Raw genomic sequence first — 55,329 nt, forward strand, 5'->3', positions numbered from 1 at the left:
TCTGTCGCAACGATCTCGGTCAGTTCGACGCCGAGGTCCTTCGCGAGCTTCCGGATCGGCGGCGTTGTCAGCACGTTGGTCGCGGTCGACGCTTCCGTCCAGGGCACGGACGAGTCCTCCGGTGCCGTCCTCGTCGGCTACGGATCGGCGACCTCGTCGCCCTCCCGTCGCAAGCCGGGCGCCCGCCGGGCCGCAGCGCTCGCGGCCGAGGCGAGCCGCGCCTCCAGTGTGGACACCGCCGCGGCGGCCGAAGCCTCCGTCGACCCGGGCGAGGAGAGCACCGCCGAGGCGATCAGCGCGCTCGGCACGGGCTCCGCGCACAAGCAGAGCACCGCGACCAACGTGCTGGCAAAGCCGCCGATCCGGAAGCTCGCGAAGGACCTCGGCGTCGAACTGACCGAGATCGTCGCGACCGGTCTGGCCGGCGAGGTCACCCGCGACGACGTCATCCGGCACGCGAAGCAGGCCAGCGTCTTCCGGAACATCGAGACGCCCGAGTGGGGCGAGGTCCGCAGCGAGACGATCCCGGTCAAGGGCGTCCGCAAGGCCATCGCGACCGCGATGACCACGTCCGCGTTCACGGCACCGCACGTGTCGCTGTTCGTCGACGTCGACGCGACCCACACGATGGAGTTCGTCAAGCGGCTCAAGGCCTCGCCGACGTTCGCGGGCGTCAAGGTCTCGCCGCTGCTCATCGTCGCGAAGGCCGTCATCTGGGCCGTCCGTCGGAACCGCTCGGTGAACTCGACCTGGACCGACCGCGAGATCATCGTCCACCACTTCGTGAACCTCGGCATCGCCGCGGCGACCCCGCGCGGGCTCATCGTGCCGAACATCAAGGACGCGCAGGACATGTCGCTGCTCGAGCTGGCACAGGCGCTCGAGGAGCTCACCCTGACCGCCCGCGACGGCAAGACCACGCCGAAGCAGATGGCGAACGGCACCGTGTCGATCACGAACATCGGTGTGTTCGGCATGGACACGGGGACCCCGATCCTCAACCCGGGAGAGGTCGCGATCGTCGCCATGGGCACGATCAAGCCGAAGCCGTGGGTCGTCGACGGCGAGGTCCGCTCGCGCATGGTGACCACCATCGGTGCGTCGTTCGACCACCGTGTCGTCGACGGTGACGTGGCGTCCCGCTTCGTGCACGACGTCGCCTCGGTGCTCGAGGAGCCCGCGCTCCTGCTCGACTAGCGTCGGTCGTTCCGCTTCGTGAGCAGAAGTGGTCGGGTTGCTTCGAGCCACTCGACCATTCCTGCTCACCATCTGCGGGCTTCCGCAAACGTCGCGTGGTGTTCACACGGATGTCGGGGGTCGGCGGCATGATCGGTGCATGGTCCACCAGCTCCTGACCCCCTCGCAGGAGATCCGAACGGATCGCCTCCTGCTCACCCCGCTGACCCCGGCTGACATCGACGACGTGCACGCGCTCTTCTCGGACGCCCGCACGTGGCAGCACCTGCCCACGGGTCGGCACGTGGCGCGGAGTTCGAGCGTGGACATGGTGCAGCGCAAGATCGGCGGTCGTGCACGCCACGGCCTCGGGTCCTGGGCGGTCCGCAGCGCCTCCGACCACGCCTTCGTCGGTGTGGGCGGGGTCGACATGACCGCCGGTGGGGTCTGGAACCTCGGCTACCGCCTGGCGCCCGCGGCATGGGGGCAGGGCTTCGCGTCCGAGATCGCCCTCGCTGCCGTGCGGGCCGCCGCCGACACCGCTCCGGACGTCCCGGTGACCGGCCGGGTCCTCACGAACAACCCTGCTTCTGCAGCCGTGCTGCGTCGTGCGGGGCTGTCGCTGGTGTGGCAGGGGGCTCCCGCCGCGCAGAACCGTGCTGCCGCCGGCGTCGAGGGGCAGGTCTGGACCGATCGGCTGCTCTCCGACGAACAGTTCGCCTGGCTCGTCGCCAACGCCTGACCCGTCAGCGAGCGGGTCCGCCGAGCGTGATGCTCCGTGCGGCGCGCGCTTCGACCGATGACGAGTGCGTCGCGATCAGGACGGCCGCTCCGTCGACCGCCAGCTCGTCCAGCAGGTCGAGCACCATCGCGGCGTTGCCGTCGTCGAGGGCACTCGTCGGCTCGTCGGCGAGGATGACCGACGGACGCTTCACCAGGAGCCGCGCCATCGCGACGCGTTGCTGCTCGCCGCCGCTGAGTTCGTGGACGCGGTCCGTTCCGCGTCCGGCCAGACCGACACGGTCCAGGGCCTCACCCGTCCGGATGCCTCGGTGTCTGCGCCGTCCGTCCGGCAGGCGAACCACGTCGACGTTCGACTGGACCGTCATGTCGGGTACCAACCCGAAGTCCTGGAACAGGTACCCGAGGTGGCGCCGCCGGATCAGTCGTGCCCGCCGCTCGTTCGAGCCCGCCGACTCACCGTTGATCCGGATCGTGCCGCCGTCGAGCGCATCGACGTGCCCGACACAGTCGAGGAGCGTCGACTTCCCGCAGCCGCTCGGCCCGACCAAGCCGACGATCTCCCCGCCTGCCACCTCGAACGTCAGGTCGTGCCACAGTGCACGGCCTCCGCGACGCTTCGATGCGTTCCGTACCTCGATCATCGTGATCCGTTCCCTCGTTTGCGTGCAGTGCTCCGTGCCGTGACGGCCAGGACGACGAGGTTGGTGGCGCTCACCGCCGCGAGCGTCACGAGTGCGAGCGCCCCGGCGACTCCGGCCGACTGCGCGACCGGGTCGAGCGCCGATCTGAGCCCGCTTCCGTCCGGGCGTTGCGACCACCAGGTGTTGACGACGGCGATGACGGCGATCGAGACCAGACCTGCTTCGATCGTCAGCAGGCCAGCATCGGTGCGGACGGGCGAGACGCCACTGGTGAACTTCGCGAACAGCGCACGGCCGTGACGGCGTCGGTGCGCGATCGTGGCGACCATCCCGAGCATGACGCTGACGGCGAGGGTGCTGACCAGGGTGCCCGTCCCGATCGCCACTGCCGTCGCTGCGTGCCGTGCCTGTTCCGCCGCAGACTGACCCACCGCGACGACCGCGCTGAACTCGGCGCGGAGGCCCGACGCGCCGATCGACCGCTCGGCGGCAGCACGGGACGTGAAGACGACGTCTCCGGTCGACAACCACGATCCGAGTTCATCGGCCGAGAAGACGTCGACCGGCGTGGGGACGACCACGATCACGGCATCGTCGAGCCACGCGCGCGACGACGCGTCGTCCGGGTACGAGTAGACCTGCTGGCGGGCCAGCGTGCCGCCGGTGACGTGCTCGAGGAGGGCGTTGGGTGCATCCCGCAACTGCCAGTCGGTCAGACCCGCGACGAGCCGCTCGCGGGAGAGGTCACTGTCGGCAGGCATCCACACGGCGATCTCCGCGCCGTCGGTGGTGATGCGGGCCCCGTCCTCGGAACGGACGTCCTGCAGGGCGAGGTAGCCCTGGTCGACGACGAGCGCAGGAACCATCGACTTCCCTCGGCCACTCGACACCTCGACCGCAGCGGCGAGGAACGCATCACGCCGCTCGAGTGCCCCGCCGGCGAAGTCACCGATGCGGTCCCAGTAGGCCTGCTCCTCGACCGGGCGGGGATCAGGGGTGACCCAGAGCTGGACGGTTTCGCCGGCCGCCCGAAGATCCCGTTCTGCCGTTCCCTGTCGCGCGGTGGTCACCGCCCCGGTCAGTTCGAAGACGGCCGCGACGAGCAACAGGAGCGTGGGCACCCGTGCGATCTGTGCGACGAGCAGGAGCGCGCCCGCTGGTCGAGCGCCCCGCAGTGCGCCGGCCAACGGCTGTCGACACGCGACCACCGTGCCGATCGTGTGCGCGACGACGACCGGTACGAGCAGCCCCACGCAGAACACCGAGATCGCGGAGGCGAGGGTCGCCGCCGAAGCGAGCCCGTTGTAGAACCAGAGCCCGGTGGCCGCGACGGGTACCCCGATGACGGTGACGAGCATGGCGGTCCGGAGCTCAGCCAGCTCCTGGACAACGATGGCGGCTGTGGTGTCTCCGTGCAGTCGGCGGACTGCGCTGCGGCGCGGGGCCCCGACGGTCGTCATCAGGCAGAGCGCCACGCATCCCGAGACGAGTGCTCCGACCAGGGCCAAGGTCTGATCCAAGCCGTCGGTGACTCCGATTCGGTGCAGGAGCGGCACGCGCTCCACGCTGACCTCGTACCCGGCGTCTGTCAGTGCGCTCACGACGGCTCGCCGAGCGTCGTCGTCCCCGAAGACCGAGTACGAGCCGGTCGGGTCGAACTGGTCGAGTTCCGACATCGGACGGACGGTGGTGACCATCGACCTCGTGAAGTCCTCGTACCCGTCGAGGAGCCAGCCGGCTCCGCGGCTCGAGGGAGCGTCGGTGACGAGCGCCACGCGCCGCGTCGTCGGAGCTTCGCGGTCCGCCACCACCCGGGCGATCGTCGCGTGCTCGGCCTCGGCGACCTGCTCGAGTGCGGTCGCGACCCGCTGGTTCGATCCGGTCTCAGCACCGGCGGCAGCGGTCACCACGGACGAGGCGCCCACGATGCCGGCTTCACTGACCTGCACCAGGCCGATGAAGCCCAGGACGGAAGCCAGGAGGGGCGGGACGAGGTAGGCGAGCGTCACCGATCGGATGTTCATGGTCCCCCTTGCGGCGAGCGTGAGCCCGAGCGGACGGTCTCTCGGACCGCCCGCTCCCGGTCTCAGCAGTTGTGGTAGTACGCCTTGTTGCCGCTGCGCGCCTTCGGTGTCATCGCCATCGCGTACCGGCCGCCTGGCACGTTCGTGACGCGCTTCGACTTCTTGCCGACCGCGGTCGCGCCGTGGCACCGCTTCTCGCGGAAGTAGTTCGACCAGGTGTCGTCCTTGCCGACGCCCCATTGCCAGAAGCTCCCGCCCCCGCCGTCGTTGTCGGTACCGATGCCGCTGGTCTCACCGCTCGCACTTGCGCCGGAAGCAGCGACGGCCACTCCGCCGGCTTCCGACCCTGATCCCATGACCTCGAACTGCGCAGCTGAAGCCGCCGTCGCAGTGCCCGTGATCAGGCCGACGGTGAGACCGAGGCCGACGAGCATCTTCGTTCTGGACTTGTGCATGACTGTTTCCTCCCATGTGCCCCCCCCCCGATGAGGCTCGACCGATCGTGGCAGCGGTGCAGCACTGATGTCAAGAATCTGAAATGCATGTTCCACCGCGGCAGGGATCGCCGACGTTGGTCTTCCCGGCCTGACTCGCTACTGTGATGGGAACTGGTCATGTCCGCGCATGACCACCGCCCAGGACCAGCAACGGAGCACGAGGGACGCATGACGAGTCGCATCACCGAGGGTGCCGAACCGAAGCACCAACAGCTGCGGCGCATCCTGCTCGACCTCGTCACCACGCGACTGGCTCCCGGTGCCGCGATCCCGTCCGAACGCCAGCTCATCGCCGAGTACGGCGTCTCGCGGATCACCGTGCGTGAAGCCCTCGGGCAGCTGGTCAACGAGGGCTACCTGGAGCGCGTCCGCGGCAAGGGCACCTTCGTGGCGCACCGGCCCGTGCAGTCGACGCTGCACCTCGCCTCGTTCACCGAGGAGATGCGGGCCATGGGGCACGAGCCGACCACCGTGGTGCTCGTGCGCGAAGAGCGGGTACCGCCGGCCGACACCGCCGCGGCCCTGCGGATCGACCCGGACGTGCCGGCCTTCCACGTGAAGCGCCTGCGGATGGCCGATGGTGCCCCGGTGTCGATCGACGACGCCTGGCTCGTGGCCGACGCGTTCCCGGGTCTGCTCGAGCACGACCTGTCGGGGTCGGTGTACTCGATCATCGCCACGGAGTACGGCACCCCGATCGACCGCGCGCAGCAGACCGTCGCGGCGAACCCGGCGGCCGACGACGTCGCGACCCTGCTCGGGACGAAGACCGGAGCACCGGTCCTCGAGTTCGACCGGGTGTCGTACGCGGGGGAACGACCCGTGGAGCACACCCGCAGCTGGTACCGATCGGACCGCTACCGGGTGCAGATGGAGGTCACCGCGACCCCCGCGGTCGCGTAGTCCGCCCGACAACACGAAAGCGACTGTGTGCTGCCGTTGTTCCGCAGCACACAGTCGCTCTCGAAGGGGGAAGTGGCCCTAGACCTCGAAGAGGGTGTCGCCGTCGAGCACCGTGGTGCCGACCGTCCCCTGGTCGACGCTGTCCGGCGTCGAGCCGAGCACGACGACCGGGCAGATCGGCGAGTACCCGGCGGCCGAGATGACCGAGGGGGTGAACCGGACGACGGGGTCACCGGCGGTGACGGTGTCGCCCTCGGTCGCGAGGAGTTCGAAGCCCTCGCCGGAGAGTTTCACGGTGTCGATGCCGACGTGCACCAGGACGTCGGTGCCAGCGGCGCCCTGCAGGGCGAACGCGTGCGGGTGCAGCTTGACGATGGTGCCGTCGACCGGGGCCACCGCGGTGATCGCACCCTCGACGCCCGTCGGGTCGACCGCGACGCCGGCGCCGACCAGCTGCACGGCGAACACCGGGTCGGGCACGTCGGCGAGGGCGACGACCGGGCCGCCGAACGGGGTGCGGACGACGGTCACAGTTCGTCCTGGATGTCCTGGGCGAGGTTGTCGGCGACCGTGCCGACGATGACCTGCCAGCCGGTGCCGCCTCCGACGACGGCCTGGGCTCCGGCTGCCTGCAGGGCGGCCTTGTCGACCAGGTCCCCGTCCTCGACCTCGACGCGGAGGCGCGTGATGCAGCCCTCGACCTCTTCGATGTTCTCGGCACCGCCGAGTGCGGCGATGATGTCGGCTGCCTTGATGTCGGCCATCGTTTCCTCCTCGTTAAGGGTTTGCGTCGCAGGTTGACACCGGACCGCTCTCGGATCAGACTACGGAACTGGTCATGACCGGACAGGACCGGACCTGGCGACACCGCCGAGGTTACCTGCGCTGGCTGCACGACTCAACTCACCCCGACAGCTCCACCCAATGACGAGAGGACCTCCGATGAGCGCCACCACTGCCACGGATGTGCCGGAGAAGAAGAAGCCGAAGAAGCAGTCACGGCTGTTCGCACAGGCCCAGCGCCTCGGACGGAGCCTGCTCCTGCCGATCGCGGTCATGCCTGCAGCGGGCATCCTGCTCCGCATCGGCCAGCCCGACCTCCTCGGGGCGATCCCCGGCTTCGGCCAGTGGGCCGGAGTCATCTCGGCGGCCGGCAACGGTGTCTTCAACTGGCTGCCGCTGCTCTTCGCGGTGGGCATCGCGATCGGCTGGGCGAAGAAGTCCGACGGCACCACCGCGCTCGCGGCGGTCGTCGGCTACATGGTCATGTTCGAGGTCTGGAAGGTGATGTCGCCGATCGTCCTCGACGGCGTGAAGGACGCCAACGGCGACCAGGCGATGATCAACTTCGGGGTGCTCGGCGGCATCGTGATGGGGCTCGTCTCCGCGGTCATGTGGGAGAAGTTCCACCGCACGAAGATGCCCGACTTCCTCGGGTTCTTCTCGGGCCGTCGCCTCGTCCCCATCCTCACCGCGGTCGCGGGTCTCGTCATCGCCGTCGCGATGTCGTTCGTGTACCGCTACTTCGACATCGCGCTGACCGCGGCGGGGACGGCCGTGGCCGACAACGCCGTCATCGGCGGCGGCATCTTCGGCTTCGTGAACCGCATGCTCATCCCGATCGGGCTGCACCAGCTGCTCAACTTCTTCCCGTGGTTCCAGCTCGGCAGCTTCACGGGCGCGGACGGCGTGATCTACCACGGTGACATCGCGCGCTTCCTCAACGGCGACCCGACCGCCGGCATCTTCCAGACCGGCTTCTTCCCGATCATGATGTTCGCGCTGCCCGCCGGCGCCCTGGCGATCTGGCGCAACGCCAAGCCGCAGAACCGCAAGCTCGTCGGCGGCATCATGATCTCCGCCGCATTGACCTCGTTCGTCACGGGCATCACCGAGCCGCTCGAGTACTCGTTCATGTTCGTGGCGTTCCCGCTGTACATCATCCACGCGGTGCTCACGGGCACCTCCCTCGCCCTGGTGAACGCCCTCGGGATCCACGACGGGTTCTCGTTCTCGGCCGGTGCGATCGACTACGTCCTGAACTTCGGCAAGGCGGACGGTGCGATCTGGCTCATCCCGATCGGCCTCGGCTACGCGGTCGTGTACTACTTCCTGTTCAGTTTCGTGATCAAGAAGTGGAACCTCCGCACGCCCGGCCGTGAAGAGGACACGATCGCCGAGAACACGATCGACGCGGCCACCAAGCCGTAGACGCGCGTTCCGACGGGCGGGAGGCCCGGTGCCAGCTGGCACCGGGCCTCCCGTCCGTCTCCCGGTCGCGCTGAGAGCCCTCATAGCGGTTTTGACAATCGTTATCAGTAGGCGTTAGCGTCGTGCCATGCACAACCGCCTCCTCGCCCTCCCGCTCGTCGCCGGCGCCGCCGCGCTCGCCCTGACCGGGTGCGCCACCTCGTCCGCCTCGGGGGAGGCCAGCAGCAGTGACGGCACGATCAACGTCGTCGCCTCCACCAACGTCTACGGCTCGATCGTCAAGACCATCGGTGGCGACGCCGTCACCGTGACGAGCATCCTGAGCGACCCGTCGCAGGACCCGCACTCGTTCGAGTCGAGCGCCCGCACGCAGCTCTCCGTGTCCAAGGCCGACCTGCTCATCGAGAACGGCGGCGGCTACGACGACTTCATGACGACGCTCGCGAACGCCTCGGACACCAAGGCGGACACGATCAACGTCGTGAAGCTCTCCGGCCTCGACAAGGGCGGCAGCGCCGAGTTCAACGAGCACGTCTTCTACAGCTACCCGACGATGGTGAAGCTGGTCGAGGCGGTCACGAAGGACCTCAGCGCGCTCGACGAGAGCGGCAAGGACGCCTTCGAGAAGAACGCCGCCACGCTGACCACCAAGCTCGAGGACCTCGAGTCCCAGACCGACGCCGTCAAGAAGCAGGACTCCGGCGACAAGGTGGCGTACACGGAGCCCGTGCCCGGGTACCTGTTCGACGCGATGGGCCTCGAGAACGAGACCCCGCCGGACTTCTCCGAGGCCATCGAGGAAGGCGACGACGTCCCGCCGGCGGCCCTCCGCGACACCCTCGCGCTGTTCACCGGCAAGCGCGTGCAGCTCCTCGCCTACAACAACCAGGCGTCCAGCCCCGAGACCGAGCAGGTCCAGAAGGCGGCCGAGCAGAACGACATCCCCGTCGTCGGTGTCACGGAGACGCTCCCCACGGGGCAGGATTACGTCTCGTGGCAGCAGGCGAACATCGACGCGGTGAAGGCAGCGCTCCAGAAGTGACGACCTCGACCGCAGCAGCGGCGACCCCCAGCCCGGCGACCACCACGGTGGACGACCGGGCTGCGGCTCGTCCGGTCCTCGCGCTCCGCGACGCCGGGTTGTCGTACGGCGCCCGGAAGCTCTGGGCAGGCCTCGACCTCGACCTCGCGCCGGGGGAGTTCGTCGCGGTCCTCGGTCCGAACGGCGCCGGCAAGACCTCACTGCTCCGCACGGTCCTCGGGCAGCAGCGGCTGACGAGCGGCACGATGTCGTTCCTCGGGCAGCCGGTGCACCGCGGCCACCGGAAGATCGGCTACATCCCGCAGCAGCGCCTGATGGAGGCGGGGACGCCCCTGCGCGCGCGGGACATGATCGCCCAGGGCGTGACCGGGCACCGGTGGGGGATCCGGCGGGCGTCGAAAGCCGACCGGATGCGCATCGACCGGGTCCTCGACGAGGTCGGCGCCACCGCCTTCGCGGACGCCCCCGTCGCCGAGCTCTCCGGCGGCGAGCAGCAGCGCACCCGCGTCGGGCAGGCCATCGCCGCCGACCCCGCCCTGCTGCTGTGCGACGAACCCCTCATCTCGCTCGACCTGCGGCACCAGCGCGGGATCACCGAGCTCATCGACCGCGAGCGCCGGCAGCGCGAGGCCGCCGTGCTCTTCGTGACGCACGACGTCAACCCGATCCTCGACGTCGTCGACCGGGTCCTCTACATCGCCGGCGGTCGGTTCCGGATCGGTTCACCGGACGAGGTCCTGCGTGCCGACGTGCTCAGCGACCTGTACGGCACGCCCGTCGACGTCGTCCGCACCATGGGACGCATCGTCATCGTCGGGGCCAACGAGGCCCACGAGCACCACCCGGGCGAGGTCGACCCGCACGCCGACCAGCCCGACGAAGGGCGGATCTGATGGACCTGCTGTCGACCGTCTTCTCGTTCCAGGACTACGGCGAGCTCCTCGTGCTCGTGCAGAACTCGATCTGGGCCGGCGCGGTGCTCGGCATCGTCGGCGGCCTCATCGGCCCGTTCGTCGTCGCCCGGAACATGCCGTTCGCCGTGCACGGCATCTCGGAGCTCTCGTTCGCCGGGGCCAGTGCCTCGCTGCTGCTCGGGGTGAACGTGGTGTCCGGATCGCTCGTCGGGTCGGTCATCGCCGCCCTGCTCATCGGTCTCCTCGGGTCGCGTGCCCGGGAACGCAACTCGATCATCGCCGTCCTCATGCCGTTCGGGCTCGGGCTCGGCATCCTCTGCCTGGCGCTCTACAAGGGCCGGGCCGCCAACAAGTTCGGGCTGCTCACCGGGCAGATCGTCTCGGTCGACAACCCGCAGCTGACGTTCCTGATCGTGGTCGCCGCGATCGTCGTGGCGACGCTGCTCGTCATCTGGCGCCCGCTGATGTTCGCCTCGGTCGACCCCGACGTGGCTGCGGCCGCGGGGATCCCGGTGCGGACCCTCGCGATCGTGTTCATGCTCGTGCTCGGACTGGCCACCGCCGTGTCGGTGCAGATCGTCGGAGCGTTGCTCGTGCTGTCCCTGCTCGTCACCCCGGCGGCCGCGGCCCTGCGCCTCAGCTCGCACCCGGTCGTCGTGCCGGTGCTGTCGACGGTGTTCGCGGTGACGTCGGTCGTCGGTGGCATCCTGCTCGCACTGGGCGGCGGCCTGCCGATCAGCCCGTACGTGACGACCATCTCGTTCGCGATCTGGGTGGTCTGCCGGATCATCGGGTCGCGACGCGACAAGCGGGGACGCAACCGCGTCGCCGGCCGGAGCCAGCGTGGCGGGGGCGAGCCGGGCCTCCAGACAGGGACGACGTCGACAGCCGGTCGGAAGGAAGAGGTGCCAGCATGAACGCCGTGCAGAAGACCAAGCGGAACACGTGGCAGCGCGAAGCGGTGCGCGGAGCCCTCGACTCGACCGAGGGGTTCGTCAGTGCGCAGGCGCTGCACCAGCACCTGCGGGACGAGGGATCGACCATCGGTCTGGCCACCGTCTACCGGGCGCTCGCCGACCTGGCCACCGAGGGTGACGCCGACTCGCTGCAGCAGGACGGCGAATCGCTGTACCGGGCGTGCACGACGGACGCGCACCACCACCACCTGATCTGCCGGAACTGCGGCCGGACCGTCGAGATCGAGGCGGACCCCGTGGAGCAGTGGGCGCAGGACGTCGCTGCCGCCAACGGGTTCACCAACGCCAGCCACGTCGTCGACATCTTCGGCGAGTGCGCCGTCTGCACGGCCGCCCGCGCGACCGCCGCCACCGACGAGTAACCTGCCCCGCATGCACGTCATCCTGGTCCCCGGGTTCTGGCTCGACGCGAGCGCGTGGGACAACGTCGCCCCGGTGCTCCGGGAAGCCGGGCACTCGGTGCAGGCCGTCACGCGCGACGGTGACACGCTCGACGAGCAGGTCGCCGCGCTGGTCGCGATCCTGGACGACGTCGCGTCCGCCGATGAACCCGTCGTGCTCGCCGGGCACTCGGGTGCCGGGCCGATCGCGTACATGGCCGCCGACCAGCGCCCGTCGCTCGTCGCGCACCTGCTCTACGTCGACACGTTCCCGGGGCCCGAGGGCGGGTGCGTCAACGACGAGCTGCCCGTGGTCGACGGGGTCGTACCGCTGCCGTCGTGGGACATCTGGGAACCCGCCACCGTCCGGGGCATGACGCCCGAGGTCCGGCAGGACGTCGAGCACCGGGCGATCCCCGAGCCGGCCTCGGTGCCGTCGGACCGGTTCCACTACGCCGACCCCGCACGGCACACGATCCCCGCGACGATCATCACCTGCGAGATCCCCGCCGCAGAGCTGCTGGCGATGGTGGCGGACCACCAGGCCTGGGCGGCGGAGCTCGTCGCGACCGAGGAACTCTCCATCGTCGGGCTCGAGACCGGCCACTGGCCGATGTTCACGGCGCCGCAGCAGCTCGGGGAGCTGATGGTGCAGGCGCTCGCGCCCAAGCCGACGCAGGCGCCGTAGGCCACGCACGCCGTCGGCGACGCACGCCGTCGGCGACGCGTCGGGCATGACGCCGAGACGGACCGCAGCCCGCCCCGCGTAGCGTCCCGCCCGTGGACCTCGCAGCCTGGACGCAGTGGGCCGGCGCGTCCGACTACGACGTCGCCCGGTTCGTGCTGCAGCGCGGCGTCGCGGCGATCGCCTGCCTCGCCTTCCTGTCCGCCCTCGCCCAGTTCCCGGTGCTCGTCGGGGAACACGGCCTGCTCCCGGTGCCCCGGTTCATGGAGCGCCCGTACGCCCGCCGACTGCCGGTGGTCTGGCGGTGGTGGCGCTACACCGACCGACGGTTGCGGCTGCTCGCCGGCGGGGGAGCGGTGGTGTCGTTCGCCCTGGTCGTCGGTGTCCCGCAACGGGCCCCGTGGTGGGTGCCGATGCTGTGCTTCCTGCTGCTCTGGCTGGCGTACCTGTCGATCTCCGACGTCGGGCAGACCTTCTGGGCCTTCGGGTGGGAGTCCCTGCTGGTCGAGGCGCTGTTCACCGTCGCGTTCCTCGGCTCCGACGACGTCGCGCCGCCGATCGTCGTGCTCGTCGCGCTGCGGTGGCTGGTGTTCCGGCTCGAGTTCGGTGCCGGCATGATCAAGATGCGCGGGGACCGCTCCTGGCGTGACCTGACGGCGCTGTACTACCACCACGAGACGCAGCCGATGCCGAACCCGCTGTCGCGGACGGCCCACCTGCTGCCCCGCCCCGTGCACCGGTTCGAGACGCTCGGCAGCCACTTCGTGCAGCTGGTCGTGCCGTTCTTCCTCTTCGCGCCGCAGCCCGTGGCGTCGATCGCCGCCGCCTTCGTCCTGCTCACCCAGCTCTGGTTGGTGGTCTCCGGCAACTTCGCCTGGCTGAACTGGATCACCCTCGTCCTGGCCTTCGCCGCGATCGACGACCGGTCGGTGGCGGCGGTGCTGCCCTGGTTGCACGACAGCGTCGAGGCCGGGTCGACCGCGACGCCGGTCTCCTTCGTCGCGGTGACGGTCGCCGTCGGGGTGCTGCTCGCCTGGTTGTCCTGGCCGGCCGCGAAGAATCTGGTGTCGCGGCGGCAGCTCATGAACGCCTCGTTCAACCGGTGGCACCTGGCGAACGCCTACGGTGCCTTCGGCAGCGTGACGCAGCAGCGCGACGAGGTCATCGTCGAGGGGACCCTGGCCGAGGACCCGTCCGACGAGGACTGGCAACCGTACGAGTTCCGCGGCAAGCCGGGTGACCCGAGGCGTCGGCCCGGGCAGTTCGCGCCGTACCACCTGCGGCTCGACTGGCTGATGTGGTTCCTGGCCCTCGGTGCCGACGATCGGTGGTTCCGGGTGTTCGTCGTGCGGCTGCTCGAGGCCGACCGGCCCACGCTGCGGCTGCTCGCCCACGACCCGTTCGACGGGGAACCGCCGCGCTGGGTCCGTGCACGGATGTTCCACTACCGGTTCGCCACCCGGGCGGAGCGGCGGGAGACGGGCCTGTACTGGATCCGGCGGGAGCGGTACCTGCTCATGGCACCGGTCGGGCTCCCGCGCGGTCGTGCCGCGGAGGGCGGTTCGTCCACTTCGTGAGCAGGAACGGTCGGGTCGAGGTGCCCGACCCGACCGTTCCTGCTCACGATCGCGGGCGGTGGGGGCGACCAACGAGGCCACGTGAGCGGTCCGGTCTGCCGTTACGGGCCTCCAGGCCTGGCGGCGCGGCTTGCGACACGCCCGGTCCTCGCGTAACGTGGACCCCTGGTTCTCCGCGTCCGCGCGGCGGACCCGTTGTTCCAAGCCCTCCGACCGTCGCGAACGCCGCGGTCGCGCGGTGTCCGGCTCTCCTTCGACAGGGGAAGCGGACCTGGGCGGTGCACACAACCCCCTCGCACGGCCACCCCGGTGGCGGTGCGCGTGTGCACCAGGCAAGTGAACTTGGGTGCGGCCGTCCGGTCGCACGGTACTCAGGAGGAAACCATGGCAGCAGTGTGCCAGGTGACCGGCGCCGTTCCCGGCTTCGGTCACAACATCTCGCACTCGCACCGCCGGACGAAGCGTCGCTTCGACCCGAACGTGCAGAAGAAGACGTACTACGTGCCCTCGCTTCGTCGTAACGTCACGCTCACGCTCAGCGCGAAGGGCATCAAGGTGATCGACGCACGTGGCATCGAGTCCGTCGTCAAGGATCTCCTCGCCCGTGGGGAGAAGATCTGATGGCGAAAAAGGGTCAGGACATCCGTCCGATCATCAAGCTCCGCTCGACGGCGGGCACCGGGTTCACCTACGTGACCAAGAAGAACCGTCGGAACAACCCCGACCGACTCGTGCTGAAGAAGTACGACCCGGTGATCCGCAAGCACGTCGACTTCCGTGAGGAGCGCTAAGCATGGCGAAGAAGAGCAAGATCGCGAAGAACAACCAGCGTGCCGTCATCATCGCGCGCTACGCCGAGCGTCGTCTCGAGCTGAAGAAGGCCCTCGTGGACCCGAACGGCACCGACGAGTCGCGTGAGGCCGCCCGCGTGGGCCTGCAGAAGCTGCCCCGCGATGCATCGCCCATCCGCTACCGCAACCGCGACGCCATCGACGGCCGCCCCCGTGGCCACCTCGGTGAGTTCGGCATCAGCCGTGTCCGTTTCCGTGACATGGCCCACCGCGGCGAGCTCCCCGGCATCACGAAGAGCTCCTGGTAAGCACTCGCAGTACACGACGCCCCGTCACCTCCTGGTGGCGGGGCGTTCGCTGTGTACGGGGTACATGCGAGCCGTCATTCGTCACATCTGCCCCTCCAGCACCCCCTCGGAGCCCCGACAACCCCGGAAATCCGGGCGAGTCGGCGGTTTTCACCCCTGACGGCTGGTAGGTTCAACTCCGGTTCCGCCGGGCCCTCGGCCCACTGGCACCGTGGCACGGGGCACCCGCCCCGGGCGCCGGACGACACGTGCGTCCGACCGATACTGCAAGAAGTCCGAGGAGGACATCCATGGCTGACAAGTCACTGAACCGCACCGAGCTCGTCGCTGCCGTCGCCGCTGAGTCCGGCCAGAGCCAGGCCACCGTCAACGGCGTCGTCGACGCGCTCTTCAGCGTCGTCTCGTCGTCCGTCGCCGACGGCACGAAGGTCACGATCCCCGGTTGGATCGCCTTCGAGAAGACGCACCGCGCCGCCCGCACCGGCCGCAACCCGCAGACGGGTGACGCCATCGAGATCGCCGCGAGCGACTCGGTCAAGGTCAGCGCCGGCTCGAAGCTCAAGGCTGCGGTCAAGTAAGACTGTTCCGCGCATCGGGAGGGACGGCTTCGGCCGTCCCTTTCGTCGTTCCCGGGGCGCGCGGGCGCGTGGTGCGCGGGTCCTGGCCTGGAGGCCCGTGCCGGTTTGCACAGATCGGCCCGCCCCGACCGTCGGCCGGGTGGGCACCGCCTAGGCTTGACGGGTGAATCGGATCGCGCGCATCGCCGGTCCCGCCGTGCTCCTGCTCGTCGGGTTCGTGGCGCTGCTCACGGCACTCGTCATCGGTGGGGGCGCGAACCCCGCACTCATCGCCGACCCAGGGCCCGTCGTCCGCTTCGGGCTGCCGATCGCCCGGCTCGTCGTCGACCTGTCCGCGGCCACCACGATCGGTGGGCTCGCACTGGCGACCATCAGCCTCTCGCGCTCCGGCCCCGAGTGGAACCGCGCGATCGACGTCGCCGCCGGGGCCAGTGGTGTCTGGACGGTCGCGTCGGCCGTCGCCACGTTCTGCACGTTCCTCAGCGTCGCCGGTTCGCGCATCAGCATCGACGAGCAGTTCGGGCAGTCGATGGGGGTCTTCCTCACCGGCACCGAGCTCGGGCTCGCCTGGCTCGTGACCGTCCTCGTCGCCGCGGCCGTCACGGTGCTCTGCTTCGCCGTCCGTTCGCGGGGCATGGTCGCCCTGACCGCCGGCGTCTCGATGATCGGCCTCATCCCGCTCGCGCAGCAGGGCCACGCCGCCGGCACCGCGAGCCACGACGCCGCCGTGACGGCACTGGGGCTGCACCTGGTCGGAGCCGCGCTGTGGGTCGGTGGGCTCGTCATGCTCGTGCTGCTGCGTGGGGTGCTGCCCGGCGACCGGCTGGCCGTGGTCGTGGCGCGGTACTCGAGCATCGCCCTCGGCTGTTTCGTGCTCGTCGCCGTCTCGGGCACCGCGTCGGCGCAGATCCGCGTCGGAGCGCTGTCGAACCTGTTCACCCCGTACGGCACGCTCGTCCTGGTGAAGATCGGTGCGATCGTGGCCATCGGGGTCCTCGGCGCGGTGCAGCGCCGTCGGGCAATCCGTGCGCTGACCACCTCGCCCGGTCGGCAGCGGCCCTTCTGGACCCTCATCGTCGTCGAGCTCGCGGTGATGGGTGTGGCGTCGGGGTTCGCCGCGGCACTCGGACGGACCGCCACCCCGGTCGACCAGATCGCCCTGAGCAAGACCACCGACCCGAGCCCGGCGGAGCTCCTGACCGACGACCTGCTGCCGCACGCGCCCGGTGCGTGGGGCTGGCTGACCCAGTGGAACATCGACCTGTTCTGGCTGATGGCCGCCGTGCTGCTCGCCGCGACGTACGTGGCCGGCGTCGTGCGACTACGGCGGAGCGGCGTGCGGTGGCCGGCGCGACGCTCGATCGCCGCGGCCCTGGCGATCGTGTCCCTGGTGGTCGCGACTTCGGGCTCGCTCCACCAGTACGACCGGTTCCTCGTCTCGGCGAACGTCGGTGCCCACGTGCTGCTCGGCCTGGTGGTCCCCGCCCTGGTGTGGGCGGCGGCACCGGTCGTACTGATCCGCGCTGCCGTGCACCCCCGCAGTGACGACAGCACGGGGGTGCGTGAGTGGACGGACGTCATCGTCGAGCACCCGTCCGTGCGGTACCTGGCCCAGCCGTTCCCTGCGTTCCTGCTCGCGGCGGCCTTGTGGTGGGCGTTCTTCGCCACCGACGCCGTGCGGTGGTCGGTGAGCGACCCCACCGGTCGTACCGTCAGCGACGCCGTGTTCCTGTTGGTCGGGCTGCTGGCCGTCCCGACGCTCTGCACCCCGATCCCCGCCGGGCGCCGTCGTCCGACCACGGCTGCCGCCGTCGTCCGGATCGTCGGGGCGGTGGTGATCGCAGCGGGCGCGGTCTCGCTCGGCATCGCGATGCGTGGGCCGCTCGGGCTGCTGCAGGCCTCGTGGTTCGGTGCGATGGGCCGGACGTGGGGGCCGGATCCGCTCGTCGACCAGGCCCGGGCCGGGCTCGTCCTGATCGTCGCCGGAGTGCTGCTCCTGGTGACCGTGGTCGTGGTGGTGCTCGTGCGGCTGCGGCGTGACGGCGGAGACCCGGTCGACGTCGTCGACGCAGCTGCTGCCGGCGACGCAGCTGTGGCCGGTGCGACCGTCCCCGCCGTCCCTGCTGCCCGGGCCGACCAGGACGATCTGGACTTCGATGACGGCAGCGACGACCTCGAACCATCGCCCGGGGCGGACGCCCGATGAGCATCGAGCTGAGCGACGAACAGCGCGCCGTCTTCGAGTACATCGAGCACACGCGTGACCACGTGTTCATCACCGGCCGGGCCGGCACGGGCAAGTCCACGCTGCTCAACCACCTGTCGTGGAACACCGAGAAGCAGGTCGTCATCTGCGCCCCGACGGGGGTCGCCGCGCTCAACGTCGGCGGCCAGACGATCCACTCCCTGTTCCGGCTGCCGATCGGGCTCATCGCGGACGCCGAGCTGCGGCAGGGCCCGGACACCCGCAAGCTCCTCAACACGATCGACACCCTGGTCATCGACGAGGTCTCGATGGTCAACGCCGACCTGCTCGACGGCATGGACCGGTCGCTCCGCAAGGCCCGCGGTCGGCAGTTCGAGCCGTTCGGGGGTGTGCAGGTCGTGATGTTCGGCGATCCGTACCAGCTGCCCCCGGTGCCCGGCGACGCCGACGAGCGCGCCTACTTCACCGACCACTACCGGTCGATGTGGTTCTTCGACGCCAAGGTGTGGCTCGAGGCCGAGCTCAACATCATCGAGCTCGCCACGGTGCACCGCCAGCGCGACGACGCCTTCGCCGCGATGCTCACCGCCGTCCGGCACGGCCGGGTCACCGCGGACATCGCTGAGCAGCTGAACACCGCGGGGGCCCGCCCGGCTCCGGACGACGCCATCACCCTGGCGACCCGCAACGACACGGTCGCCCGGATCAACAAGGCCGCCCTCGAACGGCTGCCCGGCAAGGTGAAGACCGCCAAGGCCGACGTGAACGGCGACTTCGGTGGACGGAACTTCCCGGCCGACGAAGCCCTCGAGCTGAAGCCCGGCGCGCACGTGATGTTCCTGCGCAACGACGCCGACCAGCGCTGGGTGAACGGCACCCTGGGCATCGTGACGGCCATCCGCGACACGGTGTGGGTCGACGTCGACGGTGAGTCGTTCGAGGTCCAGCCCTCGGTGTGGGAGAAGTTCAAGTACTCGTACGACGCGGACAAGAAGGAACTCAAGAAGGACACCGTCGGGGAGTTCCAGCAGTTCCCGCTCCGGCTCGCCTGGGCCGTGACCATCCACAAGTCGCAGGGCAGCACCTACGACCGGGCCGTGGTCGACCTCGGCAACCGGGTGTTCAGCGCGGGTCAGACGTACGTGGCGCTGTCGCGGCTGACCTCGCTCGAGGGGCTGTTCCTCACCCGGCCGCTCCGGCCGCAGGACATCATCGTCGACCTGGACGTCCGACGCTTCATGTCCGAGGCGCCCCGCATCGTCGCCACCGAGCTCGAGGCCCCGAAGCAGCAGCCGGACGCCGACTCCGACGCCGACTCCGACGCCGACTGACGCGTCCGACTGACCCGTCGGGTCCGCGTCGGCCTCACGCCGCCGGCACGCGCGCCTGCATGCCCGGACGCACACCGCCGAGCGGTCACGACTCCCCGTCGGTCCCGCGCCGAGTGGTCACTCGTCGTCGCCTGGACACTCCGCATCCGACAGTTCGTGACCGGCTGGCGGACCTGAGCGGGGAGTCGTGACCGGACGACACCCCGCCGGACCACACCCGCCAGACCACCCCCGGAGCACCCCGCCGCCCCGCCCCCGCACACACGACGACGCCCGCCTGCCGGAGCGGCAGACGGGCGTCGGGAGTGCAGCCGAGCGGGTGCGTCAGGCGCGCGCTGCACGCAGTGCGCGGAGGTTCTCCTTGTCGGCACCGAGCGCGGTGAGCAGCAGGAGCACACCGACGATCGCGTGGAACACGTTGTCCGTGGTGTTCAGCGCGAAGACGTTGGCCGAGGTGTCGACGAAGACGAAGCCGTACACCGCGAAGAGGACGAGCAGGGCGCCGACGAGCAGGTTCCCGTTGCGCGAACCGACGGTGTTGCCGAGGCCGGTGATGAGCAGCACCGCGGCGAGCAGCACCCACACCAGGCAGAGCGCCGGGTTGACGCCGAACGCGTTCCACAGCATGCCGCCCTGGCGGTTGAAGAAGCCCGGGTCGCCGTCGGCGGCGAAGAAGAAGCCCAGGACGCCCCAGAGTGCGAGGACGCCGCCGGCCGTGAGTGCGAGACCCCGGTTCGGCGAGGCGATGATGCCCGGTTCCTTGATGGCCACTTCGGTTTCCTCCTCGTACACTGCCGACGCGACGTGCGTCGGTCCCGCGTGGTGCGACGGCCCGGCGGGGATCACCGATCCCCTCGTGTCAGCGCGCAGTGCACGGCCGACGGGGGTGCGGTTCCCAGCCTCCGGCCGGTGCTCCAACGGTATCGTGTCGGACCCCGACCGACCCAATCGCAGCGCCGCCGCCAGTCGTGCGACGAGCCCGACGACGACCACTCCGAGGAGGACCAGCCCGGTGACCTTGACACCCGAGCGCAGTGCATCCGAGTCGCGCGGACCGTGGGTCTCGCGGCGGGTGCGGTGGGCTGCGCTGGCGGCTCTGGGGTTCGTGATCGTGCCTCTCGTCTACGGGGTCGCGGTGCTGACCCCGGTCGGTCAGAAAGCGGAGGACGCCGCGCTCGGCGGGGTCCGGGAGTCCGACCTCTTCAGCTCGGACACTGCGCTCAACGTCATCTCGGTGCCGGTGATCCTGTTGCTCGTCGTCGTGATCGTCGCCGTGGCGTTCGCCAGACGGCGGCTCTCGGTGGGACTCGGCGCGGGGGTCGTGGTGCTCGCGTCGGCGGCCACCTCGACGCTCGTCAAGCGTATCGCCGTGCGCCCTGAGATCGCTCAGTCGACGACGCCGAACTCGTTCCCGTCCGGGCACGCGACGATCGCACTGGCGGCGCTGTTCGCGGTCCTGATGGTCACGCCTCGTCGGTTCCGCCCGCTGGTGACCATCGTCGGCGTCGGGTACGCGGTCTTCGTGGCGAACCAGACCGTGGTCTACGGCTGGCACCGGGTCAGCGACATCATCGGCGCCTGCGCGATCGCGGTGTTCTGGCTCGGCATCGTCCGCGCGGTCGGCCCCCGGGTCGACCGGGGGCTCCGGGGCGACCGTGACGGCCGGCGGGGGCCGCGGCGGGTGGTGAGCGTGATGCTCCTCGTCGCGACCGGGCTCACGCTGGTGATCGGTGTCGCGGCGCTCGTGGTCGGCCTGACCGGCGACGGCGCGTACGACCACGCCGCGATCCTGGTGGCGGGGCGGTTGGCGTCCAGCGCGAGCGTCCTGGCGGTCGTGACCGTCGTGTGGTTCCTCGACGGGATGCACCACGCCGCACGCACCGACCCGGCCACGCTGCCGACCGCCCGCTGACCCGGCCACGTTGCCAGCCGCCCGCTGACCCGGGGAGCCGAACCGGGCCTCCAGGCCGCCCGTCCGACGAGCGTGAGCCTGGCGGGAATGCCACGCCGTGCGCTACGTTGTACCCAGCAAGTCGATGCAAACGCATCGATATCGCGAAAGGCGGCGCATCATGCAGTTCGGCATCTTCACGGTCAGTGACGTCACGACCGACCCCACGACCGGCACCACGCCGGACGACACCCAGCGCGTCCGCGACATCCTGACGATCGCCGAGCACGCCGACCAGGCCGGGCTCGACGTCTTCGCGACCGGTGAGCACCACAACCCGCCGTTCGTGGCCTCGTCGCCGACCACGCTGCTCGCCTACCTGGCGGCGAAGACGAAGGACATCACCCTGTCCACGTCGACGACCCTGATCACCACGAACGACCCGGTGCGCATCGCGGAGGAGTACGCGATGCTCCAGGTCGTGTCCGACGGCCGCATGGACCTCATGATGGGCCGCGGCAACACCGGCCCCGTCTACCCGTGGTTCGGGCAGGACATCCGCCAGGGCGTCAACCTGGCGATCGAGAACTACGCGCTCGTCCGCCAGCTCTGGGAGAACGACGTCGTCAACTGGCAGGGCAAGTTCCGCACGCCGCTGCAGGGCTTCACCTCGACCCCGCGTCCGCTCGACGGTGTCCCGCCGTTCGTCTGGCACGGCTCGATCCGCACGCCGGAGATCGCCGAGCAGGCCGCCTACTACGGTGACGGCTTCTTCCACAACAACATCTTCTGGCCGATCCAGCACACCGAGCAGATGGTCGGCCTGTACCGCCAGCGCTTCGAGCACTACGGCCACGGCCGCGCCGACCAGGCGATCGTCGGGCTCGGTGGGCAGTTCTTCGCTCGGAAGAACTCGCAGGACGCGATCAACGAGTTCCGGCCCTACTTCGACAACGCCCCGGTCTACGGCCACGGCCCCTCGATGGAGGACTTCACCGCCCAGACCCCGCTCACCGTCGGTTCGCCGCAGCAGGTCATCGACCGGTACGCCGCGATGAAGGACCACGTCGGCCACTACCAGCGCCAGCTGTTCCTCATCGACCACGCCGGTCTGCCGCTCAAGACGGTGCTCGAGCAGATCGACATCCTGGCCACGGACATCGTGCCGGAGCTGCGCAAGCTGAACGACGAGGGCCGCCCCGCCGATGTCCCGTCGGACCCGCCGTCGCACGCGGCACGTGCTGCTGCCGCGATGGCGGCCGGCACGGTCGGCAGCGATCACGTCGCCGCCGAGGACGAGTGGACGGGCGCGTCCGTCTGACGCGCGCCCTGGGCGTGACCCCAGATCGGACGGGAGGCCTGGCGCCAGCTGGCACCGGGCCTCCCGTCCGTCTCGGCGCGCGTGCTCGGACCGCACTCGCCTCACGGGGTCAGCGACACCTCACGGGATCGCTGGTGCGTGAGCTGTCGCTCAGCGCGTGAGGTCGGTGACGGGGCGGGCTGGCACGAGCTTGAGGCCGACGACGCACCCGACGATCCCGGCGATGAACAGCAGGCGCAGGACGGTGACGGGCTCCGCGCCGGTGGCCATGCCCCAGAGCACGGTGAGGGCGGCGCCGGTCCCGGTCCACACCGCGTACGCCGTGCTGATCGGGATGTGCTTCAGGACGTAGCCGAAGGCAACGAGGCTGATCACGATCGTGACGGCGAACACGATCGTCGGGCGGAGCTCGGTGAAACCGTCGCTCTCGCCGAGGGCGGTCGCCCAGACGGTCTCGAGCGCGGCGCTGACGAACAGGACGATCCAGGCCACGTCAGCTCACCACCTTGAGGCCGATGACGCACGCCACCAGGCCGAAGACCAGGGCGAGGCGGGCGAAGGACGCGGCCTCCTGTCGGCGGAGGATCGCGACGACCACGGTCAGGGATGCCCCGATGCCGACCCAGACGGCGTAGGCGGTGCCGACCGGGATGCTCTTCATCGCGAACGCCAGCCCCACCATGCTCAGGGCCATCCCGGCGACGAACACGACCGTCGGGACGATCTTCTTGAAGCCGTTCGAGGCGCTGAGGGCGGTGGCCCAGACGGCCTCGAGCACGCCGCTGAGCACGAGGATTGCCCATGCCATGACGATGTCCTTTCCTGCGGGAGTCGTTCGTTCTCGTTGTCGTACGACTGTGCGACAACGAGAACGACGGTAGCACGAGTTGGTACGACTGTGCGAGTATGGCGTCGTGGCCAGGAGCATGGACGTCGACGAACGGCGCCGCACCGTGTCCGAGGCGGCGTGCCGGGTCCTCGTACGCGACGGGCTCGGAGCGTTGAGCGTGCGGAACGTCGCCGCCGAGGCGGGGCTGCCGCCGAGCACGGTCCGCTACACGTTCCCGACCCAGGCGAGCGTCCGCGAGCACACCATCACGCTCGTGTTCGACCGGATCCGCGAGCGCATCGACGCCATCCCCGCTGACCTGACGCCGGCCCGACGCGCACGCCGGATCGTGCTCGAGCTGCTGCCCCTCGACGAGGAGCGGGTCGTCGAGCTCGAGGTCTACCTGGCGCTCGGCAACGCCGCGCTCACCGACGTCGGGCTCCGGCCGACGCTCGACCGGACCGTCGCGGCGATGCGGACGTGGTGCGAGGAGGTCCTCCGGTTGCTCGGGGTACCGGCGGACGACCGGGAGTACGAGGCCTGCCGGCTCCACGCGCTCCTGGACGGACTCGCGATGCAGGTCGTCCGGCTGGCTCCGGGGGAGTCCGGCGACTGGGCGATCGACGTGCTCGACCGACACCTCGACGGCGTCACCGCGGGCTGAGCGCGCGCCCCCCTCGCACGGTGCGAGGGCGCGTGCGCAGCCCCGGGCAGGAGGCGTCACCTATCCTGTCCCGGTGACGACGACCACGCGGCCGCCGCAGCGCACCCGGAGCCTCACCGGCCCCGGCCTGGTGCTGCTCGCCGTCGTCGTCCTGCTGGGCATCCGGCTGGTCTCCCCGAGCATCGGGTCGACCGGGCTGCCGGACGTCGTGCAGGACTTCCTCACGCTGGCGATCAGCGTCGTCGTCGAGTCCCTGCCGTTCGTGGTGCTCGGCATCGTGCTGTCGATCGTCGTCGAGGTCTGGGTGCCGGTCGGCGCGCTCGAGAAGGTCCTGCCGCAGAACGCCTTCGGCCGTCGGGCCGTGATCTCCCTGATCGGCATGCTGTTCCCGGTGTGCGAGTGCGGCAACGTCCCGCTCGCCCGTGGCCTGATGATGCGCGGGTTCACGCCGGCCGAAGCCGTCACGTTCCTGGTCGCGGCCCCGATCCTCAACCCGCTCGTCATCATCAGCACCGCCCAGGCGTTCGGCTGGTCCGGGTGGATCCTGCCGGTGCGCATCGTCGGCGGGTTCGTCATCGCGAACCTCGTCGGCTGGATCGTCGCAGCGCACCGCCGTCCGGCCGACCTCCTGCTCCCCGCCTTCGAGGCCCGGTGCCGTGCGGCCGTCGGGGCGCCCCGCGGCCTGCACCGCTGGCGGCAGAGCGCCGCGCAGTTCGGCGGCGAGACGGCGACGATGATGCCGGCGCTGTTCGTCGGTGCCGGCCTGGCCGCCGCGATCCAGGTCGCCGTGCCCCGCTCGACCCTGGTGGCCGTCGGCTCGAACCCGGTGCTGTCCGTCGCGGCGATGATGCTGCTGGCGATGACGGTGTCGCTCTGCTCGAACGTCGACGCCTTCTTCGCGCTGTCCTTCGCGTCGACGTTCCTGCCCGGGTCGATCACGGCCTTCCTGATCATCGGGCCGATCATCGACGTCAAGATGATCGCCCTGCTGCGCACGACGTTCCGGGTCCGCTTCCTGGTGCTGCTGTCCGTCGTGTGCGTCCTGTTCGCCGGAGCCGTCGGGTTGGTGATGAATGTCCTCGTCTGATGCACGCAGCAACGCGGCCGCGTACCTGGGTCTCGGGTCGGTGCTGGCCGCGGCGCTCTGCACGCTGTGGCTCGCGCTGGTCGGCCACCTCGACCTGTACATCAACCCGCGCTACTCGGTGTTCACGGTCGTGCTCGCCGCCGTCGGTGTGCCGGCGTCGATCGCCGCCCTCGTCGTCATCGCCCGGGGCCACGGCCACACCCACGGCGACGACGAGGACGACCTCGATCTGCACCAGCAGCAGCGGACGGGAGGCCGCCGTCGCGCCGTCCGCCTCGCCCTCGGCGGAGCCGCCGCCGTCGTCACGATCGGCGTCACCGTCGCGATGCTCGTCCTGCCCCCGACGACCCTGTCCGCCCGCACCGCCCAGCAGCGGAGCGTGGACTCCGCAACCCTGTCCAACGCGACCGGCTCGGAGTCCGCGGTGCAGCTGCTCGGCAGCGAGGGCGTCGACACCTCGGAGTACGGCGTCAAGGACTGGGCCGCGCTGATCCGGCAGACCACGGACACCACGGCCCTCGTCGGCAAGCAGGTCGAACTGACCGGCTTCGTGGTGCCGGGCGACGACGGGTCCTTCACCCTCACCCGCTTCGTGATCAGCTGCTGCGCCGTGGACGCACAACCGGTGGGCCTCGGTGTCGTGACCGGCGACGGCGACGGCGCCGGTGCCGGGACCGTCCCCGACGAGGGCCAGTGGGTCACCGTCCGCGGAGCCCTGGCCGCCAACCCGGACCAGTCCGCCGACGCCCGCATCGTCGTCAAGGCCGCGAAGATCACCGACATCGCGCAGCCCGAGGACCCGTATGAGTTCTGAGCGCCGCGGAGACCAGCGCCGCGGTGTCCAGCGCCGCGAGCGCCGCCCCGTCGCACACCGCTTCCACCGCCGGTACGTCGCCGTCGTGGTGGTCCTCGCCGTGGTCGCCGCGCTCGCCGCGGTCGTCGGCTCGCAGCAGGGCCCGCGGCTCCGCGACGTGTCCTACGACGCGACCGGTCTCGTCACCCGTCCGGCCCAGCGGGTGATCCTGACCGCGAACCAGGCGCTGCAGAAGGTCGCCGCCGCCGACGTCCGGGTCAGCCCGGCTGCGGCGCACACCGTGACCTCGAGCGGCAACACCATCGCCGTCGAGTTCGCCGGACCCCTGGCCTACGACCGCGAGTACACCGTGACGGTCGCGGACGTCCGGGCACCCGGGCAGCGCGCCACGTCCGACCTGACGGCGGCGATCCGCACGGGCAGCACCGACGTGCTCGCACTCGTGCCGGGGCAGGCCGGGGCGAAGGACCGCATCGTCCGGCGATCCCTCGACGCGGGCGGCGCCACCACGGTCTACGAGGGCACCGCGATCTCCGAGTACGCCCGGCTCGGCCGTTCCCTGGTCGTCGTGAGCGGCACGGACGCCAGCTCGTCCGTGGACATCGTGGCGCTGAGCGGTGGCGTGCAGGACGCCGATGCCCCCGTCGAACACCTCACCCTGCCGACCGCCGAGGGCCGCGTCACGGCGCTCCACGTCGCCGACGACGGGGCCTCGTTCGGGTTCGAGTACGCCGACACCTCGACCGGGCAGTCCCGGAACACCGGCCTGTACGTGGTCGACATGACGGGCACCCACATGCCCACGGCGATCGCGGCGAACGGCAAGCCGAAGACGGGCGCCGTGCCGATGACGGTCGGGCAGTGGGCCTACGTGCCGCGCACCGAGAGCGCACTGGTCCGGACGGGCAGCGACGACCTGGTGCTCGTCGACATGAGCGGGCGTGCCGACCCCGTCCGGCTCGGCAGCGCCACCTACCTGCACGGCTTCGTCGGCACCGGCACCACGGCCGTCGTCGAGACGGGCACCGGCATCGAGCGGCTGGACCTGACCGACGGGTCGAAGTCGGCGCTGCAGGCGCCCGCCGCGAGCACCGATGCGGCCGTCCTCGGCCGCATCGCCCAGCTGTCCGACGACACGTACCTGCGGGTGCTGGGGGACGTGCGGTCGGACGGCACCATCGCGGCACGGATCGTGCGCGTGGACGGGGGACGGGCCTCCCGGCTGCCGGTGACGATCCCCGACGACGCGAGCGTCACCGCGGTCTGCCCGTCCCCGAACAGCCAGTTCGTCGCGGTCGCGACGAAGTCGGCGACCGGCGAGCTCGTGAGCATCGTCGACGCGGCCTCCGGCGCGCTCGAGGCGAGCATCGACGCGGGCTCCGTCGACTGGTGCGGCGCGCTGCCGTCCGGTGACGAGGTCGGCTGACGGTCCCGAGACGACAGACTGGAGGCCCGGTACCAGCTGGTACCGGGCCTCCAGTCGTTCAGGTGGTGACGACTACGCCAGCGTGGCCGCGTCGATCACGAAGCGGTAGCGGACGTCCGAGGACAGCACGCGCTCGTAGGCCTCGTTGATCTGGTCGGCGCTGATGAGCTCGGTCTCCGGGAGGATCCCGTGCTCGGCGCAGAAGTCGAGCATCTCCTGGGTCTCCTGGATGCCGCCGATGGCGGAACCCGCCCAGCTGAGCCGACGCGGGATGAGCGCGAAGGCCGGCACCTCGAGCGGCTCGGACGGAGCGCCCACGTTGACGAGCGTGCCGTCGACCTTGAGCAGGCCGAGGTAGGAACCCATCGGGATCTTCGCCGAGACGGTGTTGATGATCAGCTCGAAGGAGTTCGCGAGCTTCTCGAACGTCTCAGGGTCCTTCGTCGCGTAGTGGGCCTTCGCGCCGTAGCGGAGCGAGTCCTCTTGCTTCGAGGTGGTCTGCGACAGGACGGTGACCTCGGCGCCGAGCGCGACGGCGATCTTGACGGCCATGTGGCCGAGCCCGCCCATGCCGACGACGGCGACCTTGGTGCCGGGGCCGGCGTTCCAGTGGTGCAGCGGCGAGTAGGTGGTGATGCCGGCGCAGAGCAGCGGCGCGACCTTCTCGATGTCGAGCGACTCGGGGACACGGAGGACGAAGTCCTCGTTCACCACGACGGCCTGCGAGTAGCCGCCCTGGGTGATCGAGCCGTCGGCCGGGTCGACGCTGGCGTAGGTGCCGATGTTGCCCTTGAGGCAGTACTGCTCCTGGCCGGCGACGCAGTTCTCGCACTCGCCGCACGAGTTCACCATGCAGCCGACGCCGACGCGGTCGCCGACCTTGTGCTTGGTGACGTTCTCGCCGACCTCGGTGACGTGGCCGACGATCTCGTGGCCGACGACCTGCGGGTACTGGATGGGGCCCCACTCACCGCGGACGGTGTGGATGTCCGAGTGGCAGATGCCGGCGTAGGCGATGTCGATCGCGACGTCGTCCGGGCCGACGTCCCGACGGGTGATGGTGGTCTTGACGAGCGGCTCGGTCGCTGACGGTGCCGCGTACGCGTTGACGGTGCGCAATGATCTCCTCGTGGGGGTGGTGCGTTGCGGGCCGGTTCCGGCCCGGAACCAGTGTGCGCGCAGCCGCGGCCGGGTGGGAGGTACAACCAGGACACCCCTGTGCCCGCGGACGGGCGCGTCGCGGCGTTCTGCTCGCTCAGGCGAGCCGGGCGAGCCGCTGCCCGGCGATCGTGGCGAAGCGCAGTGGGTCGGCGAGGGCGTCGTCGGGCTCGCCGGTGGTCTGCGTCGCGAGCACGGTGAGCGACGCTGCGGCCGCGTAGTCGTCGAGCGGGGCCTCGATCGCGCCGGCGACGAGCATCGAGCGGGCTCCGGGAGCGTGCGCCGCGGTCAGGTCGCGGACCACCGAGGGCACCTTGCCGACGGCGCTCTGCTCGTCGAAGCACCCTTCGCCGCTGATCACCACGTCGGCACCGTTCGCTCCACCGGCCCCGTTCACGTCGGACCCCTCGAGCAGCGCCGGCAGCCCGAGGACCTCGGCGACGGCCGCGGCGCCACCGGCGAGCGTGGCGCCCCACACCAGCAGGCCGAACCCGACACCGCCGGCGGCTCCGGCGCCCGGGGTGTCCGGGTCGACGTCGGGGAACCGCGCGGCCCAGGTGGCGAGCCGGTCGTCGAAGGACGCCACACAGTCGGGCGTGATGCCCTTCTGCGGGCCGAAGACGGCGGCGGCACCGGTCGGACCGAGCAGCGGAGAGGTCACGTCGGTGAGCACGGTGACGCCGAGCGGGGGGAGTGCCCGGAGGCCGTCGGTGCTGTTCGCGGCTCCTTCGCTGTCGAGTCCGAGCGCCTCGAGCACCGGACGCCCGCCGTCGGTGGACGCGCTGCCCCCGATGCCGAGCACGAGCCCCGTGGCACCGGCGTCGAGCGCGGCGGCGATCGCCTCGCCGAACCCGCGGCTCGTCGCCGTCTCCGGCATCGGTGCGTCGAGCAGGGGGAGGCCGCTCGTCGCCGCGAGCTCCACCACCGCGCGGCCGTCGGGCAGCCGCAGCCAGTGGGTGTCGACCGGCGTGCCGGCCGGCCCGGTGACGGTGACGGGGACCCGGACTGATGCGGGGACGGCGGTCTCGAAGGCGTCGAGCGTGCCCTCGCCGCCGTCGGCCATCGGGACGAGCACCACGTCGTCGTCGGGGCGTTCGGTCAGCCAGCCGGCACGGACCGCCGCAGCGATCGACGCCGCCGTCGCGGTGCCCTTGAACGAGTCCGGAGCCACGATGATGCGCACGGCTCCCACCGTAGCGGCCGGTCGCGAGACGCCGGCGTGTGCAGAACACGCCGGCGTGTGCGCGGGTGTGAGGCGCCGGTGTGCGCGCAGGACGCCGCGTCGTCCGCGAGACGCCTCCGGATTCGGCGGCGTCTCGACGACATGACGGCGTCGAACGAACACGCCGGCGTCTCGCGAACGACCGCGCGCTGGCGTCAGGGCGCGGGCACCGGCTCCGGCAGGGCGAAGCGCGGGTGGGGCACCCCGCCCGTCGCGAGGTCCGCGAGCATCTCGCCGAGCAGCGGCGCGAACTTGAAGCCGTGCCCCGAGAACCCCGTCGCCACCGTGAGCGGCCCGACCCGGTCGATGACGAAGTCCTCGTCGGGGGAGTTGTCGTACAGGCAGCTGATGAACGTCGGTTTCGTCGCGTCGACCCCCGGCACGTACCGCGCGACGTACGCCTGCAGTCGCTCGGCCTCGGCCGGCACGGGCACGAAGTCCCGGTGGTCCGGGTCGACGACCGGCCCGGTGCCGTGGAACCCGACCTTGACGCCCTCGCCCGGCGTCAGCAGCCCGTACACGTCGTCGCCGTCGGCCCAGTGCACGAAGCTCGGCCAGGCCGCGTCCGGCAGGTGGCTGGGGAAGTGGGCTGGCTGCTCCTGGGTCACGCGGATGGCCGGGAGGCCCGCCCCGCGTCCGGCGAGCAGCTCGCCGACCAGCGTGGGGGCCCACGAGCCCACCGCGGCCACCACGGACGCGGTGCGGACCGCGCTGCCGTCGGACAGCGTCACGGTGACGTCGTCACCGTGGTCCTCGAGCCCGGTGACCCGGGTGTCGAACCGCAGGTCGGCGAGACCGGTCGCTTCGGCGAGCGTGAGGAACACCTCGATCGTCCGCTCGGAGCGGATGCGTCCGGCCGACGCGTGGGTCAGCACGTGCCCCTCGAACGCGATGCCGGGCCAACGTGCTGCCGCCTGGTCCGGTGTGAGCGACTCGTGGGGGATGTCCGCGTCGGCGAGGGCCGCGGCGATCGCGTCGACGACCTCGGGTCGACCGTGGTCGACGGCACCCGTGCGGACGATGAGCTCTTCGCCGGCAGCGGCCTCGAGCGCTTCCCACAGCGCCAGTGCCCGCGTGGTCAGCGCGACGTACTCCGGGTCGGCGTAGCCCTGCCGGAAGATCCGGGTCGCACCGTGCGAGGAACCGAGGTGGTGGCCGCGGGCGTGCTGTTCCACGAGCAGAACGTGCTCGCCGCGGGCGGTGAGGGCGTACGCGGTGGCAGCGCCGACGACCCCGGCACCGATGACGACCACGGGTGCGGTGTGTTCGGGGGAACCGGAGGAGGAGGACATGCGGCGAGCGTACGTCCGACGGAGCGAGTGACGGGAATCGAACCCGCGCTACCAGCTTGGGAAGCTGGAGTTCTACCATTGAACTACACTCGCGCGCCCCGCAGAACGGGACTCGGCAAGCCTAGCGGATTCTCGCCTGGAAGCCAGCCGACCGCGCACCGTACGCCGTCTCGCGGGCGCGTGTCGCGCCTCCCGAGTCTCCGCTGTGAGGGTGGGCGCCTGACGGACAGGTGTCGCCCCCGTGTGTACCGTCCAGGGAGTTCCAGCCCCGAACCGAGGAGGACCCGGATGGTCAGGCATCCCCTCATCGACGACGTGGTCGGCTCGGCGATCGTGGTCGAGTCCGCCTCGCCCGTCGTGTGGCTGACCGATGCGCTCGCCTCGCTGCTCCGCCGGTCGGCGGACGCCGGACGGACGGTCGTGCTCCGCACCGGCCGGGCCGCGGCGATCACCCCGGCGCTCCGTCATGCGCTCGGCGCGTACGGCGCCGCGTGGGCGGTGTCCGACTTCGACGGCACGCTGCGTGACGGCCGGACCGGCGTCGCCGCATCGGACATCGAGGACTTCGTGCACCGCGGCCCCGAACTCGTGGGCACCCCGTCGCCCGAGCACCCCGTCTCGGCCGACTCGGTGCGACAGATCAGCATCGACCTGACCCTGCGCCACCACCCCGGCCGTGCGGTCGACATGGGCTCCGCGATCGAGGCGCTGTGCCACACCGTCGGCACCTGCCCGACCCGGTGGGGCACCGCCGAACCGCTCACCGTGCCGTGGGACCGCTGGGTCGTCACGCAGTACGCGAAGCACGAGGCACCCGGCATCTCGACCTCGTACGCCGTCGGCGAGGGGTTCTCCGCGACGATGACCGCGCACCTGGTCGGCGGGGTCGTCGTCGAGACGATGTCCGCCGTGCTCACCGTGCCCGAGGAGAACACCGACCCGGGGCTGGCGAACCGGATGTTCGACGCCGTGCAGCGGGTCGCCGACCAGGTCGTCCCCGTGTTCGGCGTCGTCATGCAGCGCCGCGGCGACGCGGACCACCTGGTGCGGGCCGTCTCGCACGGCGAGCCGTCGCCGCTCGCCGTCGTCGTGGGGCCCGAGGCCGCCGGCTTCCTGGACCGCGACGGCGTCTGGCCGCCACCGCGCACCACGACCGCGACCTTCGCAGCCGGCTCAGGCTCGGCCGCCCGTCCGGATGCCGACGCGGCTGACGACGGCGGCATGATCGTCCGCTTCGAGGACGGCTGGGAAGCGCTCGAGTCGTTCCTCGACCGCATCGACGAGGACCGCTTCCTGCAGCTGGTCGGCGGCGCACCGCTCGACCCCGCGCACGACGAGGGCACGCTCGACGGACACGTCCGCGACGACCGGATGGTGGGCGGTCAGGGTGCCGCGTGACGTCACCATCCTCTGCCGCCAGCCGGTGGAGACGCGCGAGGTGGCGGAGGCGCTCCTGCTGCACGACGAGACCTGGGGTGTCCGGGCGCTCGACGACGGCCCGATGATGCAGGTCTGCCGGGACGCCACCCACCCGGTGATCACCGTGCTCGGAGTCCGCCGGGTGGACTCCTTCGACGAGGTCGAGCGGATCCTGCCGGACGCCCCGACCCTGGCGACGCCGCTGTGGTGGGTCGACACCGTGACCCCCGCCGGCCCCGACGGGGAATCGGGGATCTCGGCCGCCCTCGAGGCCGCGATGGACCTCGACGCGGTCTGCATCGTCCACGGGGACTGACGGGAACCGCGCCCGCCGTGTGACCGGTGCTGCGGGTCAGTCCCGCTTGCTCATCGCCGCCAGGCGCTCGTTGTAGGCCTTCAGGTCGGCGTCACCGTCGCGGTCGGCCTTGCGGTCGAGGCGCTTCGCGTCGCGCTTGTCCGAGCGCATCCAGTTCCGGACGACGAGCAGGGCCACGAACACCATCGGGAGCTCCGAAGCGCCCCAGGCGATGCCGCCGCCGGTGTGCTGGTCGTCGAGCAGTGCGGCGTCGTTCGTCTGGCCCAGTGCGTGGAACCAGTCGATCGCGAACACCGACTGCGACGTCATGACCGCGACGCCGAAGAACGCGTGGAACGCCAAGGTGGCCAGCAGGGTGATGATGAGCATCGGGTACGGCGGGCGCTGGGGGCCCGGATCGACGCCGACGAAGACCCAGAAGAACAGGTAGCCGCTCAGGACGAAGTGGATGATCATCGCGACGTGCCACTCGTGCGACTGCATCGCGGCCTGGTACGCCGGCGTGAAGTAGAACACCACGAGGGACCCGGCGAAGATGATCCCCGCGACGGCGGGCTTGCCGAGGAACTGCATCCAGCGGGAGTGCACGAAGAGCATGAGCCACTCGCGGGCGCCGCGTGAGCCGTCGTTCCGGACCGGCAGGGTGCGGAGCGCGAGCAGCACCGGGCCACCGAGCACGAGCGGCAGCGGGACGAACATCATCAGCAGCATGTGCTGGAGCATGTGCGACGAGAAGTGGATCATGCCGTACACGGCAGGGCCGGCCGACGTGGTCCAGATGAACAGGGCGCAGCCGATCAGCCAGGCGATGGTGCGGCCGACGGGCCAGGCGTCGCCGCGCTTCCGGAGCTTGCGTACCGCCAGCAGGTACCAGACGGCCCCGACGACGGCCAGGCCGAGCCACACCCAGTCGATGTGCCACTGGGTCAGGTACGTCTGCGTGGTCTGCGCCGGCGGGAACGGGAACCCGATCAGGCCGGAGCGGGTGTCCTCGCCCGTCGCCGGGGTCTGCGGGATCGGCGGCTGCGAGCGGGACACGGCGACCGAGACACCGATGGCCACGGCCATGAACACGATCTCGGCCAGGGCGAACCGGGTGAACAGGCGGCGGTCGAGCGGCGCGCGGAGGAGCCCGGGCACGAGCTTCCGGCGCTGCACGATGCCCGCGACGCCGAGCAGCACGAGGATGAGCGCCTTGACGGTGATGAGCCATCCGTACGTCGTCGTGAACAGGTCGAGCGGACCGGTCAGGCGCAGCGACGCGTTGACGATGCCGGAGAACGCCACGGCCCCGAACGACCAGCCGGCGAGCGTCGAGTACCGGGCGATCACACGTCCGGTCGCGCCCTTGGTGCGGGTGCGGAGCAGGACCACGGCGACCAGGCCACCGGCCCACACGCACACCCCGACCAGGTGGATCGCGAGCGAGTTCACCGCGTTCGCGTGCTCGAGCGACCCGGCCGCGTGGCCGGACAGGGCCAGGGGGAGCAGGGCGAACAGGCCGATCACGGTGGCGAACGCCAGGGTCGTCACCCGGGTGGCGAAGGCGGCGACCACCGTGGCGACGAGGATCGCGGCTGCCGAGACCACGAGCGCCTGGCCGATCTCGACCTGGAACGCGAAGAGCATGAAGTTGCGGGCGAACACCGGGCTGGTGAGCGGGACACCGAGGGTGTTCGCACCGGTCAGGACGATGCTCACCGCGGCAGCCAGGAACCAGACGGCGCCGGTCGCAGCAGCCCACCGGGTCGCACGGTGCTGCACGCTGGACAGGGCGCCGTGGTCCTTCTTCTGCGCGGGCAGCGCGAACGCCGCGACGATGAGGAGCCCGATGGTCAGCGCCGCCATCGTGTCGTGCACGACCCGGGCGATCGGCAGGCCGTACTCGACGACGTCTCCGGCGGAGACCAGCTGCTGACTCGCGCTGAAGGCACCGGTGATCGTCAGCCCGAGGATCGAGCACGCGACGGCCAGCGGGATCGCGATGACGAGGACCGTCGCGACGGTGGACGAACGCCCGGTGGTGGGGGCGGCGTCCGGCGCTGACCCCGTGGGCTGGGTTTCGGGTGACGTGACGGTCATGACCGTCCAATCGTAGGCGTGTCGGCTGGACGGCGGCCCCTCGGATGCGCGCTCAGACCCGCCGTTCCCAGATGCCCTCGCAGCCGACGCCGACGAACCCGACGGCCTCGTTCACGTCGAGCATGTGGCGGTTCTCCTCCGCGTTGAACGTGATGGCCGAGGGGCGCCCCGGGAACCGCCGCTCGAGCTCCTGGATCCCGACGACCTTGAGCAGCCAGCCGAGCCGGTGGCCGCGGTGCTCGCGGAGCACCAGGGTGTCCCACTGCTGTGCCGGCCGTGCGGGGTCGTCCGGCACGGACAGCTGCGTGAAACCGGCCAGGGTGGTCGTGGGTAGGTGCTCGACGGCCACGGTGAGCAGGGCGCGCGGTGCCCGGGCGAGCTCGTCCTCGTGCTCCCGGAGTCGTTCGGCGGTCCAGACGTCCTCGGGCTCCTCCATGTCCCCGGCGGGCGCGTCGGTGCTCATCCGGGTCTCGAGCAGGGCGATGCCGTCGAGCCACTGCTCCGGCGTCCGACCGGTCCAGGCGTGCACGCGGTACTCCGGCCCGGCAGCAGCAGACGCCCGCTCGTGCAGTCCGCGCACCACGGATGCGTCGGCGGGCAGCGGGAGTCGGCTGATCCGGTTCACCTGGCCGAAGTGCCAGCCGCGGGCGGTCAGGAACCGCACCCCGGCCTCGTCCTCCGGGACGGCGCCGAACCCCGTCGGGGCCTGCACGTACCCGGGCCCGGACGCGGGCCCGACCTGCCGCGAGACGGCGTACGTCTTCCACTGCGTGCGGCCGTCGGCGCGGGCCATCGACTCCAGGTGGTCGGCGAGCAGCGTCCCGACACCGCGGCGCTGGTGCTCGGGGTCGACGCCGACCGACAGCCAGCAGTTGGTGGTGCCGGGCTCCTGCTTCGTGTCGTACGAGCCCGCACCGACCACGGTGCCGCGGTCGTCGCGGGCGACGACGAGCCGGCTCGGGGCACCTGGCTCGCGGCACAGCGGCAGGTACTCCTCCGGCGTCCAGGCCAACTCGTGCAGCCCGTGCACGGCGGCTTCGGCGCCGTCGGACACCGCGAGCCACTCGGCGAAGGTCGCGACGGTCGCCGGGTCGTCGTCCATGGTGGCGGGCACCGTGATCTCGTCGACGGTGTACGTGGTCATCACTGCTCCGAACGCCGCCCGCCCGGGTGCTGGGCAGCCTGGCAGCATACCGGCGCGACGCCCGCTGCCGCTAGGCTTCGTCCGTGCTGCTCTCCGACCGCGACATCACCGCCCAGCTCGCCGAAGGCCGGATCGGCCTCGACCCGTACGACGCCTCGCTCGTGCAGCCGTCGAGCATCGACGTCCGGCTCGACAAGTTCTTCCGGCTGTTCGACAACCACAAGTACCCGCACATCGACCCCGCGGTGGACCAGCCCGACCTGACCCGCCTGGTCGAGACCGACCCGGACGAGGCGTTCGTGCTGCACCCGGGCGAGTTCGTCCTGGGCTCCACGTTCGAGGTCGTGACGCTGCCCGACGACATCGCCGCTCGGCTCGAGGGCAAGAGCTCGCTCGGCCGCCTCGGCCTCCTGACCCACTCGACCGCGGGCTTCATCGACCCCGGGTTCTCCGGGCACGTGACGCTCGAGCTGTCGAACGTCGCGACCCTGCCCATCAAGCTGTGGCCGGGGATGAAGATCGGACAGCTGTGCTTCTTCCAGCTGTCGAGCCCGGCCGAGAAGCCCTACGGTTCCGCCGAGTACCAGTCCCGCTACCAGGGTCAGCGCGGCCCGACCGCGTCGCGCTCGGCGCAGAACTTCCACCGGGCGGACGTCTCCGACCCCCGCTGAGCGTGCGCCGCTCCGGCGGCGGACGAAATGTTGGATGCTGTGTATCGTTGCAGCATGTCCGCTGTTCCCCCACGGTCCGCCCCGCCGCTGTCGGCCGCGGTGCTCATCCGCGACGCCCGTGAACGCGCCGAACTGACCCAGGTCCAGCTCGCCCAGCGCGCCGGCGTCACGCAGAGCGTCATCAGCACCTACGAGAACGGTCGGCGCGAACCGTCGCTCGCAGCCCTGCAGCGGATGCTCCGCGCGGCGGGCTTCACGACGACGATCGACCTGCAGCCGGTCGAGGAACCCCCGCCGCTCCTCGAGCGCGTGGTCGCGGCCCGGCAGGACCTCCTCGAGATCGTGCAGCGGTTCGGCGGGCGGAATCCCCGCATCTTCGGCAGCGTCGCCCGGGGTGAGGACGGTCCGGACAGCGACGTCGACCTGATGGTCGACGTCGACGCGGGGCTCGGCATCTTCGCGCTGATGCGCATCCAGGACGCCGCCGAACGGTTGCTCGGGGTCCGGGTCGACGTGGTCGACGCCGCGGGCATGCGCCCAGGGGTCGTCCGGACCGCGGTGCCGCTGTGAGTGCCCAGCCCGGCGGTGTCCGCCGTGCCGTGGCCGACCGCCTCGACGACGTCATCCGGGCGTGTGAGGCGATCCGGCGCTACATCGACGACGAGCGGGTGCCCGAAGACCTGGTGCACGACGCGGTCCGGATGCGCCTGGTCGAGATCGGTGAGGCGGTCCGGGTGCTCCCCGCCGGGGTCACCGCGAGCGAGCCCGGCATCCCGTGGTCGCGCGTGTCCGACCTGGGGGAGCGGCTGACCCGGCGGTACTTCGACACGACGCGTGCGCTCGTGTTCGGCACCGCCCGCACCGACGTGCCGCACCTCGCCGACGCCGCGCGCCGGTTGCGCGCTGCCCACCCCTGACGGACGCGGGCGCGGACCGGACGCGGCCACGTGCCCTGGGTGGACCACACGGCGGACTGGAGGCACGGATCACGACGTGCACCGAGCCTCCCGTCCGCCGTGTGGCCGGCCCCCGGACGACGCAGGACGGCCCCGTCTCGCCGAGGCGAGACGGGGCCGTCCGTGGTGCTGGGGAGATCAGCCCTTCTTGGCGAGCTCCTCGAGGGTGTCGTTGCCCTTGTAGGCCTCGACGGCGTTGTCCTTGGTGACCAGGACCGGCGTGAGCTCGATCGCGGGGACCGTCTTCTTGCCGTTGTAGTTGTTCGTCTTGTCCATCGTCGTGTCGGGCTTGTCGCCCTTCGACAGCGTGGAGACGAGGTCGACGGCCGCCTGGGCCTCCTTCGACGTGTCCTTGAAGATCGTCGAGTACTGCGTGCCCTTCATGATGAGCGGGATGGACGCGGTCTCCGAGTCCTGGCCCGTCACGACGGGGTTGTCCTTGCCGGCGGCCTTGGTCGCGGTGAGGATCGCACGGGCGAGAGTGTCGTTCGGCGACAGGACGCCGTCGAGCTCGGTGTCACCCGTGTAGTACTGCGAGAGCAGGTCGGTCATGCGCGACTGGGCCTTCTGCGCGAGCCAGCCCTGCGTGACGACCTTCTGGAACGTGGTCTGACCGGAGACGACCTTGATCGTGCCGTCGTCGATCTTCGGCTGCAGGACGTCCATCGCACCGTTGAAGAACACGGTCGCGTTGGCGTCGTCCGGCGAACCGGCGAAGAGCTCGACGTTGTACGGCTTGTCGCCCTTCTTCTCCTCGAGGCCCTTGAGCAGCGCCTCGGCCTGGAGCTGGCCGACCTTGAAGTTGTTGAACGCCACGTAGTAGTCGACGTTCTTCGTGTTCAGGATGTTGCGGTCCCAGGCGATGACGACGGCGCCACGGTCCTTGGCGGACTTGACCTGCGCGGTCAGCTGCGAACCGTCGGCGGCACCGATGATGACGGCCTTGGCGCCCTTGGTGATCATGCCCGAGATCTGCGACTGCTGGTCGGGGACCGGGTTGCCGGCGTTGGCGTACTGGATGTCGGCCTTGAAGCCGGCGTCCTCGATCGACTTCTTGAACGCGGCACCCGCGAGGACCCAGTTCTGCGAGGTCTTGGCCGGCAGGGCGACGCCGATGAGGTCGCCCTTCTTGATGCTGCTGGTGCTGCCGGCGTCGTCGGACGAGCCGCGTGCCGAGCAGCCGCTGAGGGCGAGGCCCGCGATGAGCGCCAGGCTGAGGCCGGCGACGATCTTCTTGCGCATGTGAGTGCTTTCTCTTCGTTGAGGAGGTGTGGGGCCGGAGCCCCGCTGTGGGGAGGGGTGGACTAGGGGAGGGTGATCTTGTCCGGCTGGTCCTCGATGGACCGCGGCTGCTGGGCGGCCACCGTGTTCTGCTCGGTGTCCTTCCGCTGGAACTGCCGCATCATGCCCCCGATGAGGGACGGACGACCCTGCGACTTCGAGTAGACGTCGAAGGCGACGGCGACGAGCAGGACCAGGCCGCGGATGATCTGCACCTGGTTGGACTCGAGGCCCATGAGCTGCAGACCGTTCGACAGCAGCGCCATCACGAGACCACCGATGATCGAGCCGGAGATCGTGCCGACACCACCGGCGACCGCTGCACCACCGACGAACACGGCGGCGATCGCGTCGAGCTCCCAGCCGGTGCCGTCTGCGGGGCCCGAGGCGCCGGAGTAGGCGACGAACACCATGCCGGCGATCGCGGCGAGGACCGACATGTTCATCATGACGAAGAAGTTGACCTTCTTCGCGGAGACACCGGACAGGACCGCTGCGTTGGCGTTGCCACCGACGGCGTAGACCTGGCGACCGAAGATCGTGTTCTTCGTGACGAAGCCGTAGACGATGGTCAGGATGCCGAGGATGATCGCGACGATCGGGACCGAGGTGCCGACCGGACCGGCGCCGAACAGGTACGTGGCGACGAGCGTGACGGCGACCAGGATGCCGGTGCGGACGATCGAGACCCACAGCGGCGGGACCTCGGCCTGCATCTTCCGACGGCGGGCACGGCCACGGACCTCGATGATGATGAGCGCGAGGATCGTGACGAGGCCGATGAGCAGCGTGCCGTTGCTGAAGCCGAAGTCGGGGCCGAAGTCACCGAGGAAGCCGGCGCCGATCGGGGTGAAGGCGTCCGGGACGGGGACCGACGTCGAGTTGCCGATGATCTGGTTCACACCACGGAAGATGAGCTGACCGGCCAGTGTCACGATGAAGGCCGGGACCTTCACGAACGCGACCCAGAAGCCCTGCCACGCACCGATCAGGGCGCCGCACGCGAGACCCAGGATGATGGCGGCCCACACCGGGAAGTCCCACACGGCCATGGACTGCGCCACGACGATGCCGACGACCGCTGCGACCGACCCAACCGACAGGTCGATGTGCCCCGCGATGATGACCATGACCATGCCGAGCGCCAGGATCAGGATGTAGGAGTACTGCAGGAACAGGTTGATGACGTTGGTCGGCTCGAGGATGAGCCCGTTCGTCGTGATCGAGAAGAAGATCAGCAACACGATGAGGGCGATGATCATGCCGTACTGGCCGATGCTGTTGCCCTTGCCGAAGAGCAGTTTCAGGTTGTTCATGAGGCGGTGGCGCCCTTCCGCGCGGAGGTCATGCTGCGCATGAGCGATTCGGGATCGGCCTGGTCGGCCGGGAGGTCAGCGGTGATCTGGCCCTCGAAGATGGTGTAGATCCGGTCGGAGAGACCGAGGAGTTCGGGGAGCTCGGACGAGATGAGGATGATGCCCTTCCCCTCGGCCGCGAGCTGCTGGATGATCCCGTAGATCTCGAACTTGGCGCCCACGTCGATGCCGCGGGTGGGCTCGTCGAGGATCAGGATGTCCGGGTCGGTGAACATCCACTTGGACAGGACGACCTTCTGCTGGTTGCCACCAGAGAGCTTGCCGACGTTGTCCTCGACGCTCGGCACCTTCGTGCGGAGCATCTTGCGGTACTTCTCGGCGACCGAGTACTCCTCGAGCGAGTCGACGACACCGAGCTTCGAGATCTTCCGCAGGTCGGCGGCGACCGTCGAGCGCTTCACGGTGTCGAGCAGGTTCAGGCCGAGCGCCTTGCGGTCCTCGGAGACGTAGCCGAGGCCGTTCTCGATCGCCTGCTGGACGTTCGTGACCTTGATCTCGCGGCCGTCCTTGATGATCTGGCCGTCGAGCCAGGTGCCGTACGAGCGACCGAACAGGCTCATCGCGAGCTCGGTGCGTCCGGCGCCCATCAGGCCGGCGAAGCCGACGATCTCACCGCGGCGGACGTGGAAGTTCGAGGCCTTGCAGACCAGACGCGACGAGTCGAGCGGGTGCTGCACGGTCCAGTTGCGGACCTCGAAGAAGGTCTCGCCGATCTTCGGGGTGCGGTCGGGGAAGCGCGACTCGAGCGAGCGGCCGACCATGCCGCGGATGATGCGGTCCTCGTTGACGCCGTCCGCCTTGACGTTGAGCGTCTCGATGGCCTTGCCGTCGCGGATGATCGTGATCTCGTCGGCGATCTGCTCGATCTCGTTGAGCTTGTGGCTGATGATGATGCTCGCGATGCCCTTGGCCTTCAGCCCGACGATCAGGTCGAGCAGGTGCTGCGAGTCGTTCTCGTTGAGCGCGGCGGTCGGCTCGTCGAGGATCAGGAGCTTGACGTCCTTGTGCAGGGCCTTCGCGATCTCGACGAGCTGCTGCTTGCCGACACCGAGGTTCTTGATCTGCGTGTCCGGGTCGTCGGCCAGGCCGACGCGGGCGAGCAGGTCCTGCGCACGGAGCTGCGCGGCGGTCCAGTCGATGCGCCCGAAGCGGCCAGGCTCGTTGCCGAGGAACAGGTTCTCGGTGATCGAGAGCTCCGGGATGAGCGCCAGCTCCTGGTGGATGATGACGATGCCGGCCTGCTCGGACTGCTTGATGTTCGAGAAGCGGACTTCCTCGCCCTCGTAGACGATCTCGCCGCTGTAGGTGCCGTACGGGTAGACGCCCGACAGGACCTTCATCAGGGTCGACTTGCCGGCGCCGTTCTCGCCGCAGATCGCGTGGATCTCGCCGGCGCGGACGCTGAGGGAGACGTCGGCCAGCGCCTTCACACCAGGGAACTCCTTGGTGATCGAGCGCATCTCGAGGATCGTCTCGGGTGCGGTGATCGACCGGGTCTCGAGGCCGGTGTCGATCGGGGTTGACGCCACAGTGCATCTCCTTCTGCCGCTTCGGTGCGGCAGTGTGTTCGGGTGGTTCTGCTGCGGCAGCGAAAGCACAGGGGGCCTGTGTGGACTTCGTTGTCGCGTCCGGATCCGGCTCGGTGTGACGCTCATGTGAACGGTCACATCGGCTGGACGGAGGCAATTTACGCACAGCCTCGGTGCGGCTGTCAATTCGGATTGGTCGCGTTTTCGTAACGGCGTGCGTGATCCGGAGGGAACGTCCCCCGGGTTGGGGTCAGGGGGCTCCGGAGCGCGCGTTTCGTTGCGCGGAACCGCATGCGCGGACGGGAGGCCCGTGGCGGGCCCGCCACGGGCCTCCCGTCCGCTCGGTGGTCGCGTCCGGAGCCGCGCTCGCCTTGTCGGAGCGGGTGTGCCTGGCGCTTCCGGGCGTCCCTGGTCGGACGTTCGTGGCAGGTACGCCCGTTCGTGCCAGGTGCTCCGGGGTGGCCGGGTGGTTCCGGGCGTACCTGGTCGTTTCGGGCGTACCTGGTCGGAAGTTCGTGGCAGGGATGCCCGTTTGTGGCAGGTACGCCGGCGTGGCCGGTTGGTTCCGGGTGTACCGAGACGTTTCGGGTGTACCCAGTCATTCCGGGCGTACCTGGTGTCTTCGGGCGTACCTGGTCGGAAGTTCGTGGCAGGTACGCCCGTTTGTGGCAGGTACTCCGGGGTGGCCGGTTGGTTTCGGGTGTACCGAGACGTTTCGGGTGTACCCAGTCATTCCGGGCGTACCTGGTGTCTTCGGGCGTACCTGGTCGGAAGTTCGTGGCAGGTATGCCCGTTTGTGGCAGGTACTCCGGGGCGCCGGGTGGTTCCGGGCGTACCGGGTGTTTCCGGGCGTACCTGGTCGGACGTCCGTGGCAGGTACCCCGGGGCGCCGCGGCCCGAGGTGCGTCAGCGCGTACGGGGCGCGCTGGTGGAGGCGCGCACGACCAGCTGCGGGACGATGTCGATCGGCCGGAGCAGTTCGCCCTCACTCGGCAGCAGCAGGTCCACGCAGCGACGCCCGAGCTCGGCGAAGTCGACCTGCACCGTCGTGAGCGGTGGCCAGAAGTGCTTCGCCTCCGGGATGTCGTCGTAGCCGACCACGGACAGGTCACCCGGGACGTCGAGCCCGTACGAGCGCGCTGCGTGCATGACGCCGAGCGCCATCTGGTCGTTCGAGCAGAAGATCGCGGTGCAGTCCCGCCACCGCAGCAGCTCGCGGCCGGCGTGGTAGCCGAAGTCGGCGGTCCAGTCGCCCAGGATCGGCGGGGTGACGGCCATGTCGCGGTCGGACATCTCGCGCAGGAACCCCTGCATCCGGGCGTCGGCCTCGATCCAGTCCTGCGGTCCGGCGATGTGCCGCACGTACTCGTGCCCCAGGTCGAGCAGGTGCGCGGTGGCCAGTCGTGCGCCCTCCATCTGGTCCACCCACAAGGCCGTCGGGTCCTCGCCGACGCTGGCGCGCATGGTGACGTAGGGGGTGCGGATGCCGAGCTCCGCGATCAGGTCGAAGACCCGCTGCTGGGGTGCGATGACGACGATGCCCTCGACGTCGAGGTCGAGCAGGTGCCCGAGTCCCTCGCGCACGGCGGCATCGGTCGCCTCGGCGATGTTCGCCGTCGTGACCGAGTAGCCACGGAGCATCGCGGCGTCCTCGATCGCCTGCAGTGCCACGGCGGGACCGTAGTGGGCGCGGCGGGCCGTCAGGACGCCGATCGTGTGGGTCCGGCTCGTGACCAGGGCGCGTGCGGCCCGGTTCGGCCGGTACTGCAGCTGCTCCATGGCCGCCAGGACCTTGTCGCGCGTCTCGGCCCGGATCGCGTCCGAGTTGTTCAGCACCCGCGAGACGGTCTGGTGCGAGACGCCCGCGATCCGTGCGACGTCACGGATGCTGGGCGAACGCGGTTGCTGTGTCCGCGATGACGCCATTGCTGCTCGTTTCCGCCCGGGTGTCGTGGCACATCGATGTGCACGTTCACATCCGGGCCAGATCATTATGCACGTCCGGCGGATCGGCGCCACCTGTGCGCCGATCCGCCGTCTGCTCAGAGCCAGTTGCGCTTGCGGAAGATCGCCCAGAGCACGCCCATCAGCAGGAGCATGCCGAGGATCGCGACCGGGTAGCCGTAGTGCCAGTGCAGCTCGGGCATGTGGTCGAAGTTCATCCCGTAGACACCGGCGATCAGGCCGGGCGCGAACAGGATCGCCGCCCACGACGAGATCTTCTTGACCTCCTCGCCCTGGCGGTGTGCTGCCCGGGCGAGTTGCCGGCTCTCCTCGCCCTGGGCCAGGCTCGCGCTGGTCATCCGGCGCATCGCCTCGTTCTGCTCCTGCGACACCAGGGTGGCGTGCAGGGTCAGGGCGTTCTCGAGCAGGGCGCGGAACGAGTCGACCCGCTCGGTGACACGGAGCGCGTGGTCGTGCACGTTGCGGAGCCGGTGCTGCACGTCGTCGTCCACGCCGTACTTGTCGGCACCGCGGAGCAGCCCCGTGACCATCGCCGGCACCGGGGTGGTAGCCCGCTGGAACGCGAGGACCTCGCTGAGCAGCTGGTAGATGCGCTTCGAGACTCCGGGGTCGACCTGCCCGGCGAACAGCTGGTCCTCGATGGCGTCGATCTGCTCCTGCAGGACCTGGACGACGGGGCCGTAGCCGTCGACGACCTCGTCGAGCACGGCCGCGGTCACGGCCTCGGACCCCTTCGCCAGGAACTCCGGGTCTGCCTCGACCTGTGCCCGCAGCACCGCCAGGTCGGGTCGGGCGGCGTGCCGGACACTCACGACGAAGTGGTCGCCGACGAACAGGTGCACCTCGCCGAACTCGACGGTGCCCTCGGACGGGTCGAACCAGGCCGGCCGGAGCACCAGGAACAGGGTGTCGCCGTAGCGCTCGAGCTTGGCGCGCTGGTGTCCCTTGCGGGCGTCCTCGACGGCGTTCTCGTGCAGGTCGAACTCGTCGGCTACGGCCTCGAGCTCGCGCGGGTCGGGCCGGAGCAGCCCGATCCACGTCAGGTCGCCACGAGCCGGGCGCGACAGGGTCGACGGAGACTCCACGCGGCGTCCCCGGACGTAGATCGCGTTGTCGATCAGTGCCATGTGCGTGCTCCTTCGGTGGGGAGCAGGCGGGCGCGATGGCGCCCCGGAGTCGATCCGGGGCGGGGCAGGGTCAGCGAGCGGGCGCGACGACCGACAGGGGCGGCCGGCCCGATCGAGGATGGTCACCCGACATCGCGCCTCACCTGCCCTTCTCGTCTCGTCGTGCGGCGCCCAGAGCGCTGCCGACGGTCGAGCGTACGCCTGCGGCACGGGTCGGACAACCCGTCGCGGCAGGCGCAGGAGCGTCAGCGCGTGACGTGCAGCCCGGCGGTCTCGAGTTCGGCGAGCTGCCACCCGAGCCACGGGCTCCAGGCGAACGGCGCGCCGGCGACGGCCTGCCTGAGAGAGTCCTCGGACACCCATGCCCACTCGGCGACCTCGTCGTCGGCGGGCGCCGGGGTGTCGTCGGTCACGGCACGGAAGACGGGGCAGACCTCGTTCTCCACGATGCCCGAGGCGTCGACCGCGCGGTACCGGAACTCCGGCAGCACGACCTCGACGTCGCGCACGGTGATGCCGAGCTCGCGAGAGGCACGACGGCCGATGGCGTCCTCGAAGGACTCGTCCGGACCGGGGTGGCCGCAGAAGGTGTTCGTCCACACCCCCGGCCAGGTCTTCTTCGACAGTGCTCGTCGGGTCACCAGGACGTCACCGTCGGTGTTCCGGACGTGGCACGAGAACGCCAGGTGCAGGGGCGTGTGGGCTGTGTGCACCGTGAACTTGTCCGCCGTGCCGATCGGGGTACGGTCGTCGGCCAGGAGCACCACGGATTCAGGGAAAGCGTTCATCTGTGTCGATAGGTTAGGCCAATGAGCGAGGAAGCGACCACCGTGCCGCACATCGACCTCGCGCTCGTCGACGACTGCCTCGAGCGCTTCTTCGCCGTGTCGTCGGCACGCGCCGAGCGCTACGGCCGACCGTCCGAAGAACTGTGGCGCGTGCTCCGCAAGGCGAGCATGGGCGGCAAGCGCTTCCGGCCCCGCATGGTCATGACCGCGTACGCCGGCATGGGCGGCACCGACGTGCACGCCGCAGCCAACGTCGCGGCAGCGTACGAACTCCTGCACACCGCACTCGTGGTGCACGACGACGTCATCGACCGCGACTGGTCGCGCCGTGGTCAGCCGAACGTCGCCGGGTCCTTCCGTGACAACGGGACGACGGGCGGCCTGCCGTTGCCGACGGCCGAGCACCGGGGGATGAGTGCCGCGGTCATCGCCGGTGACCTGGCACTCGCCGGTGCGCCCCGCTTCATCGAGGCTGCGGGCGTCGACGGCACCCGCCGCGAGCGGCTGCTCGAACTGCTCGACGAGGCCGTGTTCGCCAGCGCCGCCGGCGAGATGACCGACGTCGACCTGGCGCTCGGCGTGATGCCGACGGTGGACGAGGTCCTGGCGATGGAGCGGGCGAAGACGAGCGTGTACTCGTTCGAGGCTCCGCTGCAGTCCGGGGCCGTGCTGGCCGGCGCCGACGAGGAGATCGTCACCGCCCTCGGAGCCTTCGGACGGGAGATCGGCATCGCGTACCAGATCGTCGACGACCTGCTCGGGGTCTTCGGCGACGAGACCATGACCGGCAAGACCGTGCTGGGCGACCTGCGCGAGGGCAAGCGCACCATGCTGATCGCCTACGCGGCGACCACCGACTGCTGGCCCGACCTCGAGCCGTACCTCGGCGACCCGGACCTGACCGAGGCCCGCGCGGACGAGGTCCGTGCGACCCTGGTGTCCTGCGGTGCGCGCGGCGCCGCGGAAGCACGTGTCGCCGACCACACCGCACTCGCCCGGGCCGAGCTCGCCCGGCTGCCGTACGACCTCGCCGACCGCCTGGAGGCCCTCGTGACCGAACTCGTGGAGCGCGCCCGGTGACCCACAGCACCACCACGGCGACCGGATCCCGTCCGGCTCGCCTCCAGCTCTACGACGCCACGGCCGAGGCCGCGTCGGGGGTCGTCATCGACCGGTACTCCACGTCGTTCGGCCTGGCGAGCCGCATGCTCGCCCGCGACACGCGCGAGCACATCCGGAACGTCTACGCGCTGGTCCGCGTCGCGGACGAGGTCGTCGACGGCCCCGCGACCGAGGCCGGGCTCGACCGCGAGCTCGCCCGCACGGTGCTCGACGAGCTCGAGGCCGACACGGAACGGGCCATCGCGCTCGGCTTCTCGGTGAACCCGGTCGTCCACGCCTTCGCCCGCACGGCCCGCGCCACCGGCTTCGGCGCCGAGCTCACCGCCCCGTTCTTCGCCTCGATGCGCATGGACCTCGACCGCACCGAGCACGACGACGCCTCGTTCGACGCGTACGTGTACGGCTCGGCCGAGGTCGTCGGCCTGATGTGCCTGCGCGCGTTCGTGTACCGGGCCGGTCGGCCGACGTTCGACCAGGCCGAACTCGTCGCCGGTGCACGTGCGCTCGGCGCCGCGTTCCAGAAGGTGAACTTCCTGCGTGACCTGCACGCCGACTTCGAGGTGCTCGGTCGGTCGTACTTCCCGGGCGTCGACATCCGGTCGTTCGACGAAGCCACCAAGGACCGCCTGGTCGCCGACGTGCAGGCCGACCTCGACCACGCAGCACGCACGATCCGGCTGCTGCCGGCCGACGCCCGCAACGCCGTCGGACTCGCACACGCGCTGTTCCAGGAACTCAACGACCGACTCGCGCGCACCCCGGCGAGCCGTCTCGTCACGACGCGCGTGCGCGTCCCCAACCCGGTGAAGGTGCGCCTCGCGGCGCAGGTCCTCGCCGGACGCGCACCGCTCCGGTCGCGCGTCACCACCCACCGGCCGGGAGGCTCCTCATGACCCCGCCCCGCGCCTCCCGACCGACGACGGTCGCCACCACCACCCGGCGCAAGGTGCCCGCACGCCGCGCCGTCGTCATCGGCGGCGGCATCAGCGGCCTGGCGGCCGCCGCGCTGCTCGCACGCGACGGCTTCTCGGTGACGGTGCTCGAGCAGCGCACGCAGCTCGGCGGCCGTGCCGGTTCGTGGGAGCAGGACGGGTTCCGGTTCGACACCGGGCCGTCGTGGTACCTCATGCCCGAGGTCTTCGACCACTTCTTCCAGCTGCTCGGGACGTCGGCCGAGGCCGAACTCGACCTGGTGAAGCTCGACCCCGGCTACCGCGTCTACAGCGAGGGCCACGATGATCCGATCGACCTGCGCGCCGACGCCGAGGCCAACATCGCCTTGTTCGAGTCCATCGAGCCCGGTGCCGGCGAGCGGATGCGGAAGTACCTCGCGTCGGCCGAGGACACCTACACGATGGCCGTCCGCCGGTTCCTCTACACGAGCTTCCAGGACCTCACGAAGCTCGCCGCACCCGACGTCCTGCGTCGCCTGCCCAAGCTCGCGCGTCTGCTGCTCGAGCCGCTCTCCACCTTCGCCGAGACCGCGGTGCGCGACCGTCGCCTGTGGCAGATCCTCGGCTACCCGGCGGTGTTCCTCGGCACGAGCCCGTACGCGGCACCGAGCATGTACCACCTGATGAGCCACCTCGACCTGGCCGATGGCGTCCTGTACCCGAAGGGCGGCATCACCGAGGTGATCTCCGCCGTCGAGCGGGTCGCCCGGGCCGAGGGCGCGAAGATCATCGCCGGTGCGAAGGTCGAACGGATCGTCGTCGAGGACGGCGTCGCCACCGGGGTCGTCCACCGCGACCGCGACGGCGTGCAGCACACGGCCCCCGCCGACCTCGTGGTCAGCGCTGCCGACATGCAGCACACCGAGATGCAGCTGCTCGAGCGTGAGCACCGCACCCACGGCGCCGACCACTGGAAGAAGCGCGACCCGGGCCCGAGCGCGGTGCTCGTGTACCTCGGCATCGACGGTCCGACGCCGGGCCTGCTGCACCACACCCTGGTGTTCACCGCTGACTGGAAGGCGAACTTCGGCGCGATCTTCGGGGACGACCGGCACGTGCCGGACCCCGCCTCGATCTACGTCTGCGCCCCGTCCGAGACCGACCCGAGCGTCTCGCCGCCCGGCACCAGCAACCTGTTCATCCTGGTGCCCCTGCCCGCCGACCTGTCGATCGGCAAGGGCGGCATCGACGGTGCCGGTGACTACCAGGTCGAGCAGATCGCCGACCGTGCCATCGACGTGCTGGCCGAGCGCGCCGGGGTGCCGGACCTGCGCGCCCGCATCCGGGTCCGTCGGACGATCGGGCCGCGCGACTTCGCCGACGACCTGAACGCCTGGAACGGCTCGATGCTCGGCCCGGCGCACACCCTGAAGCAGAGCGCGTTCTTCCGCGAGAAGAACGCGTCGAAGAAGGTCGAGGGGCTGTACTACGTCGGTGCCTCGACGATCCCGGGCATCGGTCTGCCGATGTGTCTGATCAGCGCCGAGGTCCTGCTCAAGCGCATCCACGGCGACCGGAGCACCGAGCCGCTGCCGACGCCCCTCGGGGCCCCGCGGGACCGGACCGAGACCGCCTGATGCCCGGGGTCTACCTCGCCGGCCTGGTGGTGTCCCTGGTCGGCATGACCGTGCTGGACGCCCGCTTCCGGCTGTTCTTCTGGCGGGCACCGTGGCGGGCGGCGGCGGTGATGGTCGTCGGTGTCGCGTTCTTCATGGTGTGGGACGTCGCCGGTGTCGCTGCCGGGATCTTCTTCATCGGGCCGCAGAACCTGCTCACCGGGGTGCTCCTGGCGCCCGAGGTCCCGCTCGAGGAACTCTTCTTCCTGCTGCTGCTCTGCTACTCGACGATGGACCTGGTCGGCTTCGTCCGGCCCCTGGTGCAGCGGGCGACCGATCGGCGACGCGCGTGAACGGCACCGGGGCGTACGCGCTCCTGGCCCTGCCGTTCTTCGGCGTCACGGCCGTCGTGGCCGTGGTCGCCGGCATCGTCGCCGCCCGCCGGGCCCGTGCGGCGGGTCGACGGCCCGCGGTCGGGCGCCGGGTCGCGGTGCTCACGTCCGTGATCGCGGGCGTCGCGCTGCTGGTGATGACGATGGTGTTCGACAACGTCATCGTCACGCTACGGATCGTCGCCTACGACCCCTCGCTCATCAGTGGTGCGAAGATCGGTGCGATCCCGGTCGAGGACCTCGCCTACGCGATGTCCGCCATCGTGCTGCTGCCCAGCCTGTGGGTCCTGTTCGACCGGACGGGCGCACGCGACCGGACCGGCGCACGCGACCGGACGGGCGCGCGCACCGCGCTCGGCCCGACCACAGCACCAGCAGAGGACATGAAGTGAACGCCAGCACTGCCTCCAGGCCGTCGACCCTGCGCGCCCTGTTCGTGTCGTCGCGCCCGATCAGCTGGGTGAACACCGCCTACCCGTTCGGCGCCGCGTACCTGCTCGGCAGCGGGGTCGGCGTCGAGGGCGGCGGCGGGTTCTCGCTCGTCGCGTTCCTGGTCGGTGTCGTGTACTTCCTGGTGCCCTACAACCTGGCGATGTACGGCATCAACGACGTCTTCGACTACGAGTCCGACCTGCGCAACCCGCGCAAGGGCGGCGTCGAGGGCGCCCTGCTCGACAAGAGCGTCCACCGCACCACGCTGTGGGCCGTCGTCGTCACGAACGTCCCCTTCCTCGTCGCGCTCGTGGTGCTCGGCGCGGTCAGCGGCAACGGGCCGTGGTCGTGGCTCGTCCTGGCGATCAGCGTGTTCGCGGTCATCGCGTACTCGGCACCGGGGCTGCGGTTCAAGGAGAAGCCGTTCCTCGACTCGCTCACGTCGAGCACCCACTTCGTCTCGCCCGCGATCTACGGCCTCGCCCTGGCGGGCCCGCACTGGACCGGTGAGCTCGTCGCCGTCTGCATCGCGTTCTTCCTGTGGGGCGTGGCCTCGCACGCGTTCGGTGCCGTGCAGGACGTCCTGGCCGACCGTGCCGGCGGCATCGGCTCCGTCGCGACCGTGATCGGCGCCCGGGCCACCGTCCGCCTGGCCTTCGTCGCCTACCTGGTCGCCGGGGTCGCGCTGCTGTTCTCGGCGTTCCCCGGGCCGATCGCCGCGATCGTCGTCGTCCCGTACGCGCTCAACGTGCTGCCGTGGTGGAACATCACCGACCAGGGCGCCGAGGCCGCGAACGCCGGGTGGAAGCGCTTCCTCTGGATCAACTACCTGGCGGGCTTCATCGTGACGATGGCACTCATCGCGTACGCCTTCACGCACTGACAGACTGGACGCACGCACCGCGGCGTCCGTGGTGCGTCACCAGTCACGACGGCAGTCACGAAGGAGTGCGCGCATGAGCGTCCGGATCATCCACGTCGGTCTCGGAGGGTGGGGCGGCAACTGGGCCCGCACCGCCATCCCAGAGGTGTCGGAAGTGCAGGTGGTCGGGATCGTCGACCCGTCGGCGCCGACGCTCGAGGCCGTGCGGACCGACCTCGGGCTCCCGGCCTCCGCGGCGTTCGGGTCCTTGACCGAGGCGCTCGCCGCGGTCGAGGCCGACGCCGTCGTCATCACCGCCCCGGCCGTGACGCACGTGCCGCTCGCGCTCGAGGCCCTCGATGCCGGCAAGCACGTCCTGGTCGAGAAGCCGTTCGCCAACACCACCGACGAGGCCGTCACCGCGGTCCGTCGCGCCGAGGAGCTCGGCCTGGTGCTGCAGGTCAGCCAGAACTACCGCTGGTACCCGGCACCGCGGGTCGTGCAGGAGATGCTCGAGGCGGACGTCGTCGGCGAGGTCTCCGCGATCAACGTCGACTTCCGGCAGTGGGACAACGACCAGCCCGCCGAGACGTACCCGCACTACCGGTTCCCGCACGCGATGATCAACGACATGGCGATCCACCACTTCGACCTGCTCCGGATGATCACCGGGCAAGAGGCCGTCCGGGTCTTCGCCAAGGCCAGCTACCCCGCCTACAGCAAGTACCAGGACGAAGCGGTCGCCTCGATGATCATCGAGCTCGACGGCGGCACGGTGGTCAACTACCGCGGCAGCTGGCTGAGTCGTGGCCCGCGCACCGCCTGGGCCGGCGAGTGGAGCATCGAGGGCGAGGACGGCGAGCTCTGGTTCACGAGCCGCGACGGTGAGCCGAACGCGGTCGACGGTGACCGGGTCACCGTCCGCCGCACGCAGGACGACGTCGCCGAGCCGGTCGAGCTCCCCGTGCTCGCGCACACCGACCGCCAGGGCGGGCTGCAGGCGTTCGCCCGCTCGGTGCAGGGCGGCCCCGCCCCGGAGACGAGCGGGCGCGACAACCTGCGGAGCCTCGCGCTGATGGAGGCCGCCGGCCGCTCCGCGGCGTCCGGCCTGCCCGAGGACGTCGTCGTCCCGTCCTGACCGCACCCACCCACGGCCTGGAGGCGCGGGGCGGGCCCGCACCGCGCCTCCAGGCCGGCTTTGGTCGCGCCCACCGCGTCAAAGCGACAGTGGGTTGCGGAACGTTCGCGGCACACTGTCGCTTTCGCGAACCAGACCCGGTGCGGTCCGCCTGATCTGTCGCTCGCGCGTCAGGCGGCGCCGGCCACCCGCCGCGCCTGCGCGACGGCCCGCCGCACACCGAGCGACCAGCCCGGCCCGTGGCCGGGCAGCACGTGCTTCGCCTCGGTGTCCGCGAGCCGGTCGAGCGACGCGACCGCCGTGTCGACGTCGGAGGTCGCCGCGGGTGCGACGATCCGCGGTCCGATCCCGCCCGTGTACGGGTCGAAGGTGACGAGCGCGTCCCCGCCGATCACGGCGTCCCGGTCGGCGAAGTGCAGTGCCACGTGGCCGTCGGTGTGTCCCGGGGTCTCGATGATCCACGGGTTGCCCGGCACGTCGGCGCGGTTCTCCATCGGTTCGGTGTCCGCGATGCCGTCGACCGTCACCGCGCCGGCCAGCAGCATGCGGCCCAGGGGGCGCAGACCACCCGGGTGGAGCGCCACGAACCCGAAACGGTTCGTCTGCGGTCGGTACGAGTACGGGTGCGCGGCGAGGTGCCGATCGCCCGGGTGGACGAACACGGGCGTGCCCCAGTCTCGGTGCATCCGTGCGGCGGTGCCGACGTGGTCGAAGTGCCCGTGCGTGAGCAGGAGCCCCTCGACCTGGTCGGGCGTGTAGCCCAGGTCCTGCACGGCGAGCTGCAGGTGCGGCCATGCGGCGGGCAACCCCGCGTCGACGACGAGCAACCGATCGCCGGTCTCGACGAGGTACGTGTTGGTGTGTGCGATCTCGAGGCGGTGGATCCCCTCGGCGGCGTCCCGGAAGAGCATGTGCGGCACGGTAGACGCGGCCTGCTGGGCACGATCCCGGGTGGGACGTGTACGAAATGGGGAATGGCCAAGGACAGTCTGCCCGAGCTCGAACTCGCCAACGTGCGCACCCGCGAGGGCATCACGGACACCGTGACGGAGCTGAAGCGACGCGCGGACCTGCCCGCCCGGACGCGGCTCGCGGTCGCCAAGACGAAGCAGCGGTGGCACCGCGACCCCACGCCGCTGGTGGCGATGGGCATCACCGGACTGACGGGTGTCGCGGCGATCGTCCTCGGCATCGCGCTCCGGAACAAGCCCGCTGGGCACCTCGCTCAGCCGCCGGCGAACTCAGCCTTCACCGCGCTGCTGCCGTTCGGCGCGCGTGGCGACGCCCCCTCGGCGAAGGAGCAGGCGCAGGCAGGTCGCAAGGGTCGGAAGGCGCGGGCCAAGGCGGCCGAGGAAGCCCTCGAGCGTGACCCGGCGCACCGCGGCCGTGTGAAGCAGCAGGTCGGCATCGCCGCCGTCCAGCGACGGGCCAACAAGAACCGCAAGCAGGCGGTCAAGCGGTCGAAGCAGGCCGTGAAGGCGAGAGGCTAGTCCCATGGCGCACGAAGAGCAGAAGCCGGACCCGGACGACTCCCGGAAGCCCGACAACCCCACCGACCTCAAGAAGCCGACGCTCGTCTACACGCTGAAGAAGACGCTGCGCGAGTTCACGGGCGACCAGTGCACCGACCTGGCCGCGAGCCTGACGTACTACTCGGTGCTCGCGCTGTTCCCCGGGCTGCTGGCGGTCGTGTCGCTGCTCGGCCTGGTCGGGCAGGCCGACAACACGATCAAGACCCTGCTGCAGATCATCGGCAACATCGGGTCGGACCAGGTCGTGGACCTGATCAAGGAGCCGCTCGAGGGACTCGTCCGCTCGCCCGCCGCCCCGATCACGTTCATCGTCGGTGTCCTCGGTGCGCTCTGGTCGGCATCCGGCTACGTCGGTGCGTTCGGCCGTGCCATGAACCGGATCTACAACGTCCGCGAGGGCCGCCCGATCTGGAAGCTCCGCCCGACGATGCTCGGTGTCACGGTGACCACCGTCGTCCTGCTCGTGGTCGGCCTGTTGGTGCTGGTGAGCGGACCGCTCGCCCGCAGCTTCGGCGACGTCATCGGGCTCGGTGACGTGGCCGCGACCGTGCTGCTCGTCGTGCAGTGGCCGATCCTGCTCGTCATCGCGATCATCGTCGTCGCGGTGCTCTACTACTGGTCGCCGAACGTCAAGCAGCCGAAGTTCCGGTGGGTCAGCGGAGGATCGATCCTGGCGATCCTCATCTGGGTCATCGCGAGCGTCGGCTTCGGGTTCTACGTCGGGAACTTCTCGAACTACAACGCCACGTACGGCTCCCTGGGTGGGGTCATCGTGTTCCTGCTGTGGATCTGGATCACGAACAACGCCCTGCTCTTCGGTGCCGAGTTCGACGCCGAGATCGAGCGGGGTCGCGAGCTCCAGGCCGGTATCCGGGCGGAGGAGGACATCCAGCTCCCCGAGCGCGACACCCGCCAGATCGAGAAGCAGGACGAGCAGCGCGCGCAGGACGTGCTCGAGGGCATCCGCATCCGCCAGGGCGTCGACAACGACTGACCGTCGCTCGGCTGACCGGCGCTGAGGACTGACGGGCGCTCTCCGGGTCGGGACGCTACGGTGCGAGCGTGCCGTCCTTCCTCGAGGGGCTCCCGTTCCGGTGGCTCGTCCTCGCGCTCTTCGTGATCGTGTTCTGCCGCGCGCAGGCCACGTACTGGGTCGCGCGGCTCGCGGTGACGGGTGCGTCCCGATCGCGGTGGGGCGGCTGGCTGCGCTCGCCGGCGGTCCGTCGCGGTTCGGCGCTGCTCGACCGCTGGGGGCTGCCCGTCGTGACGGTGAGCTTCGTCGTGGTCGGCCTGCAGACGGTGATGAACGCCGCAGCGGGGCTGGCACGGGTCGCCTGGTGGCGGTACACGGTCGCGATGGTGCCGGGGTGCGTGGCATGGGCGTTCCTGTACGCGACCGTCGGGCTCGCCGTGTTCTGGGCGGTCGTCGCGGCGCTCGCCGGTTCGCCGTGGGGCATCGCGGCGCTCGTGGGCCTGGTGGTCGTCGCCGGCGTCGCGCTGACGGTCCTGCGTCGTCGCCGTGACCGCACAGGAGGCCCGGCCCGGCTTCCGTAGGCTGGCCTCCGTGACGACAGACCAGCTCCAGAACCGTCCGGTCGCCCTGGTGACCGGAGCCACCCGCGGCATCGGCCGCGCGATCGCCGCCGACCTCGGCCGCACCCACCACGTGCTCGTGGGCGGCCGGTCCACCGACGCCGTGGACGCCCTCGTCCAGGAGCTGCCGAGCGCGGCGCCGTTCGTCGGTGACCTGGGCGCGGGCGAGGTCCCGGCGCTGCCCGATCGGCTCGACGTGCTCGTGCACTCGGCCGGTGTCGAGCAGGGCACCACCGTCGCCGACACCCCGCGCGCGGTGTGGGAGCAGGTCTTCGCGACGAACGTGTTCGCGGTCGCCGAGCTCACCCGGCAGGCGCTGCCGGCACTGCGGGCGGCCCGGGGCATCGTCGTGCCGATCAACAGCGGCTCCGGGTTCCACTCGGGTCCCGGCGGTGGCGTGTACGCG

58 protein-coding genes and 1 tRNA gene (1 of these 59 only partly in view) are annotated in these 55,329 nt (G+C 70.6%); 38 read left to right on the forward strand and 21 right to left on the reverse strand.

Annotated features, from left to right (window positions below):
- Positions 1-12: 12 nt before the first annotated feature.
- Positions 13-1,197, forward strand: a complete 1,185-nt coding sequence (locus DEJ21_RS12185; RefSeq protein WP_375342402.1) for a dihydrolipoamide acetyltransferase family protein — start codon at positions 13-15, stop codon at positions 1,195-1,197.
- Between the two features lie 139 nt (positions 1,198-1,336).
- Positions 1,337-1,918 carry a GNAT family N-acetyltransferase gene (locus DEJ21_RS12190; protein ID WP_111030920.1) on the forward strand — a complete coding sequence of 194 codons (582 nt, stop codon included), beginning with the start codon at positions 1,337-1,339 and terminating at the stop codon, positions 1,916-1,918.
- A gap of 4 nt (positions 1,919-1,922) precedes the next feature.
- On the opposite strand, the gene DEJ21_RS12195 is transcribed toward DEJ21_RS12190, so the two are convergent.
- The 3 genes from DEJ21_RS12195 to DEJ21_RS12205 form a co-directional block, all read right to left on the reverse strand.
- Positions 1,923-2,561 (reverse strand): ABC transporter ATP-binding protein, encoded by a 639-nt coding sequence (locus tag DEJ21_RS12195; RefSeq protein ID WP_111224742.1) that lies wholly within the window; start codon positions 2,559-2,561, stop codon positions 1,923-1,925.
- Complete coding sequence (locus tag DEJ21_RS12200) at positions 2,558-4,585, reverse strand: hypothetical protein (protein WP_111224743.1); 2,028 nt, start codon at positions 4,583-4,585, stop codon at positions 2,558-2,560. The genes DEJ21_RS12195 and DEJ21_RS12200 overlap by 4 nt, the downstream gene beginning before the upstream one ends.
- A 62-nt stretch (positions 4,586-4,647) precedes the next feature.
- Complete coding sequence (locus tag DEJ21_RS12205) at positions 4,648-5,040, reverse strand: lactococcin 972 family bacteriocin (RefSeq protein WP_111104989.1); 393 nt, start codon at positions 5,038-5,040, stop codon at positions 4,648-4,650.
- A gap of 210 nt (positions 5,041-5,250) precedes the next feature.
- Between DEJ21_RS12205 and DEJ21_RS12210 the strand changes: the two genes are divergently transcribed.
- Positions 5,251-5,985, forward strand: a complete 735-nt coding sequence (locus DEJ21_RS12210) for a GntR family transcriptional regulator (RefSeq protein WP_111039739.1) — start codon at positions 5,251-5,253, stop codon at positions 5,983-5,985.
- A gap of 78 nt (positions 5,986-6,063) precedes the next feature.
- Here the strand turns inward: DEJ21_RS12210 and DEJ21_RS12215 are convergent, their stop codons facing one another.
- Positions 6,064-6,516: a glucose PTS transporter subunit IIA gene (locus DEJ21_RS12215; protein ID WP_111224744.1), complete on the reverse strand. Its 453-nt coding sequence runs from the start codon at positions 6,514-6,516 to the stop codon at positions 6,064-6,066.
- A complete protein-coding gene (locus tag DEJ21_RS12220) occupies positions 6,513-6,749 on the reverse strand; it encodes a PTS transporter subunit EIIB (RefSeq protein WP_017886464.1) in 237 nt (78 codons plus the stop codon). The genes DEJ21_RS12215 and DEJ21_RS12220 overlap by 4 nt, the downstream gene beginning before the upstream one ends.
- Positions 6,750-6,927: 178 nt before the next feature.
- On the opposite strand from DEJ21_RS12220, the gene DEJ21_RS12225 reads away from it, so the two are divergent.
- The 13 genes from DEJ21_RS12225 (at position 6,928) to DEJ21_RS12285 (ending at position 18,985) form a co-directional block, all read left to right on the forward strand.
- On the forward strand, positions 6,928-8,196 hold the full coding sequence (locus DEJ21_RS12225; RefSeq protein ID WP_111039738.1) for a PTS transporter subunit EIIC: 1,269 nt from the start codon (positions 6,928-6,930) through the stop codon (positions 8,194-8,196).
- A gap of 127 nt (positions 8,197-8,323) precedes the next feature.
- A complete protein-coding gene (locus DEJ21_RS12230) occupies positions 8,324-9,238 on the forward strand; it encodes a metal ABC transporter solute-binding protein, Zn/Mn family (RefSeq protein ID WP_111224745.1) in 915 nt (304 codons plus the stop codon).
- A gap of 47 nt (positions 9,239-9,285) precedes the next feature.
- Positions 9,286-10,131 (forward strand): metal ABC transporter ATP-binding protein, encoded by an 846-nt coding sequence (locus tag DEJ21_RS12235; protein WP_051596603.1) that lies wholly within the window; start codon positions 9,286-9,288, stop codon positions 10,129-10,131.
- Entirely contained in the window at positions 10,131-11,069 is a 939-nt protein-coding gene (locus DEJ21_RS12240) for a metal ABC transporter permease (RefSeq protein WP_111224746.1), read from the forward strand. The genes DEJ21_RS12235 and DEJ21_RS12240 overlap by 1 nt, the downstream gene beginning before the upstream one ends.
- Entirely contained in the window at positions 11,066-11,491 is a 426-nt protein-coding gene (locus DEJ21_RS12245; protein WP_027464954.1) for a Fur family transcriptional regulator, read from the forward strand. Before DEJ21_RS12240 ends, DEJ21_RS12245 begins: the two co-directional genes overlap by 4 nt.
- A gap of 10 nt (positions 11,492-11,501) precedes the next feature.
- Complete coding sequence (locus tag DEJ21_RS12250) at positions 11,502-12,197, forward strand: alpha/beta fold hydrolase (protein ID WP_111224747.1); 696 nt, start codon at positions 11,502-11,504, stop codon at positions 12,195-12,197.
- A gap of 92 nt (positions 12,198-12,289) precedes the next feature.
- Complete coding sequence (locus DEJ21_RS12255) at positions 12,290-13,771, forward strand: lipase maturation factor family protein (RefSeq protein WP_111224748.1); 1,482 nt, start codon at positions 12,290-12,292, stop codon at positions 13,769-13,771.
- 384 nt (positions 13,772-14,155) lie between these two features.
- Positions 14,156-14,392 (forward strand): 50S ribosomal protein L28, encoded by a 237-nt coding sequence (gene rpmB / locus DEJ21_RS12260; protein ID WP_027464952.1) that lies wholly within the window; start codon positions 14,156-14,158, stop codon positions 14,390-14,392.
- On the forward strand, positions 14,392-14,562 hold the full coding sequence (rpmG, locus tag DEJ21_RS12265; protein WP_017886456.1) for a 50S ribosomal protein L33: 171 nt from the start codon (positions 14,392-14,394) through the stop codon (positions 14,560-14,562). Before rpmB ends, rpmG begins: the two co-directional genes overlap by 1 nt.
- A 2-nt stretch (positions 14,563-14,564) precedes the next feature.
- The gene (rpsN, locus tag DEJ21_RS12270) at positions 14,565-14,870 is read left to right on the forward strand and encodes a 30S ribosomal protein S14 (RefSeq protein ID WP_017886455.1); all 306 of its coding nucleotides are present in this window, start codon (positions 14,565-14,567) and stop codon (positions 14,868-14,870) included.
- 290 nt (positions 14,871-15,160) lie between these two features.
- Positions 15,161-15,448 carry an HU family DNA-binding protein gene (locus DEJ21_RS12275; protein ID WP_017886454.1) on the forward strand — a complete coding sequence of 96 codons (288 nt, stop codon included), beginning with the start codon at positions 15,161-15,163 and terminating at the stop codon, positions 15,446-15,448.
- 163 nt (positions 15,449-15,611) lie between these two features.
- Positions 15,612-17,654 (forward strand): cytochrome c oxidase assembly protein, encoded by a 2,043-nt coding sequence (locus DEJ21_RS12280; RefSeq protein WP_111224749.1) that lies wholly within the window; start codon positions 15,612-15,614, stop codon positions 17,652-17,654.
- Positions 17,651-18,985: an ATP-dependent RecD-like DNA helicase gene (locus DEJ21_RS12285; RefSeq protein ID WP_111224750.1), complete on the forward strand. Its 1,335-nt coding sequence runs from the start codon at positions 17,651-17,653 to the stop codon at positions 18,983-18,985. Before DEJ21_RS12280 ends, DEJ21_RS12285 begins: the two co-directional genes overlap by 4 nt.
- Before the next feature lie 324 nt (positions 18,986-19,309).
- On the opposite strand, the gene DEJ21_RS18255 is transcribed toward DEJ21_RS12285, so the two are convergent.
- Positions 19,310-19,756 carry a DUF4383 domain-containing protein gene (locus tag DEJ21_RS18255; protein ID WP_181435863.1) on the reverse strand — a complete coding sequence of 149 codons (447 nt, stop codon included), beginning with the start codon at positions 19,754-19,756 and terminating at the stop codon, positions 19,310-19,312.
- A 241-nt stretch (positions 19,757-19,997) separates the two neighbouring features.
- Between DEJ21_RS18255 and DEJ21_RS12295 the strand changes: the two genes are divergently transcribed.
- Together DEJ21_RS12295 and DEJ21_RS12300 are read left to right on the forward strand one after the other, a co-directional pair.
- Positions 19,998-20,897 carry a phosphatase PAP2 family protein gene (locus tag DEJ21_RS12295; RefSeq protein WP_181435864.1) on the forward strand — a complete coding sequence of 300 codons (900 nt, stop codon included), beginning with the start codon at positions 19,998-20,000 and terminating at the stop codon, positions 20,895-20,897.
- A gap of 160 nt (positions 20,898-21,057) precedes the next feature.
- On the forward strand, positions 21,058-22,197 hold the full coding sequence (locus DEJ21_RS12300; RefSeq protein ID WP_027464948.1) for a CE1758 family FMN-dependent luciferase-like monooxygenase: 1,140 nt from the start codon (positions 21,058-21,060) through the stop codon (positions 22,195-22,197).
- 150 nt (positions 22,198-22,347) lie between these two features.
- Here the strand turns inward: DEJ21_RS12300 and DEJ21_RS12305 are convergent, their stop codons facing one another.
- Together DEJ21_RS12305 and DEJ21_RS12310 are read right to left on the reverse strand one after the other, a co-directional pair.
- Positions 22,348-22,689, reverse strand: a complete 342-nt coding sequence (locus DEJ21_RS12305) for a multidrug efflux SMR transporter (protein ID WP_111224753.1) — start codon at positions 22,687-22,689, stop codon at positions 22,348-22,350.
- Position 22,690: 1 nt separating this feature from the next.
- A complete protein-coding gene (locus DEJ21_RS12310; protein WP_111224754.1) occupies positions 22,691-23,005 on the reverse strand; it encodes a multidrug efflux SMR transporter in 315 nt (104 codons plus the stop codon).
- A 106-nt stretch (positions 23,006-23,111) separates the two neighbouring features.
- Between DEJ21_RS12310 and DEJ21_RS12315 the strand changes: the two genes are divergently transcribed.
- From DEJ21_RS12315 to DEJ21_RS12330, 4 genes are all read left to right on the forward strand, one after another.
- The gene (locus tag DEJ21_RS12315; RefSeq protein ID WP_258371293.1) at positions 23,112-23,690 is read left to right on the forward strand and encodes a TetR/AcrR family transcriptional regulator; all 579 of its coding nucleotides are present in this window, start codon (positions 23,112-23,114) and stop codon (positions 23,688-23,690) included.
- A 73-nt stretch (positions 23,691-23,763) separates the two neighbouring features.
- Positions 23,764-24,777 carry a permease gene (locus DEJ21_RS12320; RefSeq protein WP_111224755.1) on the forward strand — a complete coding sequence of 338 codons (1,014 nt, stop codon included), beginning with the start codon at positions 23,764-23,766 and terminating at the stop codon, positions 24,775-24,777.
- The gene (locus DEJ21_RS12325; RefSeq protein ID WP_111224756.1) at positions 24,764-25,591 is read left to right on the forward strand and encodes a TIGR03943 family putative permease subunit; all 828 of its coding nucleotides are present in this window, start codon (positions 24,764-24,766) and stop codon (positions 25,589-25,591) included. Before DEJ21_RS12320 ends, DEJ21_RS12325 begins: the two co-directional genes overlap by 14 nt.
- The gene (locus DEJ21_RS12330; protein ID WP_111224757.1) at positions 25,581-27,017 is read left to right on the forward strand and encodes a hypothetical protein; all 1,437 of its coding nucleotides are present in this window, start codon (positions 25,581-25,583) and stop codon (positions 27,015-27,017) included. Before DEJ21_RS12325 ends, DEJ21_RS12330 begins: the two co-directional genes overlap by 11 nt.
- 72 nt (positions 27,018-27,089) lie before the next feature.
- Here DEJ21_RS12330 and DEJ21_RS12335 read toward each other — a convergent pair whose 3' ends face one another.
- The 4 genes from DEJ21_RS12335 to DEJ21_RS12350 all read right to left on the reverse strand — a co-directional run bounded on the left by DEJ21_RS12335 (position 27,090) and on the right by DEJ21_RS12350 (position 30,782).
- On the reverse strand, positions 27,090-28,136 hold the full coding sequence (locus DEJ21_RS12335) for an NAD(P)-dependent alcohol dehydrogenase (protein WP_111224758.1): 1,047 nt from the start codon (positions 28,134-28,136) through the stop codon (positions 27,090-27,092).
- A 136-nt stretch (positions 28,137-28,272) separates the two neighbouring features.
- Positions 28,273-29,358: a glycerate kinase gene (locus tag DEJ21_RS12340; protein WP_111224759.1), complete on the reverse strand. Its 1,086-nt coding sequence runs from the start codon at positions 29,356-29,358 to the stop codon at positions 28,273-28,275.
- Positions 29,359-29,552: 194 nt separating this feature from the next.
- Complete coding sequence (locus DEJ21_RS12345) at positions 29,553-30,689, reverse strand: FAD-dependent oxidoreductase (RefSeq protein ID WP_111224760.1); 1,137 nt, start codon at positions 30,687-30,689, stop codon at positions 29,553-29,555.
- Between the two features lie 22 nt (positions 30,690-30,711).
- Positions 30,712-30,782: transfer RNA gene (locus DEJ21_RS12350), tRNA-Gly, on the reverse strand.
- Positions 30,783-30,977: 195 nt separating this feature from the next.
- Here DEJ21_RS12350 and DEJ21_RS12355 point away from each other — a divergent pair.
- Both DEJ21_RS12355 and DEJ21_RS12360 read left to right on the forward strand, forming a co-directional pair.
- Positions 30,978-32,087 (forward strand): DUF6177 family protein, encoded by a 1,110-nt coding sequence (locus tag DEJ21_RS12355; protein ID WP_071404923.1) that lies wholly within the window; start codon positions 30,978-30,980, stop codon positions 32,085-32,087.
- 25 nt (positions 32,088-32,112) lie between these two features.
- Complete coding sequence (locus DEJ21_RS12360; RefSeq protein ID WP_146243392.1) at positions 32,113-32,424, forward strand: hypothetical protein; 312 nt, start codon at positions 32,113-32,115, stop codon at positions 32,422-32,424.
- Between the two features lie 36 nt (positions 32,425-32,460).
- On the opposite strand, the gene DEJ21_RS12365 is transcribed toward DEJ21_RS12360, so the two are convergent.
- Positions 32,461-34,506 carry a cytochrome c oxidase assembly protein gene (locus DEJ21_RS12365; RefSeq protein ID WP_111224761.1) on the reverse strand — a complete coding sequence of 682 codons (2,046 nt, stop codon included), beginning with the start codon at positions 34,504-34,506 and terminating at the stop codon, positions 32,461-32,463.
- A gap of 52 nt (positions 34,507-34,558) precedes the next feature.
- Positions 34,559-35,650 carry a GNAT family N-acetyltransferase gene (locus DEJ21_RS12370; RefSeq protein WP_181435865.1) on the reverse strand — a complete coding sequence of 364 codons (1,092 nt, stop codon included), beginning with the start codon at positions 35,648-35,650 and terminating at the stop codon, positions 34,559-34,561.
- 83 nt (positions 35,651-35,733) lie between these two features.
- On the opposite strand from DEJ21_RS12370, the gene dcd reads away from it, so the two are divergent.
- Genes dcd through DEJ21_RS12385 form a run of 3 tightly spaced genes read left to right on the forward strand, consistent with a single transcriptional unit; the run spans position 35,734 to position 37,238 of the window.
- Complete coding sequence (gene dcd, locus DEJ21_RS12375; RefSeq protein WP_027464935.1) at positions 35,734-36,321, forward strand: dCTP deaminase; 588 nt, start codon at positions 35,734-35,736, stop codon at positions 36,319-36,321.
- 54 nt (positions 36,322-36,375) lie between these two features.
- Positions 36,376-36,891 (forward strand): helix-turn-helix domain-containing protein, encoded by a 516-nt coding sequence (locus DEJ21_RS12380; RefSeq protein WP_111029679.1) that lies wholly within the window; start codon positions 36,376-36,378, stop codon positions 36,889-36,891.
- The gene (locus tag DEJ21_RS12385; RefSeq protein ID WP_111033041.1) at positions 36,888-37,238 is read left to right on the forward strand and encodes a DUF86 domain-containing protein; all 351 of its coding nucleotides are present in this window, start codon (positions 36,888-36,890) and stop codon (positions 37,236-37,238) included. Before DEJ21_RS12380 ends, DEJ21_RS12385 begins: the two co-directional genes overlap by 4 nt.
- A gap of 177 nt (positions 37,239-37,415) precedes the next feature.
- Here the strand turns inward: DEJ21_RS12385 and DEJ21_RS12390 are convergent, their stop codons facing one another.
- From DEJ21_RS12390 to idi, 6 genes are all read right to left on the reverse strand, one after another.
- Complete coding sequence (locus tag DEJ21_RS12390) at positions 37,416-38,519, reverse strand: sugar-binding protein (RefSeq protein WP_111039391.1); 1,104 nt, start codon at positions 38,517-38,519, stop codon at positions 37,416-37,418.
- 62 nt (positions 38,520-38,581) lie between these two features.
- Positions 38,582-39,874: a multiple monosaccharide ABC transporter permease gene (gene mmsB / locus DEJ21_RS12395; RefSeq protein ID WP_111039392.1), complete on the reverse strand. Its 1,293-nt coding sequence runs from the start codon at positions 39,872-39,874 to the stop codon at positions 38,582-38,584.
- Complete coding sequence (gene mmsA, locus DEJ21_RS12400) at positions 39,871-41,394, reverse strand: multiple monosaccharide ABC transporter ATP-binding protein (protein WP_111224820.1); 1,524 nt, start codon at positions 41,392-41,394, stop codon at positions 39,871-39,873. Before mmsA ends, mmsB begins: the two co-directional genes overlap by 4 nt.
- A gap of 975 nt (positions 41,395-42,369) precedes the next feature.
- Positions 42,370-43,389, reverse strand: coding sequence for a LacI family DNA-binding transcriptional regulator (locus DEJ21_RS12405; RefSeq protein WP_111224763.1), 1,020 nt, complete (start codon positions 43,387-43,389; stop codon positions 42,370-42,372).
- Between the two features lie 116 nt (positions 43,390-43,505).
- Entirely contained in the window at positions 43,506-44,555 is a 1,050-nt protein-coding gene (locus DEJ21_RS12410) for a magnesium and cobalt transport protein CorA (RefSeq protein WP_111224764.1), read from the reverse strand.
- A gap of 245 nt (positions 44,556-44,800) precedes the next feature.
- Positions 44,801-45,343, reverse strand: a complete 543-nt coding sequence (gene idi / locus DEJ21_RS12415; RefSeq protein ID WP_110864939.1) for an isopentenyl-diphosphate Delta-isomerase — start codon at positions 45,341-45,343, stop codon at positions 44,801-44,803.
- A 21-nt stretch (positions 45,344-45,364) separates the two neighbouring features.
- Between idi and DEJ21_RS12420 the strand changes: the two genes are divergently transcribed.
- The 7 genes from DEJ21_RS12420 (at position 45,365) to DEJ21_RS12450 (ending at position 51,798) form a co-directional block, all read left to right on the forward strand.
- Positions 45,365-46,423: a polyprenyl synthetase family protein gene (locus tag DEJ21_RS12420; protein WP_071404931.1), complete on the forward strand. Its 1,059-nt coding sequence runs from the start codon at positions 45,365-45,367 to the stop codon at positions 46,421-46,423.
- Positions 46,420-47,358, forward strand: a complete 939-nt coding sequence (locus DEJ21_RS12425) for a squalene/phytoene synthase family protein (protein ID WP_110858704.1) — start codon at positions 46,420-46,422, stop codon at positions 47,356-47,358. Before DEJ21_RS12420 ends, DEJ21_RS12425 begins: the two co-directional genes overlap by 4 nt.
- Positions 47,355-48,995: a phytoene desaturase family protein gene (gene crtI / locus DEJ21_RS12430; RefSeq protein ID WP_111224765.1), complete on the forward strand. Its 1,641-nt coding sequence runs from the start codon at positions 47,355-47,357 to the stop codon at positions 48,993-48,995. The genes DEJ21_RS12425 and crtI overlap by 4 nt, the downstream gene beginning before the upstream one ends.
- On the forward strand, positions 48,995-49,327 hold the full coding sequence (locus tag DEJ21_RS12435; RefSeq protein ID WP_027464925.1) for a lycopene cyclase domain-containing protein: 333 nt from the start codon (positions 48,995-48,997) through the stop codon (positions 49,325-49,327). The genes crtI and DEJ21_RS12435 overlap by 1 nt, the downstream gene beginning before the upstream one ends.
- Complete coding sequence (locus DEJ21_RS12440) at positions 49,324-49,758, forward strand: lycopene cyclase domain-containing protein (protein ID WP_181435866.1); 435 nt, start codon at positions 49,324-49,326, stop codon at positions 49,756-49,758. The genes DEJ21_RS12435 and DEJ21_RS12440 overlap by 4 nt, the downstream gene beginning before the upstream one ends.
- Positions 49,755-50,681 (forward strand): prenyltransferase, encoded by a 927-nt coding sequence (locus DEJ21_RS12445; RefSeq protein ID WP_111224767.1) that lies wholly within the window; start codon positions 49,755-49,757, stop codon positions 50,679-50,681. The genes DEJ21_RS12440 and DEJ21_RS12445 overlap by 4 nt, the downstream gene beginning before the upstream one ends.
- Before the next feature lie 73 nt (positions 50,682-50,754).
- On the forward strand, positions 50,755-51,798 hold the full coding sequence (locus DEJ21_RS12450) for a Gfo/Idh/MocA family protein (protein ID WP_027464923.1): 1,044 nt from the start codon (positions 50,755-50,757) through the stop codon (positions 51,796-51,798).
- 170 nt (positions 51,799-51,968) lie between these two features.
- Here DEJ21_RS12450 and DEJ21_RS12455 read toward each other — a convergent pair whose 3' ends face one another.
- A complete protein-coding gene (locus DEJ21_RS12455; protein WP_111224768.1) occupies positions 51,969-52,709 on the reverse strand; it encodes an MBL fold metallo-hydrolase in 741 nt (246 codons plus the stop codon).
- Between the two features lie 63 nt (positions 52,710-52,772).
- Here DEJ21_RS12455 and DEJ21_RS12460 point away from each other — a divergent pair, with 63 nt between their 5' ends.
- The 4 genes from DEJ21_RS12460 to DEJ21_RS12475 all read left to right on the forward strand — a co-directional run.
- A complete protein-coding gene (locus DEJ21_RS12460; protein ID WP_111046213.1) occupies positions 52,773-53,288 on the forward strand; it encodes a hypothetical protein in 516 nt (171 codons plus the stop codon).
- A gap of 4 nt (positions 53,289-53,292) precedes the next feature.
- On the forward strand, positions 53,293-54,324 hold the full coding sequence (locus DEJ21_RS12465) for a YihY/virulence factor BrkB family protein (RefSeq protein WP_111224769.1): 1,032 nt from the start codon (positions 53,293-53,295) through the stop codon (positions 54,322-54,324).
- A 68-nt stretch (positions 54,325-54,392) separates the two neighbouring features.
- Positions 54,393-54,884 (forward strand): VTT domain-containing protein, encoded by a 492-nt coding sequence (locus tag DEJ21_RS12470; protein WP_111224770.1) that lies wholly within the window; start codon positions 54,393-54,395, stop codon positions 54,882-54,884.
- Positions 54,885-54,894: 10 nt separating this feature from the next.
- Positions 54,895-55,329, forward strand: the 5' portion of a protein-coding gene (locus DEJ21_RS12475) for an SDR family oxidoreductase (RefSeq protein WP_111224771.1). The gene runs 261 nt beyond the window's last position; 435 of the gene's 696 nt are visible here — the first part of the coding sequence; its start codon is at positions 54,895-54,897; its stop codon lies off the right edge, out of view.

Origin of the sequence: Curtobacterium sp. MCSS17_006 (assembly GCF_003234215.1) — a bacterium.
Lineage (GTDB): Bacteria > Actinomycetota > Actinomycetes > Actinomycetales > Microbacteriaceae > Curtobacterium > Curtobacterium flaccumfaciens.

What these genes read in the sequence shown, in the direction of transcription:
- DEJ21_RS12450 (WP_027464923.1), top strand. Translation starts at nt 50,755, where the DNA reads ATGAGCGTCCGGATCATCCACGTCGGTCTCGGAGGGTGGGGCGGCAAC.
- DEJ21_RS12230 (WP_111224745.1), top strand. Translation starts at nt 8,324, where the DNA reads ATGCACAACCGCCTCCTCGCCCTCCCGCTCGTCGCCGGCGCCGCCGCG.
- DEJ21_RS12420 (WP_071404931.1), top strand. Translation starts at nt 45,365, where the DNA reads ATGAGCGAGGAAGCGACCACCGTGCCGCACATCGACCTCGCGCTCGTC.
- DEJ21_RS12330 (WP_111224757.1), top strand. Translation starts at nt 25,581, where the DNA reads ATGAGTTCTGAGCGCCGCGGAGACCAGCGCCGCGGTGTCCAGCGCCGC.
- DEJ21_RS12365 (WP_111224761.1), bottom strand. Translation starts at nt 34,506, where the DNA reads ATGACCGTCACGTCACCCGAAACCCAGCCCACGGGGTCAGCGCCGGAC.
- DEJ21_RS12390 (WP_111039391.1), bottom strand. Translation starts at nt 38,519, where the DNA reads ATGCGCAAGAAGATCGTCGCCGGCCTCAGCCTGGCGCTCATCGCGGGC.
- idi (WP_110864939.1), bottom strand. Translation starts at nt 45,343, where the DNA reads ATGAACGCTTTCCCTGAATCCGTGGTGCTCCTGGCCGACGACCGTACC.
- DEJ21_RS12405 (WP_111224763.1), bottom strand. Translation starts at nt 43,389, where the DNA reads ATGGCGTCATCGCGGACACAGCAACCGCGTTCGCCCAGCATCCGTGAC.
- rpmB (WP_027464952.1), top strand. Translation starts at nt 14,156, where the DNA reads ATGGCAGCAGTGTGCCAGGTGACCGGCGCCGTTCCCGGCTTCGGTCAC.
- DEJ21_RS12240 (WP_111224746.1), top strand. Translation starts at nt 10,131, where the DNA reads ATGGACCTGCTGTCGACCGTCTTCTCGTTCCAGGACTACGGCGAGCTC.
- DEJ21_RS12190 (WP_111030920.1), top strand. Translation starts at nt 1,337, where the DNA reads ATGGTCCACCAGCTCCTGACCCCCTCGCAGGAGATCCGAACGGATCGC.
- DEJ21_RS12245 (WP_027464954.1), top strand. Translation starts at nt 11,066, where the DNA reads ATGAACGCCGTGCAGAAGACCAAGCGGAACACGTGGCAGCGCGAAGCG.
- DEJ21_RS12370 (WP_181435865.1), bottom strand. Translation starts at nt 35,650, where the DNA reads ATGACCACGTACACCGTCGACGAGATCACGGTGCCCGCCACCATGGAC.
- DEJ21_RS12205 (WP_111104989.1), bottom strand. Translation starts at nt 5,040, where the DNA reads ATGCACAAGTCCAGAACGAAGATGCTCGTCGGCCTCGGTCTCACCGTC.
- DEJ21_RS12200 (WP_111224743.1), bottom strand. Translation starts at nt 4,585, where the DNA reads ATGAACATCCGATCGGTGACGCTCGCCTACCTCGTCCCGCCCCTCCTG.
- mmsA (WP_111224820.1), bottom strand. Translation starts at nt 41,394, where the DNA reads ATGCGCTCGATCACCAAGGAGTTCCCTGGTGTGAAGGCGCTGGCCGAC.
- DEJ21_RS12310 (WP_111224754.1), bottom strand. Translation starts at nt 23,005, where the DNA reads ATGGCATGGGCAATCCTCGTGCTCAGCGGCGTGCTCGAGGCCGTCTGG.
- DEJ21_RS12250 (WP_111224747.1), top strand. Translation starts at nt 11,502, where the DNA reads ATGCACGTCATCCTGGTCCCCGGGTTCTGGCTCGACGCGAGCGCGTGG.
- DEJ21_RS12225 (WP_111039738.1), top strand. Translation starts at nt 6,928, where the DNA reads ATGAGCGCCACCACTGCCACGGATGTGCCGGAGAAGAAGAAGCCGAAG.
- DEJ21_RS12220 (WP_017886464.1), bottom strand. Translation starts at nt 6,749, where the DNA reads ATGGCCGACATCAAGGCAGCCGACATCATCGCCGCACTCGGCGGTGCC.
- mmsB (WP_111039392.1), bottom strand. Translation starts at nt 39,874, where the DNA reads ATGAACAACCTGAAACTGCTCTTCGGCAAGGGCAACAGCATCGGCCAG.
- DEJ21_RS12275 (WP_017886454.1), top strand. Translation starts at nt 15,161, where the DNA reads ATGGCTGACAAGTCACTGAACCGCACCGAGCTCGTCGCTGCCGTCGCC.
- DEJ21_RS12455 (WP_111224768.1), bottom strand. Translation starts at nt 52,709, where the DNA reads ATGCTCTTCCGGGACGCCGCCGAGGGGATCCACCGCCTCGAGATCGCA.
- DEJ21_RS12345 (WP_111224760.1), bottom strand. Translation starts at nt 30,689, where the DNA reads ATGTCCTCCTCCTCCGGTTCCCCCGAACACACCGCACCCGTGGTCGTC.
- DEJ21_RS12210 (WP_111039739.1), top strand. Translation starts at nt 5,251, where the DNA reads ATGACGAGTCGCATCACCGAGGGTGCCGAACCGAAGCACCAACAGCTG.
- DEJ21_RS12410 (WP_111224764.1), bottom strand. Translation starts at nt 44,555, where the DNA reads ATGGCACTGATCGACAACGCGATCTACGTCCGGGGACGCCGCGTGGAG.
- DEJ21_RS12435 (WP_027464925.1), top strand. Translation starts at nt 48,995, where the DNA reads ATGCCCGGGGTCTACCTCGCCGGCCTGGTGGTGTCCCTGGTCGGCATG.
- crtI (WP_111224765.1), top strand. Translation starts at nt 47,355, where the DNA reads ATGACCCCGCCCCGCGCCTCCCGACCGACGACGGTCGCCACCACCACC.
- rpmG (WP_017886456.1), top strand. Translation starts at nt 14,392, where the DNA reads ATGGCGAAAAAGGGTCAGGACATCCGTCCGATCATCAAGCTCCGCTCG.
- DEJ21_RS12195 (WP_111224742.1), bottom strand. Translation starts at nt 2,561, where the DNA reads ATGATCGAGGTACGGAACGCATCGAAGCGTCGCGGAGGCCGTGCACTG.
- DEJ21_RS12465 (WP_111224769.1), top strand. Translation starts at nt 53,293, where the DNA reads ATGGCGCACGAAGAGCAGAAGCCGGACCCGGACGACTCCCGGAAGCCC.
- DEJ21_RS12380 (WP_111029679.1), top strand. Translation starts at nt 36,376, where the DNA reads ATGTCCGCTGTTCCCCCACGGTCCGCCCCGCCGCTGTCGGCCGCGGTG.
- DEJ21_RS12285 (WP_111224750.1), top strand. Translation starts at nt 17,651, where the DNA reads ATGAGCATCGAGCTGAGCGACGAACAGCGCGCCGTCTTCGAGTACATC.
- DEJ21_RS12460 (WP_111046213.1), top strand. Translation starts at nt 52,773, where the DNA reads ATGGCCAAGGACAGTCTGCCCGAGCTCGAACTCGCCAACGTGCGCACC.
- DEJ21_RS12325 (WP_111224756.1), top strand. Translation starts at nt 24,764, where the DNA reads ATGTCCTCGTCTGATGCACGCAGCAACGCGGCCGCGTACCTGGGTCTC.
- rpsN (WP_017886455.1), top strand. Translation starts at nt 14,565, where the DNA reads ATGGCGAAGAAGAGCAAGATCGCGAAGAACAACCAGCGTGCCGTCATC.
- DEJ21_RS12355 (WP_071404923.1), top strand. Translation starts at nt 30,978, where the DNA reads ATGGTCAGGCATCCCCTCATCGACGACGTGGTCGGCTCGGCGATCGTG.
- DEJ21_RS12300 (WP_027464948.1), top strand. Translation starts at nt 21,058, where the DNA reads ATGCAGTTCGGCATCTTCACGGTCAGTGACGTCACGACCGACCCCACG.